60 protein-coding genes and 1 tRNA gene (2 of these 61 only partly in view) are annotated in these 56541 nt (G+C 46.4%); 35 read left to right on the top strand and 26 right to left on the bottom strand.

Annotated features, from left to right (window positions below; genetic code table 11):
* On the bottom strand, positions 1-399 hold the 5' portion of the coding sequence (locus OCV37_RS12570) for an ankyrin repeat domain-containing protein (protein ID WP_038182971.1). 87 nt of this gene lie to the left of the window's left edge; 399 of the gene's 486 nt are visible here — the first part of the coding sequence; its start codon is at positions 397-399; the stop codon falls past the left edge of the window.
* Between the two features lie 133 nt (positions 400-532).
* Entirely contained in the window at positions 533-2053 is a 1521-nt protein-coding gene (locus OCV37_RS12565; RefSeq protein ID WP_038182974.1) for a catalase, read from the bottom strand.
* 482 nt (positions 2054-2535) lie between these two features.
* Here OCV37_RS12565 and OCV37_RS12560 point away from each other — a divergent pair, with 482 nt between their 5' ends.
* The 11 genes from OCV37_RS12560 (at position 2536) to OCV37_RS12510 (ending at position 7094) form a co-directional block, all read left to right on the top strand.
* The gene (locus OCV37_RS12560; protein WP_051680672.1) at positions 2536-3702 is read left to right on the top strand and encodes an AraC family transcriptional regulator; all 1167 of its coding nucleotides are present in this window, start codon (positions 2536-2538) and stop codon (positions 3700-3702) included.
* A 112-nt stretch (positions 3703-3814) separates the two neighbouring features.
* A complete protein-coding gene (locus OCV37_RS12555; protein WP_038182976.1) occupies positions 3815-4021 on the top strand; it encodes a RebB family R body protein in 207 nt (68 codons plus the stop codon).
* Between the two features lie 51 nt (positions 4022-4072).
* Positions 4073-4348 carry a RebB family R body protein gene (locus tag OCV37_RS12550; protein WP_038182979.1) on the top strand — a complete coding sequence of 92 codons (276 nt, stop codon included), beginning with the start codon at positions 4073-4075 and terminating at the stop codon, positions 4346-4348.
* Positions 4349-4370: 22 nt separating this feature from the next.
* Positions 4371-4631 (top strand): RebB family R body protein, encoded by a 261-nt coding sequence (locus OCV37_RS12545; protein ID WP_021019358.1) that lies wholly within the window; start codon positions 4371-4373, stop codon positions 4629-4631.
* A gap of 90 nt (positions 4632-4721) precedes the next feature.
* Entirely contained in the window at positions 4722-4982 is a 261-nt protein-coding gene (locus OCV37_RS12540) for a RebB family R body protein (protein ID WP_021019359.1), read from the top strand.
* 59 nt (positions 4983-5041) lie between these two features.
* Positions 5042-5335 carry a RebB family R body protein gene (locus OCV37_RS12535; RefSeq protein WP_038182982.1) on the top strand — a complete coding sequence of 98 codons (294 nt, stop codon included), beginning with the start codon at positions 5042-5044 and terminating at the stop codon, positions 5333-5335.
* Positions 5336-5475: 140 nt separating this feature from the next.
* Entirely contained in the window at positions 5476-5910 is a 435-nt protein-coding gene (locus OCV37_RS12530; RefSeq protein WP_261888091.1) for a RebB family R body protein, read from the top strand.
* Positions 5907-6167 carry a hypothetical protein gene (locus tag OCV37_RS12525; protein ID WP_038182984.1) on the top strand — a complete coding sequence of 87 codons (261 nt, stop codon included), beginning with the start codon at positions 5907-5909 and terminating at the stop codon, positions 6165-6167. Before OCV37_RS12530 ends, OCV37_RS12525 begins: the two co-directional genes overlap by 4 nt.
* A gap of 11 nt (positions 6168-6178) precedes the next feature.
* Complete coding sequence (locus OCV37_RS12520; RefSeq protein WP_038182985.1) at positions 6179-6445, top strand: RebB family R body protein; 267 nt, start codon at positions 6179-6181, stop codon at positions 6443-6445.
* 129 nt (positions 6446-6574) lie between these two features.
* Positions 6575-6760 (top strand): RebB family R body protein, encoded by a 186-nt coding sequence (locus OCV37_RS12515; protein ID WP_038182988.1) that lies wholly within the window; start codon positions 6575-6577, stop codon positions 6758-6760.
* 67 nt (positions 6761-6827) lie between these two features.
* Positions 6828-7094: a hypothetical protein gene (locus OCV37_RS12510; protein ID WP_038182991.1), complete on the top strand. Its 267-nt coding sequence runs from the start codon at positions 6828-6830 to the stop codon at positions 7092-7094.
* A 73-nt stretch (positions 7095-7167) separates the two neighbouring features.
* Here OCV37_RS12510 and OCV37_RS12505 read toward each other — a convergent pair whose 3' ends face one another.
* Entirely contained in the window at positions 7168-7773 is a 606-nt protein-coding gene (locus tag OCV37_RS12505) for a hypothetical protein (protein WP_038182994.1), read from the bottom strand.
* A 220-nt stretch (positions 7774-7993) separates the two neighbouring features.
* On the opposite strand from OCV37_RS12505, the gene OCV37_RS12500 reads away from it, so the two are divergent.
* On the top strand, positions 7994-8647 hold the full coding sequence (locus tag OCV37_RS12500) for a MarC family protein (RefSeq protein ID WP_038183822.1): 654 nt from the start codon (positions 7994-7996) through the stop codon (positions 8645-8647).
* A gap of 146 nt (positions 8648-8793) precedes the next feature.
* Here OCV37_RS12500 and OCV37_RS12495 read toward each other — a convergent pair whose 3' ends face one another.
* From OCV37_RS12495 to OCV37_RS12475, 5 genes are all read right to left on the bottom strand, one after another.
* Complete coding sequence (locus tag OCV37_RS12495) at positions 8794-9135, bottom strand: hypothetical protein (protein WP_038182997.1); 342 nt, start codon at positions 9133-9135, stop codon at positions 8794-8796.
* A 242-nt stretch (positions 9136-9377) separates the two neighbouring features.
* The gene (locus OCV37_RS12490) at positions 9378-10379 is read right to left on the bottom strand and encodes a hypothetical protein (RefSeq protein ID WP_038183003.1); all 1002 of its coding nucleotides are present in this window, start codon (positions 10377-10379) and stop codon (positions 9378-9380) included.
* A gap of 14 nt (positions 10380-10393) precedes the next feature.
* Positions 10394-11932 (bottom strand): hypothetical protein, encoded by a 1539-nt coding sequence (locus tag OCV37_RS12485; RefSeq protein ID WP_245609137.1) that lies wholly within the window; start codon positions 11930-11932, stop codon positions 10394-10396.
* Positions 11933-11983: 51 nt separating this feature from the next.
* Positions 11984-12283, bottom strand: a complete 300-nt coding sequence (locus OCV37_RS12480) for a hypothetical protein (RefSeq protein WP_038183007.1) — start codon at positions 12281-12283, stop codon at positions 11984-11986.
* A gap of 165 nt (positions 12284-12448) precedes the next feature.
* Complete coding sequence (locus OCV37_RS12475) at positions 12449-12883, bottom strand: hypothetical protein (RefSeq protein WP_157635029.1); 435 nt, start codon at positions 12881-12883, stop codon at positions 12449-12451.
* 132 nt (positions 12884-13015) lie between these two features.
* Here OCV37_RS12475 and OCV37_RS12470 point away from each other — a divergent pair, with 132 nt between their 5' ends.
* Complete coding sequence (locus OCV37_RS12470; RefSeq protein WP_261888090.1) at positions 13016-13438, top strand: hypothetical protein; 423 nt, start codon at positions 13016-13018, stop codon at positions 13436-13438.
* A gap of 418 nt (positions 13439-13856) precedes the next feature.
* Here the strand turns inward: OCV37_RS12470 and OCV37_RS12465 are convergent, their stop codons facing one another.
* The 8 genes from OCV37_RS12465 to OCV37_RS12430 form a co-directional block, all read right to left on the bottom strand.
* Positions 13857-14978, bottom strand: coding sequence for an alpha/beta hydrolase family protein (locus tag OCV37_RS12465; RefSeq protein WP_038183013.1), 1122 nt, complete (start codon positions 14976-14978; stop codon positions 13857-13859).
* An 11-nt stretch (positions 14979-14989) separates the two neighbouring features.
* Positions 14990-18103, bottom strand: a complete 3114-nt coding sequence (locus OCV37_RS12460; RefSeq protein ID WP_051680676.1) for a beta-ketoacyl synthase N-terminal-like domain-containing protein — start codon at positions 18101-18103, stop codon at positions 14990-14992.
* A 1-nt stretch (position 18104) separates the two neighbouring features.
* A complete protein-coding gene (locus tag OCV37_RS12455) occupies positions 18105-21332 on the bottom strand; it encodes a non-ribosomal peptide synthetase (protein ID WP_038183016.1) in 3228 nt (1075 codons plus the stop codon).
* 603 nt (positions 21333-21935) lie between these two features.
* A complete protein-coding gene (locus tag OCV37_RS12450; protein ID WP_051680678.1) occupies positions 21936-22982 on the bottom strand; it encodes a hypothetical protein in 1047 nt (348 codons plus the stop codon).
* 58 nt (positions 22983-23040) lie between these two features.
* Positions 23041-23805 carry a lamin tail domain-containing protein gene (locus OCV37_RS12445; RefSeq protein ID WP_051680679.1) on the bottom strand — a complete coding sequence of 255 codons (765 nt, stop codon included), beginning with the start codon at positions 23803-23805 and terminating at the stop codon, positions 23041-23043.
* A gap of 88 nt (positions 23806-23893) precedes the next feature.
* Positions 23894-24784 (bottom strand): N-acetylmuramidase family protein, encoded by an 891-nt coding sequence (locus OCV37_RS12440; protein ID WP_038183019.1) that lies wholly within the window; start codon positions 24782-24784, stop codon positions 23894-23896.
* 174 nt (positions 24785-24958) lie between these two features.
* On the bottom strand, positions 24959-25351 hold the full coding sequence (locus OCV37_RS12435; RefSeq protein ID WP_038183022.1) for a hypothetical protein: 393 nt from the start codon (positions 25349-25351) through the stop codon (positions 24959-24961).
* A gap of 106 nt (positions 25352-25457) precedes the next feature.
* Positions 25458-26561, bottom strand: a complete 1104-nt coding sequence (locus OCV37_RS12430) for a hypothetical protein (protein ID WP_038183025.1) — start codon at positions 26559-26561, stop codon at positions 25458-25460.
* 261 nt (positions 26562-26822) lie between these two features.
* Here OCV37_RS12430 and OCV37_RS12425 point away from each other — a divergent pair, with 261 nt between their 5' ends.
* From OCV37_RS12425 to OCV37_RS12410, 4 genes are all read left to right on the top strand, one after another.
* Complete coding sequence (locus OCV37_RS12425) at positions 26823-27440, top strand: DUF2589 domain-containing protein (protein ID WP_038183028.1); 618 nt, start codon at positions 26823-26825, stop codon at positions 27438-27440.
* Between the two features lie 68 nt (positions 27441-27508).
* Positions 27509-28216, top strand: a complete 708-nt coding sequence (locus tag OCV37_RS12420; protein ID WP_038183029.1) for a DUF2589 domain-containing protein — start codon at positions 27509-27511, stop codon at positions 28214-28216.
* A 139-nt stretch (positions 28217-28355) separates the two neighbouring features.
* Positions 28356-28598, top strand: a complete 243-nt coding sequence (locus OCV37_RS12415; protein ID WP_038183030.1) for a hypothetical protein — start codon at positions 28356-28358, stop codon at positions 28596-28598.
* A gap of 20 nt (positions 28599-28618) precedes the next feature.
* Positions 28619-29101, top strand: coding sequence for a hypothetical protein (locus OCV37_RS12410; RefSeq protein WP_157635035.1), 483 nt, complete (start codon positions 28619-28621; stop codon positions 29099-29101).
* 21 nt (positions 29102-29122) lie between these two features.
* Here OCV37_RS12410 and OCV37_RS12405 read toward each other — a convergent pair whose 3' ends face one another.
* Positions 29123-30880: a lysophospholipid acyltransferase family protein gene (locus OCV37_RS12405; RefSeq protein WP_038183033.1), complete on the bottom strand. Its 1758-nt coding sequence runs from the start codon at positions 30878-30880 to the stop codon at positions 29123-29125.
* Between the two features lie 481 nt (positions 30881-31361).
* Between OCV37_RS12405 and OCV37_RS12400 the strand changes: the two genes are divergently transcribed.
* The 4 genes from OCV37_RS12400 (at position 31362) to OCV37_RS12385 (ending at position 37220) form a co-directional block, all read left to right on the top strand.
* Entirely contained in the window at positions 31362-33329 is a 1968-nt protein-coding gene (locus tag OCV37_RS12400) for an LTA synthase family protein (RefSeq protein WP_157635037.1), read from the top strand.
* A 193-nt stretch (positions 33330-33522) separates the two neighbouring features.
* Entirely contained in the window at positions 33523-33831 is a 309-nt protein-coding gene (locus OCV37_RS12395) for a hypothetical protein (protein WP_038183037.1), read from the top strand.
* A gap of 313 nt (positions 33832-34144) precedes the next feature.
* Positions 34145-34483 (top strand): hypothetical protein, encoded by a 339-nt coding sequence (locus OCV37_RS12390; RefSeq protein ID WP_157635039.1) that lies wholly within the window; start codon positions 34145-34147, stop codon positions 34481-34483.
* 916 nt (positions 34484-35399) lie between these two features.
* Positions 35400-37220, top strand: coding sequence for an RICIN domain-containing protein (locus OCV37_RS12385; RefSeq protein WP_038183043.1), 1821 nt, complete (start codon positions 35400-35402; stop codon positions 37218-37220).
* 116 nt (positions 37221-37336) lie between these two features.
* Here OCV37_RS12385 and OCV37_RS12380 read toward each other — a convergent pair whose 3' ends face one another.
* The 6 genes from OCV37_RS12380 to rpsU form a co-directional block, all read right to left on the bottom strand.
* Entirely contained in the window at positions 37337-37573 is a 237-nt protein-coding gene (locus tag OCV37_RS12380) for a DUF2789 domain-containing protein (RefSeq protein WP_038183046.1), read from the bottom strand.
* A gap of 297 nt (positions 37574-37870) precedes the next feature.
* Positions 37871-37947, bottom strand: a tRNA-Ile gene (locus OCV37_RS12375).
* Positions 37948-38091: 144 nt separating this feature from the next.
* On the bottom strand, positions 38092-39990 hold the full coding sequence (gene rpoD, locus OCV37_RS12370; protein WP_038183048.1) for an RNA polymerase sigma factor RpoD: 1899 nt from the start codon (positions 39988-39990) through the stop codon (positions 38092-38094).
* Positions 39991-40088: 98 nt separating this feature from the next.
* On the bottom strand, positions 40089-41855 hold the full coding sequence (gene dnaG / locus OCV37_RS12365) for a DNA primase (RefSeq protein WP_038183052.1): 1767 nt from the start codon (positions 41853-41855) through the stop codon (positions 40089-40091).
* 107 nt (positions 41856-41962) lie between these two features.
* Entirely contained in the window at positions 41963-42406 is a 444-nt protein-coding gene (locus OCV37_RS12360; protein ID WP_038183055.1) for a GatB/YqeY domain-containing protein, read from the bottom strand.
* A gap of 25 nt (positions 42407-42431) precedes the next feature.
* Positions 42432-42647 (bottom strand): 30S ribosomal protein S21, encoded by a 216-nt coding sequence (gene rpsU / locus OCV37_RS12355; RefSeq protein WP_001145625.1) that lies wholly within the window; start codon positions 42645-42647, stop codon positions 42432-42434.
* A 223-nt stretch (positions 42648-42870) separates the two neighbouring features.
* On the opposite strand from rpsU, the gene tsaD reads away from it, so the two are divergent.
* On the top strand, positions 42871-43890 hold the full coding sequence (gene tsaD, locus OCV37_RS12350; RefSeq protein WP_038183836.1) for a tRNA (adenosine(37)-N6)-threonylcarbamoyltransferase complex transferase subunit TsaD: 1020 nt from the start codon (positions 42871-42873) through the stop codon (positions 43888-43890).
* Positions 43891-43953: 63 nt separating this feature from the next.
* Entirely contained in the window at positions 43954-44778 is an 825-nt protein-coding gene (locus OCV37_RS12345) for an alpha/beta fold hydrolase (RefSeq protein WP_038183838.1), read from the top strand.
* Between the two features lie 114 nt (positions 44779-44892).
* On the opposite strand, the gene plsY is transcribed toward OCV37_RS12345, so the two are convergent.
* Positions 44893-45483: a glycerol-3-phosphate 1-O-acyltransferase PlsY gene (gene plsY, locus OCV37_RS12340; RefSeq protein ID WP_038183058.1), complete on the bottom strand. Its 591-nt coding sequence runs from the start codon at positions 45481-45483 to the stop codon at positions 44893-44895.
* Between the two features lie 291 nt (positions 45484-45774).
* Between plsY and folB the strand changes: the two genes are divergently transcribed.
* From folB to rpoS, 11 genes are all read left to right on the top strand, one after another.
* Positions 45775-46128, top strand: coding sequence for a bifunctional dihydroneopterin aldolase/7,8-dihydroneopterin epimerase (gene folB / locus OCV37_RS12335; RefSeq protein WP_038183063.1), 354 nt, complete (start codon positions 45775-45777; stop codon positions 46126-46128).
* Positions 46125-46640, top strand: coding sequence for a 2-amino-4-hydroxy-6-hydroxymethyldihydropteridine diphosphokinase (gene folK / locus OCV37_RS12330; RefSeq protein WP_038183065.1), 516 nt, complete (start codon positions 46125-46127; stop codon positions 46638-46640). Before folB ends, folK begins: the two co-directional genes overlap by 4 nt.
* Positions 46640-47407 (top strand): undecaprenyl-diphosphate phosphatase, encoded by a 768-nt coding sequence (locus OCV37_RS12325; RefSeq protein ID WP_038183068.1) that lies wholly within the window; start codon positions 46640-46642, stop codon positions 47405-47407. Before folK ends, OCV37_RS12325 begins: the two co-directional genes overlap by 1 nt.
* 138 nt (positions 47408-47545) lie before the next feature.
* Positions 47546-47827 (top strand): cell division protein FtsB, encoded by a 282-nt coding sequence (gene ftsB, locus OCV37_RS12320; protein ID WP_038183072.1) that lies wholly within the window; start codon positions 47546-47548, stop codon positions 47825-47827.
* Positions 47828-48553 carry a 2-C-methyl-D-erythritol 4-phosphate cytidylyltransferase gene (gene ispD, locus OCV37_RS12315; protein WP_038183075.1) on the top strand — a complete coding sequence of 242 codons (726 nt, stop codon included), beginning with the start codon at positions 47828-47830 and terminating at the stop codon, positions 48551-48553.
* A gap of 19 nt (positions 48554-48572) precedes the next feature.
* Complete coding sequence (gene ispF, locus OCV37_RS12310; protein ID WP_038183077.1) at positions 48573-49046, top strand: 2-C-methyl-D-erythritol 2,4-cyclodiphosphate synthase; 474 nt, start codon at positions 48573-48575, stop codon at positions 49044-49046.
* Positions 49047-49132: 86 nt separating this feature from the next.
* Positions 49133-50179, top strand: coding sequence for a tRNA pseudouridine(13) synthase TruD (gene truD / locus OCV37_RS12305; RefSeq protein ID WP_038183080.1), 1047 nt, complete (start codon positions 49133-49135; stop codon positions 50177-50179).
* 3 nt (positions 50180-50182) lie between these two features.
* Positions 50183-50923 carry a 5'/3'-nucleotidase SurE gene (gene surE, locus OCV37_RS12300; RefSeq protein ID WP_038183082.1) on the top strand — a complete coding sequence of 247 codons (741 nt, stop codon included), beginning with the start codon at positions 50183-50185 and terminating at the stop codon, positions 50921-50923.
* Positions 50924-50928: 5 nt separating this feature from the next.
* On the top strand, positions 50929-51555 hold the full coding sequence (locus tag OCV37_RS12295; RefSeq protein ID WP_038183084.1) for a protein-L-isoaspartate(D-aspartate) O-methyltransferase: 627 nt from the start codon (positions 50929-50931) through the stop codon (positions 51553-51555).
* A gap of 2 nt (positions 51556-51557) precedes the next feature.
* Positions 51558-52466 carry a peptidoglycan DD-metalloendopeptidase family protein gene (locus OCV37_RS12290; RefSeq protein ID WP_038183086.1) on the top strand — a complete coding sequence of 303 codons (909 nt, stop codon included), beginning with the start codon at positions 51558-51560 and terminating at the stop codon, positions 52464-52466.
* An 81-nt stretch (positions 52467-52547) separates the two neighbouring features.
* Positions 52548-53534 carry an RNA polymerase sigma factor RpoS gene (gene rpoS, locus OCV37_RS12285; protein WP_038183088.1) on the top strand — a complete coding sequence of 329 codons (987 nt, stop codon included), beginning with the start codon at positions 52548-52550 and terminating at the stop codon, positions 53532-53534.
* Between the two features lie 91 nt (positions 53535-53625).
* Here the strand turns inward: rpoS and OCV37_RS12280 are convergent, their stop codons facing one another.
* The gene (locus tag OCV37_RS12280) at positions 53626-54678 is read right to left on the bottom strand and encodes a pectate lyase (protein WP_038183089.1); all 1053 of its coding nucleotides are present in this window, start codon (positions 54676-54678) and stop codon (positions 53626-53628) included.
* 433 nt (positions 54679-55111) lie between these two features.
* On the opposite strand from OCV37_RS12280, the gene hpxO reads away from it, so the two are divergent.
* Positions 55112-56269 (top strand): FAD-dependent urate hydroxylase HpxO, encoded by a 1158-nt coding sequence (gene hpxO / locus OCV37_RS12275; protein ID WP_211252071.1) that lies wholly within the window; start codon positions 55112-55114, stop codon positions 56267-56269.
* A gap of 77 nt (positions 56270-56346) precedes the next feature.
* On the opposite strand, the gene OCV37_RS12270 is transcribed toward hpxO, so the two are convergent.
* Positions 56347-56541: the end of a sensor histidine kinase gene (locus OCV37_RS12270; protein ID WP_051680681.1), read on the bottom strand. Its footprint extends 1863 nt past the window's final position; 195 of the gene's 2058 nt are visible here — the last part of the coding sequence; its start codon lies beyond the right edge, outside the window; the stop codon is at positions 56347-56349.

The raw sequence follows: 56541 nt of genomic DNA, 5'->3' as shown, positions 1-56541 counted from the left end.
GGGATCACAGTCAGCCTGATAAAGCTGTCTGGCAATCTGAAACTCACCTTTGATGATGGCCCCCATGATCGCGGTATTGCCCCGTTTATCCTGAATACATGCGTTAGCCCCCCGTTTGATTAATAACGTCGTTGCGGCTTTCTGCCCGTTGTAGGCGGCGACCATCAGGGCGGTGTAGCTGTGCGGATTACGTTGATCGATCGGGAAACCGGCATCCAAAAAGGTCGCGAGAACCTCCGTCTGGCCGACCCGTGCAGCGGCAAAAAACAGCCGGACCAGTTCATCTTCATCACCGCCAGTGGTTTGTCGGGACGAGGGTGGTTCAGTCGGCGGCGTTGGGGCGTTGGCAAAACACCAACAGGGAATCAACAGTAAACAAAGGGTATACAATGGTTTCATCTTAAACCTCACTTGGTGATGCCACGTCAACTTGGATTTGGCAGAGGCTACACCTTGTGTTTCGGGGGATGGCTCACGAGACAGCTTCTTATTCGGGCAGAAAAGAGCTGTATTGTCTCGTGAACCAAATGGTTTACATTTCAGCCAGTTTGATGACGTCCGTCAGCTTGGCATCCACCGCTTGCGTCAACCGCTTGCCATAATCCTGATCGGCGCGGTAGAAGTAACTCAGCATGGTGTTCTTGATTTTGGGGTCATGAACCTGACTGAGATCGGCGGCGAGATTGGTAATCAGATCTTGCTGATCCTGATCACTCAGACGCCGGTAAAACACGCCTGCCTGATAGAAATTACGTGGCTGGCTGATGGGAGCTTGCTGGACCGTGCCGTTGAGTTTGGTATTCAGCGCCCGATATTGGGTATCTTCAGACCAATTGAGTTTTGAACTTGGTTCGTAGTTAACATCTGAATCGGTCTGCCCCAAGTTTGCTGCCCCGTCCTGATTATGGTTACGCACCTGAACGAGCGGGCGGTTAATCGGTAATTGTGCGACGTTTGCACCAATACGATAGAGCTGTGTATCGGCATAGGCGAACAGGCGACCCTGTAACAGCCGGTCTTCCGAGGGTTCAATCCCGGGGATTAGATTCGAGGGAGCAAAGGCGGCTTGTTCGGTTTCCTGAAAGAAATTGTCCGGCACGCGATTGAGTGTCATGGTGCCGACTTTGGTTTCCGGCACGCCGAGCCACTCTTTGGTGGCATCCAGCCCGTTATAGTCGAGTTGAAACAATGCTTCCGGGGTGAGGGTCTGAACATACAAATCCCACTTCGGATAATGGCCGGCGTTGATCTGCCGGTACAGGTCATTGGTCAGATGATTAAAGTCTTTGCCCTGAACTTCGGCCACCTGCTGAGGGCGTAAACTTTTGACGCCTTGCTGGCTCTTCCAGTGGAATTTGACATATTTCACATCGCCCTGCGCATTAATCCACTTATAAGCATGGACACCGAACCCGTCCATCATCCGGTAACTTGCCGGGGTGCCGAGATTGGAATAAACCCACGTTAACATATTGGTTGAGCCGGGCTCATGGCTAAAGAAATCAAAGAAGCGGTTAGGATCTTGTACATTGGTTACCGGAGAGGGTTTCAGAGAGTGCACCATATCCGCAAATTTGATCGCATCGCGAATGAAGAAAATCGGTAAATTGTTGCCGACCAGATCCCAGTTGCCCTGATCGGTATAAAATTTGGTCGCAAATCCACGCGGGTCGCGGAGCGTTTCTGGTGAGCCTTTCGGATGGATGACGGTTGAAAAACGGACGAATACCGGGGTTTTCTTACCGGCTTGCGTAAACGGTGCGGCGGTTGTCAGGGCACTGAAATTGCCACTGGAGACAAATTCTCCGTGGGCACCCGTGCCACGAGCGTGAACCACTCGTTCAGGGATCCGTTCTCTGGCAAAGCGTTGTAATTTTTGGATCAGGTGAACATCTTGCAGTAATACACTGCCTCTGCTACCTGCGGTCATAGAATTTTGATTATCACCAACCGGGGCGCCGTTGTCCCGGGTCAGCGTCTGAGACTGAGCCTGACTTAGCAGGGGTAATCCCAGTCCTATTATTATGATTAAAAAGCCTTTTGACGTTTGCATGATGATTTCCTTCATGGATGACAAAAGCCCTTTTCTGCCCGAAATCGAGTATACACTTATGAAAGTTTATGAATAAAATGAATATTAACGATTAATATGATGGGAAAAAACGATAAATAATGTGATTTAATCGAGATAGGTATCTCATAGGTTACATCAAAATCAACATCACTTTTCATGCGTTATCATAAAGAGAGTATGGTTAGGTTGACTTAAAAGACTGAATGTTTTTGGTAACGTTAAATTGATAGTTTTGTTTAAAATAATAAACATACTGAATGATAAAATGCCAATCACAATTTTGATAGAAATACTGATATTTTAAATATTATTTATGATAATAACTGGCGAAAGCTTGTGATGTGTATAAATATTATCAGCATCATTTAGACCGTAAAGATCATCGTAAATTCCAATATTAACCAAAATGTCCCGTTTAGCATGAAACGCTGACGTCAACGGTAAATAAAAGGAATTAAACAATGATAAATAAAACAAATCACTTATACGATCCATCGCCTGACTCTTTCAATCCCCACAAAGACCTTTTTTATCCCATTCTGGGGGATTCGAATTTGATCCAGCGGATTAAACAGCAAATTCGCTTTGCCGCCGAAGTTAATTTTCCGGTATTCATTTCGGGTGAGCCGGGGTGCGAAAAGAAAGATGTCGCATGCAATATTCACTATCACAGCTCTCGTGCCCGAGAGCCATTTATATGTGTTCCCGCAAATCTTCACAATGCGCAGGCATATCGTGACTATCTTAGCCGCTGTATTGAGCAAGTCGGGAATGGCACAATCTATCTGGAAGAGGTTGATAAATTAGATCCTTCATTTAAAGATGAATTGATTTTTTTATTCACACAGGATGCATTTCAGGAAGCATTAAGGAAGAATAAGATTCGATTAATTGTCTCCTGTTCGGAGCCTTTTTATCGCTTACCTTCAGAGCAACAGTTTATTGCTAAAATATTAGGTTCTTCAGTGCCGCAATTTAATTTTCATTTGCCACCTTTACGAGAAAGAAAACAAGATATCGAACAGCATATTCGATTCATTTTGAGTCGATTTGAACGACCGGTTTTATTTTCTGATCATGCTCTGGAACAACTGAAAAAATATGAATGGCCCGGCAATGTTAGCCAATTGCAAAATATATTATTGTTAATTATGTCGTTGGAGAAAACCGAGATATCGACGGATGATCTGGCCCATTTAGGCTTGTGTCAGAAAGCAACCCCAAAAGTGGACTTGATCGAGCATTTACTCCGCAATGACCCCACTTTATGGGCCAACATGCATCCTGCATTGTCCAAAGCATTAATGTTTCTGAGTGAGCACTTTCAGGAAGATATTTCTCTGAGCCAGATTGCTGCTGCCAGTTATACCAGTGCCTCTCATTTATCCTATCTGTTCCGGGAACATCTGGGCAGTTCATTCAAAACCATATTGTGCCAGCTTCGGATTCGTGAAGCGCAACGTCTGATCATGACCAACCCTTTAATCAAGATCACCGATGTGTGCATGAGTGCCGGGTTTGGCGACCTCAGTCATTTTGAAAAAATGTTCAAACGCTATACCGGTTCTACACCAAGAGAGTATCGGCAGGTGCAGCGTCAGGAACACGATTATTTCGTTACCCATTAGTCACCGCTTTATTGCCGGATAAGCCGTGATTATTCATCCGTTAAGCCAAGTTATCCAATTGGCTTCATCCTAATATGAAACTCAGTCACAGGATGGCGCAGGAAGCCGGAAGATGGAAATTGATGTTCAGAAGTTGTTAAGCGAATTGACACCCAAGGTTTCACGAAACACGCAAATGAATCTGGTTGCCGCCTCACTTGGTCGGGCCGCAGAAAATGCGACTCAGGTCCAGCAGCAGATACAGACCATTGTCGTGACTAACACGGCATTGAGTTCGAGTTTGATTTACGCCATTGCACTGAAAAGTTCGTCATCCTGACCGGCTTTGAAAGATGAATCGTCATCTTTCATGACTAAGAGGAGCATATCTATGCCAGTAAATGATGCGGTTACCGATTCTGTAACCCAAGTCAACACGGAAGCCGTTGGTAGTACACCGGCAGCGGCGACCGGGAATCTGTTGATTTCCACCAGCCACGCGATGGGGCTTACCGCGCACAGCAGTGTGAGTGCAAACCAGCAGGCAACGCTGGTCCACCAGACCGCAACAGTTCAAGGGGTCAATTCACTGCTCAGTACCGGCAGTGCGATCGTTGGCCGGAGTGTTGAGCTGATTCTAGAACCGAGTAAGAGCAGTAAAAGCTAATACGTGAACGTAGGAGAATATTATGCCAGTAAATGAACAAATCACCGATTCAGTCACGCAGGTGAATACAAAAGTTGTCGGGGAAACTCCCGCAATGGCGATGGGCAACTTGCTGATGTCAACCAGCCATGCCTTGAGCAATGCCGCCCATAATGCGACAGCAGCACAGCAACAGGCACAAATTACCATGCAAGCTGCAACAGTGCAGGGTGTCAACTCTTTGATGGCAATCGGTTCTTCCGTCATTGGACGGGGTGCTGAAGGCATCATTGAAAAAGGTTAATGCCAGTCGGTATTAATGCGTCCTGTCTGACATCCGAAGTGACGTGAGCAGGACACCATTTCATTAATTAACTCGTAAAAGGAAATCACAATGCCAGTGAATGAACAGGTGACAGACTCCGTCACACAAGTCAATACAAAAGTCGTCGGTGAAACGCCAGCTATGGCAATGGGCAACTTACTGATGTCCACCGGTCAAGCCCTTGGTACGGCTGCTCATAATGCAACGGCTGCCCAGCAGCAAGCGCAAATTACGATGCAGGCCGCTACCGTGCAGGGGGTTAACTCCTTGATGTCTATCGGTGGCTCGGTCGTTGGCCGTAGTGCTGAAGGCATTATTGAGAAAGATTAATCAGTGCTTTCATTCCCTTTGTCGGCTGGTCCGGCAAAGGGTCTTAAAAGGAGCATCAGATGAAAGATACCTTACGTCCTCCTGAGCCGGATCAAAGTGCATTTAACTCGGCATTTCAGTCGGTTGCTCAATCGACTGCGCTGGCATTATCGGATGCGACAGACAACTTGCGTAATCTCAATACGCTCAGTACCACAGCCATTGGCACGGCATTGAGCCAGATGTTAGAAACCGGTGATTTAAAGTATGCCCATATCATTGAACAGGCCCAAAAAGTCGTGACCAATGGTGCGGATAACTTTGGTGTCGTCGGGGAAAAAATTGCCACTGTGCTGTACGACGCTTCCAAATAATCGCTGTGCCGAGATGACGAGCCCGGATGAAAGCGTTGTGAAGCAAGAGAGATGAATGATCGATCCTGATCGAATCCAACCATGATCTTTGATCTGCAGCGGCGGATATCAGGATCATCAGCAATAATCAAGGAGTGACGATGATGCAAGAGCAGAATCCCCGCTATGAAAATGAATCACGGCAAGAGTTGCCACAGCAGACGATTGAACATTTTAATACCTTGCAGGCTTATACGGCCCAGCCGACCAGCCTGTTAGAAACCACATTGGCAGATACGTTAGGGCTGTCGATGTATAACGCAATCACCAGCCAGCAACAGTCGCAAATGACAACCGCAGCGTCAGTGACCAATGCTTGTGCCCGGCTATTACAAACGCAGACCCCGCTTACGCCTGCGTCATCCCGAAAAGAGTCGGATGTAGAGCCTGCCATTTTTGTGGATGGTTCGGATCGTTTATCCCCGGATGCGAATGACTCAGACTCGGCGACCGTGGATATCAAACAACCCAAACGATTTAACTTATTCAAGTTTTTAAAACGGAATAAACAACAGCCGGAGGAAACAGCAGAATGAGTGAGCAAGCATCGTCGACCAATATCGAGCAGCGCCTGAACCAGATTCAGCAAACCACGGAAAACCAGATGCAAGCCATTCAGCATATGGTCCGTCAGAATCAGGAGCAGTTTCAGTCATTAGAGATGGACGAAAATATTCAAAAGGTTCATCAGGAAGTGAACCAGATGTTTGAGGATGTTCACACCCAGATCGAGCAGGAAATGCAAAAAATCAATCAACAGCTTCAACAGGTATTGCCTGAACAACACGCATAAACGAGGAAATTATGTCTAAAAAAGTGAATGAACAAATTACCGACGCAGTCACTCAGACCAATACGCAGGTACTGGCGAGTTCCCCAGCCAATGCGATGGGCAATCTCTATACTGCAATGAGTCTGGCGATGTCGAATCTCAACCATAATGCCACATCGGCCCAGCAACAGGCGGGGATTACCATGCAGTCAGCGACGGTGCAGGGGATTAACTCACTGACGGCTATCGGCACGGCGGTCTTAGGCCGGGCGGCCGAAGATATTGTCGAAAAAGATTAATAGCTCGGGATTGGTCATCTGGCAAGGGGCAAAGCCATTCAAATCAAGCGCTGTGAATGGCGATCCCCCTTAAACCATAGTCCCCGCTTTTAATCCTCAGCTTCCCTTTCATTCACGGAGAACACGATCATGGCAAAGCAGGAAAATACCGATCTGGAGCAGGTCGATGAGATGATCAATCAACTGACTGAATCAGCCATGTCCGATACGATGGGGCTGCATATGCAAAATGCTGTCACGATTCAACAGGGGATGCAGGCTGTCAGTAATGCTGCCACATCCACCGCTTGTGCCCTGATTTTACAGCAAGGCTAAGTGATGACGAATCACGTCGCCGTTTGACACGCCATCTGAATTCAGCGCGATGCTTTGATGAGGAACCATGTCGAAAGGATCAACCACTGAAAAGGCCCAACAGTCCGTTGCACAGTCAACGGCGATTGCCGTTCAGGATGCTGTCGATAATCTCCGTAACCTGAATACCATCAGTACCACAGCCATTGGGGTCGCCTTGTCACAGCTGTTAGCGACGGGGGATGAAAAATATATCAAGGTGATTGAACAAGCCCAGCAAATTATGGAAAAGGGGACGGCCAATTTTTCTGAGCTGGGGAGTAAGGCGGCAGAAGTGGCGAAGAAATTTGATTAAAGCCGCGTCGATTCTTTTCGGCGATATGGATGGATATCGAGCGTTGGCGCGCATCGGTCCTGGCTTTGGCATGTTATGCCGTTGGCAGATAAGCTGCCAGAATCAACCTCGGTTTGGCTTTTTTATCAATCTGACAGAGCCGGGAAATCCGGCCGCTTCCCTGACGCAGCGAATCCAGAGCATAGCTACAGCGTGACGGATGATCAAACTCAGCCAGCAAAGCGGCATCCCGGGTATCAAACGCACCCCATAACACACTGAGTAAACAGACCTGATCCCCTTGCAGACAGCGCTGAAAAGCGGCGACCCGTGCCATGTTCATGTGCATTTTCTGCCGTTCCCGGGCAAGGCGAAACTGCTGCTCGTGGATGAAAAAAACTTCATACCAGACTGATTTTTGTGCTTGCTCGATACTGAAATCAGCGTAAGAGGCCTGCCGTTTACTGCACTCGTCAATCTGATCGTTCTTTTCCCGGTAATGGAGGTAATTCTCATGGTCAGCATAGCGTGGTGTATAGGCAAGCCGGGCATCCGGCGCGTGTTGTATCAGCGTTTGCCCCAGTTCGACCGTCAGCCAGGATTTGGCGAAGGCGCGGATTTCGGGATCGGCAAGATACTGATTGGCACGCTGAAAATCATAGTGTTCGGCAAAGAATCCGAGCAGTTGTTGGGCATTCATCGGTGCTCCTTACAGGATGGATTCATCAGTGATGTTATGGTGTACATGGGGACTGTAAGTGATTGGGGTGGGCAGATCTCGGTGTTTTTCATTTTCTCGGCCCCAAATATAATGATGTGTCAGTAATATATCTTGCGACAAAGTTGATGTATGGATAGACACATCGCTATAAAACATGGTAACTAATTCTGACTCAATCAGATAACAGGCCTTTCTTATGATGCACGATATCACGACCATGGCGATTACTGTTTTTATGGGATTTTTTGCCATGATGAATCCTATTGCCAATACCGCAGTATTCATCGGCATGACCGCGAACCAAAATCAGCAACAGCGAAAAAACACGACCATTAAAGCGCTACTGACTGCTTTTATCATCATTACCGCATTCTGTCTGCTGGGAAAAGGTATCTTTGAAGTGTTTGGGATTACCTTACCTGCCTTAAGACTTTCTGGCGGTATTTTAGTCTTTATCGTCGGTTATAATATGCTACATGGGAGTGCTTCCAAGCTTCACTCGCACTCAGATACAGAAACGACTGCCGATGATGACGACAGAGATATTGCAATTTCGCCTTTGGCTTTGCCGATTCTGGCCGGGCCCGGTACGATTGCTACCGCGATGAACTACTCCGCATCCGGACAAATGCTGCATATCATTATCACGATTATTTCATTTGCTTTACTGTGTCTGATTACTTTCGTGTGCTTTTTGTATGGTGCCAAATTAGTTGAAAAAATTGGCGAATCGGGCATCAGTATTACCACCCGATTAATGGGCCTGATTCTCACCATCATTGCTGCCCAAATGTTCATACAAGGTGTCCACGATGCGTATATTCTGTTCCAGAGCTCGAATATAGGTAGTTAATGTATTCATTCTCCCGAAATGGTTTTCTTGGTTGGGTGGTTGATTGGCGTGTCGTGAAACATTTTTAAAGCGAAGCCAAACTGATCGATGCGCTCAGGGGGAAAATTCAAGGATGAATTTTCAGGATTGCCTGAGCAGGATGCGAATCAATCCGCCCCTGATTCGGTGCGCTGAACCCAAACTCTGGGCATTTTTGGATACTTTTTTGGCCATAAAAAAGTATCTGGGGCGCTTTCGGAGATGTTGATGAAATCGAGGTAAGTGATAGCGTCCCAAACACCGGCATCACAAGTTTTACTTTCCAGCCATCGGCTCCCAAGTTTGACGGCGTCGCACGTTGTCCAGAACCGGCTTTTACGGACGTCCTGCCCGGAAAAGCCTAACCCTTCGCCCGAAATGGTTTTCTTGGTTGAGTCGTGGATTTGCGAGCAGTGAAACATTTTTAAAGCGAAGCCAAATTGATCGATGCGCTCAGGGGGAAAATTCAAGGATGAATTTTCAGGATTGCCTGAGCAGGATGCGAATCAATCCGCCCCAGATTCGGTGCGCTGAACCCAAACTCTGGGCATTTTTGGATACTTTTTTGGCCATAAAAAAGTATCTGGGGCGCTTTCGGAGATGTTGATGAAATCGAGGTAAGTGATAGCGTCCCAAACACCGGCATCACAAGTTTTATCCTTGCCAGCCACCGGCTCCCAAAGATGACGTGAAATATAACCCCACCCATGACTCATTCATTCCAAAACCATGTCACCGCGTGATCCAATGCCGGTGGATTGAGGGCATCATACAAAGCAGAACACTGGTCGGTTGCCGGAGCGTGAGGATCCCGGTAAACAATCCCGAGCGCTAAACATTGGGCCTGAAGAATCGGCGGCAGTTGACCCAGTTGCATCATCACTTGTTTGAGTGCGATTTGTACGCGTTCTGGCTGAGGATGATTGAGGAACTCTGACACGATCCGATACATGGGGTTGCGCTGTTGTCTGGCCTCGGTACTGGCGGCAAACGTCTTGCCCCATTGAAGTCGGGTACCGTACAGATAGCAGCGAACCGAATGCATGATCAGCCAGTAGATTTCTCGTTCAGCGTCAGGCGCAGGCCAGCGGTGATGACAGATGCACGCAAACAGCGCCACGGCAAATTTACGCTGCGCATCGGGATCCGACTGAACCAGTGCCCGCATGATGGCATCATTGATGCGATTGAAAATTCGTGCTTCGTCTGCGGGAGAAGCCGATGGTGGGACGGGATGAGGTACCCGGGCAGATTTGTGTGTGGTCGTGCCCGGTTGTCCGCCTGTGGAAAATTTTTGTTGTTTGAGCCAACGTTCATTCAGGCGACCACCAGCGAGCCAGTCGACGTGGTTGAGCGGATTAATCGGCCAGCGTTGCGCCGGGTGCTGGCGGGGGGGATCCTGCGGAGCAAATACTTGATGAGCCTGTAACGAAGACAGACGTGAATCATGTGCTTGCGGTGTCCGGGGGGGCTCGTTGACGGGGTGTTTCTCCGCCACCGGAGCACCGGACGGGGAGATTGCCGGGTAGCCAAACCGCTCCGCGTCGGCGGTGAGGTAGGCAAGTTGATAGCCCAGTTGTTGGGCGAGTGCAGGTTCAGCCTTTGCCATTAATGCGGCACTTAAGGCCGCATAATACAGTTGTTTGGCATGCAATTGTTTCGGATGCTGTTGTTTCGAATGCAATTGTCCTGAATATAATCGTTCTGTTTTCATACCACCTCCAGAACTTATTCTGTCTGCGGCGCCTTCAGCGCTTTGACTGAGCTATTGTATTGTGGCAAAGCCTCGACAAACCGATTGATCACCTGCTCGGCTACCGCAGCTTCCACCGGCGGCTCACCGATATAGGTATCCACTTCGGTGCGAATATGTCCGCCGCTCAGGGCATCTTTTTCTTGTTGAACCACAATGGCATGGATCGACTGACAAAAAGCAAAGGCGTCGGTTTTGCAGTAAATTCGATGCTGGCTGCTGGTGTTTCCGCCATCCTGATAACGCGGGGCAGCATAAGAAACCATGTAAGGTTGTGTGGTGGGATCGTTGCCGATCAATTCTTCGCAGGAAAACAGTACAAAGTCGGTCGAACGGTATTGTTCCATCATGTGATTACAGATGGGCAAATCCGCTTCAATGGCTAAGTTATAGTCACAGAAGAATACATCAACCCCGGGAATTAAGTTGCGGATCATGGTATCGAAGGCATTTTGCACCCCGTCCGGCAAACCGTCTTGCTCTGGTAACTGCTGGTAAGTGGCTGATTTGACCGAGTAGGCTTTTCTCCAGCGCGCCAGCATCCCGTCACCGGTTGACCGGTCGCGGTTTTTATAAGCAACTTTGTAGCCGTTGTCGAAGAGGTCCTCTACGTCCGGCTGATCAGTGAGGAAAGCAAAGTGGCGGCCATCAGCGGCTTGACATAAGCGAAATAGCAATTGTCTCATTCTCTTTCTCCAAGTTGAGTCATGACAAGGTGATTCTAAAGGTTCAGTTGGTGAAGAACTTGGCTGAATGAATGGGGTATGACTGTTTTCTGATGAAGTTGTATGGGTCAGTGTCGGTGAAATCCGGGTCGTTGGTGGTAATGGTGCCGGGTTGAGAGCCGCGGATGCCCGCAGCATATGACGGATACCAGTCAGCTGGCGTAGATGCGGGATGAGCCACGCATGTTCGGTCAAAGGATGATGTGCTTCATCGTCATCCTCATGATTATCGTTTGAATTATGCTCTGCCTCGGGTGGCGGAGAGATATGAGGGGCTCTCGGGCGATCGATTAAGTGAGGAACGAGCGGCGGCGCGACAGGGACGCGCTGCCCGGGTAAACACGATGTTTGCGGTGATGAGGGGGGCGGCTCCACGGGGGCATTGGTGACAAAAGTTTCAGCCGGCATCGAGTGCAAATAGTGGGGTAAGCTCTGTAAAAAATCCTGATAGGGATTACATTGGTCGGGAAATGAAGCAATCTCGCCCGGCTCCGGATCGGATGGTGTCGTCCGATCCTCTGTTTCTGGTGCCTCTGTTTCTGGCACTCCAGCAAGTACGTCTAGCGCTTCAGGCGGATTGACCAAGGACGGCGTCTCCTGCGACGCTATCTCTTGCCGGGGTGATTGAGCCATTGATTCGGTCAATTGTGGCGGTTTCGATGCGACATGGGCCGAGGCCGGAGTTTTGGGGGGTGAGTGTTGCTGCGATGAACGGCTCGCGGGGCGGCGGACAATATGATAACCCGATGGCACCCAAATAATGCGTGTGATCCGAACGCGTCTCATCATTTTTCCTCCTGTACTGGCGCTGCCTGTCCCCCGTCGCTTATGGTTTCGGAGTTATTTCAACTGGCTGGTAATGGCCTGAAATACCTGATTGACCACTTTCTGGACCTCTGCCTTGGCCATAATTTGCAGGGTTTCCATTTCTGCGCTCAGGAGCGCTTTTTCCCGTTCGATTTCGATTTGAAACTCTTCTTGAGTCAGGTCTCCGTTTTGCAGGGCGGTCTCTAGCGCTTCAAATTCTCCCTGTTTTTGACCGAGACTTGTTTTGAGTGCGTTTTCAATGCCCGACTTTAAAGGGGATTGTCCGAATTGTGCGGCGATCTGCTCGGCGATGGTATCCATAGAAAAGGGCATAGTGACTCCTTATGCGTGGCTTCTTATTGGTGACAATCATGTTGGGTGATAATCATTTTGGGTGACAATGATGCTGGTTTTAAACCGGCGTGCGTTGTCAACGATGCTTTGCCCCGGCACGATCGTTCGTAAGCAAGGCAAGTGATTGAATCAACGTCCTGCGTCTCAGGGCTGGGTGGTTTTTTTCGCTAATTCACCCTGTGCAATGGTGTCGATCAGCCGCTGATACTGCGCCCGGTGACGCTTGAGCAGAAAATCGGACAGGTGGCCGTTTTTTTGGTGTTGCTGCATGTCCTGTTGCCAGAGTTTTGCCAGAATCTGCGCTTGTTTGTTGGTTTCTTCATTCATTTGCCGCCACTCCTGAAGCCGGACGAATCCCCGAATCATCACTTCAATCTCTAAGTATTGAGGTTGAAATCGCGGATACCGACGTTGTGTTGCCGGCAAAGCCGCCATTTGTAGATACAGTCGGTCGATTTGGTTATTGATTTGCTGAAGTTGATGCAGGGTTTGTGGATCAAATTCAGCGACGAGCTGGACGGCGCATCCCGAAAGCAACAACAGGAGAGGGAAAAGCCAACGTGAAGGTATTTTGAACATAGGATCTTTCCTGATAAACAATTGGGTTTCATCAACGTGATTTGATTATGTTATTTCTGGGCCAAAATACCCGGTGGAATGGGGGAATATATCCGTTGTTTCACCGATATTTACGGGGATGGGGCAGCTAAAATGAATGGTAGATTACGTGAGAGTATTCCCATGTCTGATACCAGCAAAATATTGAAAAAAATAGAAAAAGCGTTCAAACCGAAGCCAGCGCAACAGCAGCAGAAATTGAATCCGAAGCAGTTGGCGCAGATGGCGAAGGTTAAGACGTCGATTCATCTGTTTCGGCTCAAACTGGCAACCCTTGATCGGGTCAAAGACGAATCGGATAAGTTGATTCAGGAGTTGATCAAAACCTTTATTCAACAGATCCCGAAACAAATTGAACAGGCAACATCCGGGCTCGCACAGCCCGTGGATACTGATGATTCAACACATGAGGCAATGCCACCCGATTTATCGCCAGTTCCCAGCGGTGAACAGGCTGTAGATCAACGTCATAAACGTGATCGAGAGCCCCATGATACTGAGCGTTCTGACGGCTGACTCCGGATAATAGTTTTGCAGATTGGGAAACAGAAAAGAGACATAACAAATCGCCGGAATGCCCAGATAGAAACTGCCGAGATCTGGTGAGAGCGGTGGATGATAAAAGGATGTAAGGATGATGGCATATAACAGGTAGTAAGCTGTAAAGCGCCATTGTGAGAGATCAAATGACTTCCAGCGGAAAAGTACAATCATCAGTGGCAAGAATACCCATATCATGATTAACGCCCTAAAGGAAAATTGATGAGTCGGACTCAGGATTTTGATGAAATATGAAATCAGATGCTTAAATATAGCACGATTTATCAGTGACGAGGATAAGATTCATCTATCGATATGGCATCGTTCATTACATGACTGCTATGGATGAAATTGAGCCCTGCAAAAATGCAAGGCTCACGTTGTTTTCAGACAGTTATCCAGTGACCAAATCGGCCTGTCTGGTTTGTGCCGCGGCAGCCTTTGGGTGAGGACGTAATCGCTCGACCAGCCAGTCAGCCGCCAGAGCGCAAGCCTCGGCATTGGCATTATGCGCGTTGTGTTCCGCCCCTTTAAAGTAGACTTGCTGTTTATCGCTGGTCGTTGCTTCTTCATAGATGCGTTTGACGTTCGACGACGGAATGAGAAAGTCCGGACGGTTGTGAATAATTAAGAGCGGGCGGTCAATCTTGGCTGATAGCGTATCCATCCCGAAACGGTCAACAAATGGGTAAATCTCATCAATTGCCACGTTACCGCGATAGGCAAACACCGCTTCAAACTCAGGGTGTTCTTTGACACTGCTCGTCAGCTCGTAGCCACCGCCCATACAGACAATGGCTTTGATTTTATCCCGATGCGCTGCTGCGGTTCTGGCCACCAGCAATCCGCCCATACATAAACCGTATAAAGCAATATTGTTGCCGACATCAGTCCGGTCAATCAGGTAGTCAATCATGGCCTTATGTGCCAGTTCTGATTCCGGTTCAACACCGATACCATAGTGATAGAATGTTTCTCCCTGCCCCGGGCCGTCAATATTCAAGACTGCGATTCCTCGTTCGAGAAAGTGGGTAATCACATAATGAACTTCTTCTTTAAAGCCGGTAATCCCACCGGTCGCGATCACAACCGGAACGTCATCGCTGCAATTGAAAGGTTTCATCAGCCAGCCAACCAGTTTTCCTTCCCGGTAGGGAATTTCGGTTCGTTCTGCGCTAAAGCGAGTATCGAGGGATAGTGCCCGGCTGAATACCTCTAGCTCTTTCTGATATAACGCTGATTTTTCGTCGTCAAACTCGAGAATTCCGTAATGGGAGATCCGATATAACGCGGCCGCTTTATACGAGAGCTGGCAGGCACTGAGCTGATGTCCTGCTGCCTGTTTTTCTAAAGCGACTTCATCGAGGTGGTGTGCCAGTGAGCGGCAGACTTCGACGCAGTCTTCACCTTTACGATTGACCCGGTAGTCGATTTTTTGATAGTCAGAAAAATCGATACCCCGAGCGTTTAATCTGGCCGGTGTTTGTCCTTTTGGTAATGGACGTGGTTGAGTCATGATGATTTCTCCTAAGCTGCGACAGTAAAGGTCAGTAATTCATGCAGGATGTCAGCAATGACATCGACGTTTTCTTTGTCCAGCATGGTGTAATGGGTGCCGGGAACGACGAACTCTTTAATTGGTGACTGAGCAAAGCATTGCCATTGGGCGATTTCGGTGCCTTCAACCAATGAGATGTTCAGCACATCCAATATTTCCTGAGGTTGGAACACTTCTGCTTTGAAGAAGATTAAATCTGCTTTCAGTTTTTCGGATGGCATATGCGTTCTCAGGGTATTGTGATTACTGCGCCATAATTCATAGTACAGTTTGAATTCTTCGGTGCTGAATCCCCAAGGCACCCAGCCTTTCTGTTTGAGGTAATCGACCACATTTTCAAGCGTGTCACTCTTCATATCATTGAGCGGTTCCTGGGTGTTAAAGAACATGCCGCAGATGACGGGGAATGACGCCAGAAACTGCTGTTCGCTGAACACCGTATTGGAGAAGTATGCTTGTGGCGGATGGCTGTCAAACATGATCACTTGCTCAATGGTTCTGCCCGCTTGTTCGAACTGAAGTGCCATTTCCAGCGCGGCATTTCCCCCGAAGGAGTGACCGGCAAGGATCAGATTGCCAGTGGGATAAAGCGCCGTGATTTTTTCGTTATAGTGGCGGGCTAAATCACACATAGAGACGATGTCATTGCCTTCATCGCGGAAGGGGTACTGAATCCCATAGACGGGATGACCTTCCGGCAGGCGACGCGCCAATTCTTTACAGCCCATCACGGTACCGCCGGCCGGGTGAATCAGGAAGATCGGCGCGAGATTGCCTTGGTCGTTAAAGCAGACGATATGCTCATCCAGCGTGGAATGTTCACCGGTATGTTTGAGGTTATAAATCACCTCAGAGAGCTTGTTCAGGGTATTGTTTTCAATGAATGTTTTGTTCGACAGCGAGATCTCATAGAAGTCTTCCAGCTCAACATTCATTTGGAGTGCGCTGAAAGAGTCTCCGCATAACTCATAAATGTCGGTGGTTGCCGCACAAGGGATGGCTTCACCCAGATCATCGAGCCAGAGTTGCCGGATTTTATCTTGGATACTTGCCAGTGTAATCGCGGTGTTGTCTGAAGCCGGCTGCTCTGAATCCGGTTGAGCGAGGACATTGCGGCCAGACGTCGGTTCAATTTCAAACACGGTCTGCTCAAAGGCATAGCCCGGTAGCGATACTTTTTGGCGTGACTGGGTCGCATAAAGCTTTTCCCAACGGATAGTCAGGCCTTGTTGCCATAACCAGCAGAGCATACCGAACACTTCATTGTTGCTTAAATCGAAAATTTCGCAGTCGGTCTCCGCCACTTTTTTGCTGTCTGCGTTGTAGGCATGAATCATCACTTTATCGATCAATTCATTGGTGTAGACCATCTCAACGTCTAACGGCTCAACAACCATTTGCTCACATAATTCCGCCAGAAAACGGTGTTTTTCCGACAGTTCGGCGAAGTTGAAATAAGCGGCACTGTTGATGAAGGTTTCCGATAAGCTCAGTTCCTGATTTTGATACATTTTAATCCGACAGATCCCGGTCGGTTGATGCACGGTACTTTCGGTCAGCGCGGCGAGGTTTTGGCGTACTTCTGCAATATTTGCGGCTTCAACCCAATAGCGGTAAGAGAAATGGTGTCTTCCGGCAGCCAGCGTGTAGGCAATATTGGCCAGATCTTGATCGGCGTAATGCTGAGCCGCCGCCGCGACTTGCTGACTGTTACGAATCAAATCTTGTGCTGTCCGGCCGGACAGTAAGATATGTTGTGGTTTGGCTGACGCAGGTTGCGAAGGTTGCTGATAGATATCACTTGATTCGACAATCATATGTGCATTGGTGCCACCCAGCCCGAAAGAACTGACGGCTGCATAGCGAACGGCGTCGTTATCATACCAGTCGGCCAGTTGTGTGTTGATTTCCAACGGACTGTTGTCGAGTTCAAGCAGTGGATTGGGTTGATTAAAATGAATCTGAGGCAGCAAGGTATGATGTTTCATCATCAACGCGACTTTGATCAAGCCGGTAATCCCTGAAGCGGTATCGGTATGACCGATATTGGCTTTGACGGAGCCCAGTTTGACTTTCTGGCCTTGATGGCCGGTATAAATGTCTCTGAGTGCATTGATTTCAATCGGGTCGCCCAGTTTCGTGCCGGTGCCGTGAGTTTCGACATAGCTGATCTGACTGGCATCGAGACCGGACAGGCTCAGGGCGTCTTCAATCACTCGTGACTGCCCGGAAATGCTGGGCGAGGTGAAGCCCATTTTATCCTGACCATCGTTATTGACGGCTGAGCCTTTGATCACGCAGTAAATCTGATCGCGGTCGCGGAGTGCATCTTCGAGTAATTTCAGGACGACAATGCCACAGCCATCACTGACGACAGTACCGCAGGCATCCTGATCAAACGGCCGACAGTGACCATCGGGTGATAAGATGCCGCCATCCTGATATTTATAGCCGGCTTTGACCGGGAAGCGAATGGTAATACCGCCCGCCATCGCGATATCACACTCACCGTTAAGCAAGCTCTGACAGGCCATATGGACGGCAACCAGTGAGGTTGAACATCCGGTTTGAACCGTCATAGCCGGGCCACGCAGGTTCAGGGCATGAGAGACTCGCGTACAGAGAAAATCTTTTTCATTGCCGAGAATGACCGGGTACTGATTGATTTCATGGCGATAATCTGAATTAAAAATATGGTGAGACAGATATGTATTGGTACTGCTGCCACCATACAGTGCGATATCTCCCTGATAGGAGAATGGATCGCATCCGGCGTCTTCCAGAGCGTGCCACGCGGTTTGTAAAAAGATCCGCTGTTGTGGATCGGTTAATAGTGCGTCCCGGTTCGAGATATTAAAAAATTTATTATCAAATTCGGTTGCATGATTAAGAATACCAGCCCGTTTGACGTAGCTTGCGTCTTGACTGTACCAAGGATCACTTTCTTGTAGCTCCTCATCGGTGAATGTGGTTAAACACTCTTTGCCGTGTTTGAGGTTATCAAAAAAGTCTTGAATATTATCAGCCTGTGGGTATTTGCCTGCAATCCCGATGATTGCTACCTCTATGCCATTTTTTTCCATCTTATGCACCATTTAATTGGGGTTGACGTTGTTTTCTGTTTTTTAATTGATTGATTCTCTTTTGTGCCCTTGCCGTTTTTTGCGAACTGGTCTTTTTGTCGGGCGCCGCAGTGGTTTTATCAGCTAAAAATCGCGATAAGCTGCGGATATTTCTGTATTTAAATAAATCAGTGACTAACAGCTGGTTGGGATAGTGCTGATTCAATTGTTGGTAAACTTTTAAGATCGAGCTGGAGTTTCCTCCCATCGTGAAGAAGTCACTTTCCAGATCGATTTCATCGAAGCCGAGAATTGCCTGCCAAATCGACAAAATAGTGACTTCTGTTGCGGACTCGGCAATTTGATTACGGACGGTGGGTAAGAGTTGGGTTGCTATGTCATGTAACCGCTTCATATCGACTTTGTTATTGACGGTCAGCGGAATTTCATCCGTGAGATAGAATTGCTGCGGAATCATATATTCCGGTAGATCGGCGGCGATCCCCTGAATCACTTGTTCGTAGTTGATCGGAGCATTTACCAGCAAGTAAGCGATGAGAATCGTGTCATTATCAGCTTTTTGAGTGGTTACAAATGCGTGAGAGACAGCCTCAATCCGCGAGAGCTTGGCCTGAATGTCACCCAGTTCAATCCTGAATCCGCGTATTTTGACCTGATGGTCAATGCGGCCCAGATAGTCAATTTCTTGATCGCTGATGAAGCGTGCCAGATCACCGGAGCGATACAGACGCAGTGTTTCTCCGCCCAGATTTTTTTCGATGAATTTTTCTGCCGTGAGTTCGGGACGATTGAAATATCCTTTGGCTAAACCTTCACCGGCGACATACATTTCTCCCGGCCAGCCAATCGGTAACGGATGACCGAATGGATCCATCACGACGACACCCAGATCATTCAGAGGCATTCCGATCAGGCTGCCCCGGTCTTCCAGACAGTCTTGCCGTGTTAATGGACGGTAGGTGACATGAACCGTTGTTTCGGTGATGCCATACATATTGATCAGACTGACACGTTCTCCGTAGGTGTTATACCACGGTAACAAGCTCACCAGATTGAGGGCTTCACCACCGAATACCACGACCCGTAGCTGCCGGAGTGAGAGCTGATTACGGATACAACTTTCACTGAAGCGGGAAAAGGCGGTCGGTGTCTGATTGAGGACGGTGACTTGCTCTTGCTCGACCAGTTGTGAGAACTCTTCAGGGCTGCGCGAGATCAGATAAGGCACAATCACCAGACGGCCACCGTAGAGCAGCGCCCCAAAGATCTCCCAAACCGAGAAGTCAAAAGCAAATGAGTGGTAAAGGGTCCAGACATCGTTTTCACAAAACCGGAAGTGATCATCGCTGGTGGTAAACAGGCGGACGACATTACGATGGCAAATCTGGACCCCTTTCGGTTTACCTGTCGACCCCGAGGTATAAATGATATAGGCCAGATCTTCACCGTCCGGTAAGAATGATGTCAATGAGCCGGTCGGTGTTTGCTGTGCCAGAACATCGAGTTCGGGTACAATAACTCGTTCCAGCAACGGCTCAAATCTTGCGGTGAGACTCTCTTCAACCAAGCCATTGGTCGCCTGAATATCGGATAAAATATCACTCACGCGGCTATCGGGATACGCGGGGTTAATCGGCACATAACAGGCACCGCATTTCAGCACGGCGAGTAGTGCGACGATCATATCGGGGCCGGGATTGAAGCACAGCGGGATTTTATCACCACGCTTCACGCCATATTCAATCAACTGATGCGCCAAGTTGTCGGCCAGACGGAATAATGACTGATAAGTGAGTTGGGTATCGTTGTAGCGAAGCGCCACATGTTCTGGATACTTGGCTGCGGTTTCATTCAGCCAGTCAACCAGTGTGCGACTGGTACTGCCGGGTTGAGGGTTAAACGGGCTTTGTGCTTTGCCGGTGGTGAAACTAAATTCGCGGAGTGTACGTTCCGGTTGTTGCAAGCAGACGTCAGAGAAATGGACGAAGTTCGCTAAAATCCCTTCAGCCGTCTTCTGACTGATCACGTTCTCTTTATGGAGGAGAAAAATATCAAATCCGTCCGTGGTTTCTTCCGCGACCATCAATAAATCAAACTGGCAATCGATTTGGTCGATGTCGAAAGGCTCCAGCGTTGTTTGATCGATGGTGACGGGTTGTCCCTGAGAGCCATAGAGCAACGCGGACAAACTGCCCTGATATGTTTGTGAGAGCTTTTGGAAATTGAAGCATACATTAAACAGCGGATTGGTACTGAGCGATCGCTCCGGTGCACAGGTTTCAACGATCCGTTTCAACGGCAGCTGACTATGGTGCAGCGCATCCAGAATGGTTGTATTGCCGCTTGAGAGCGTGTCATTGACGCTCTGATCCGGAGAGAAGTGGTAGGGGATAGGCAGAACATTGACTGCATAGCCCAAGCCGATTTCCGGATTGTTTTTTCTCATACTGACGGATAAGCCCATACAAAACTCGTTTTGTCCGCTCAGCCGGTATAAGGTCAGGGCAAACATCTGACTGAGCAACCGGGCAGGACTGAGATGAGCATGTTCGCCGTATTGTTTGATCTTTGAATATAGCTTGCCTTTGATTTGAGTCTTACAAATACGACCATTAAATGCAGTGTCGGTGGGACTGTTCGGCAATAATTCAAGGACAGTTTTTTGTTGTTTTAATTGTTTTGACCAGAAATGAATATCATCATGGTATTCACTGCTATTAATATATTTTGATTGTGAATCAGCTAGTGTTGTTGGCGAAAATAAATAATGATGGTTATTTTTAAATAACTGGTTAATGATAGTTTCAATGAAATGAAAATCAGAAATAATATGATGTACTCTAATCACCATGAGATGTTTTTCTGTACTTTGGTTCAAATGAACCTTGATTAGGCAGTGATCTGACTTTAAGTCGAATTTTTCTGATAACACATGATGAATGAATTCATCTTCTCCCGTTTCTTGATGATATTTGACAATATCATCAATATTAAGTTGTGGGGCAGTGAACTTTAATAATCCAGAATCATCGGTTCGGAAGTAACTTCTTAATTCTGAATTTTGATTAATTATATCAATAATTTTTTGACACAAATAATCTATATTTGTTTGTTTTTCAATTTTAAATGCAACCCTAAGTTCATTCTCCCGGCTGGTTGAATTAAACCCATCGACAAACCACATGGCTTCTTGGGCGCACGAAACAGCATAGCCTTCTGTACGATTCATACTGACGAATTCCTGTAAGTTTAATTATTTTATATATTCAATGGTAACGACTTATTGATAATACTTTTATATACAAATTTTTTTATCAATGTAATAAAAGTAATTATTTAAATTAGAACTATCTTATATTGTAATTTTTTATATTTAATTTATTTTTTTATTTATTTAAATATATTGATGCCTATATGCATTCATAAAAATACACATATTAAAAATATTAACACTATGAATAATACGAACCTTTATGTTCGATTTATAATTTATGTGAATGCTTTCATTGTCGGGTAAATACCAAAAATAAGAATGAATCTAATTGTTTAAATAATCAATATGAAGTGCATCTAATTTCACTTCAATGGGTTTTATAAATTATACTTTTGTGTTTATATGTCAAGAAATATTTTGTTACATTTGTTTGGTTTTAAATTTAAAGAGGCCATTATTATTTTTAAGTTGGTCATTATTTATAGATAAATAAGTATTGTTGCCTGATTAAGCTGATATTTTGATTTGTGTGCTGGTGGCGATGGTTGGTTCATAGTGTTTTATTTTTTTGTGGGAGGATTGCTCGAACGCCACAGACACACTGACCGATGAGAAAATCTAAGGCGGGGTTGAATCTTTGGTGTCCGGGGTTTTCTTGCGAATGTTGTCGATGATCATATCGAGTGCGCTAAACAGGACTTCAATGCTGTAGCCAGCGATAAAGGCCAGTGCCATTGGTGAAAGGGTCATCGTGCCGACTTCGGGTTTGAGCAGCCAACCGGTGATCATGCCGGCCAGACAGCCGAGTGTCAGCCGCAGGCGGTAGCCGATTTCGCGGCTGGCGGTATAAGTCAGGGTTCTGATTTGTTGCAGCAGGCTACGCAGGACAAAAATAAAAGCCCCCAACAAGCCGTACATGAGCGGCAGGATATAGTTTTGTAACATTTGCAGGACGGACTGGGCGGCAATCAAATGGGTGGCAAAGTGGATGGTTTGTTCTTCCTGACCGGGCGGGATCTGCTGATCGGTCGGTGACAGTTGAAAATCGTTGCCGAACATCCAAACCTGATTCCAGTGTTGTAATAACTGATAACTGGCGCGGAGATGATTTTCGTAGAGCTTGTTGTTTTGTGGCGACACCGGGGGGGATTGCTCTTGTTTTACCGACGTTGATGACAAGGATAAATGGGTATATTGCAACAGAGTCTGTGTGAGTCCGTAACCGAACAGGTAATAGATCTGCACGCTGAGCAGAATGATCAGGGTAAACACGGTGTAACGGCGATACCAGATAATAGTGCGGTTGGCCCGGGGGGATTCGATTTGCCCGTTGACGGCATTGGGGACGACGGCTTTGATACTCTCGACGGTTACCGGCCAGACCTGACTGGCGAGTTTGTCATAACAACGCAGCAGGCGGTTTTCATCCTCTTCCCCCCAATTGCGGCTGTGCAGGTTGTTTTGCGCGTTAATAATTCCGGCGGCGATTTCCGGATCAACATTCAAGTCCCCCGAACGGGCAACATAATGCAACAGACGGATGCCATCGTTGATCAGCGTCTGTGTTTCGATCAGGGCCGCGGTTGGTGCTGTTTTATCAGCACTCGATAGCGTGTCTGAAGTGACGCCCCCGGAGGAGCGCCGGCTGAATGCGCGAATAACCATATTGATGAGCACTCATTTGTGTCTGTAACGATGTGGCTGCATGGTGGTTATTGCATGATTAATACGCAAAATGAGCAATCTCACATCCAAGGTAATCGGACAGCGCGCACATCCCGCCGCGATTGTTCCAGATCGCTGTCGGGCTATTCACACTATATTCATTCGCAGCACTGGGGGGACGATTGGTATAAACCCGGACCGTCCCCGAGGGTTCAATAATCGCCCCCGACGGGAAGGTAAAGCTGTGTGTATTACTCATGGCGGTGAGCTGCCACCCGGTGATATCAACACGATCTCCGGAGGTGTTACGTAATTCAACATATTCGTCACCCTCAGTTCTGAATTCATCGCCTTTATAGTGCACGTTAGATATCATCACATGCATATGAGCCGCTTTCCCGTAAAGCCAGGTTGAGATGACTTCGCCGCTATGATTGAACAGCGTGGCTGTATCTCCATGATTGTTCCAGATCGAGCGGTTTGAATTAAAACTATGTCGGGCACCGGGCTGGGTATAAACCGTGACAGATTCACCGCCCCGGAGCAGGGTGTCCTCGGGGAAAATATAGTCTTGATGAGGGTTTCCGGCATTGATCCGCCACTGACTGATATCGCAAATGGCATGGCCCCGGTTAGTGATCGTGATGGACTCATCTCCATCGGGCTCCCCGAGAAAATCCAGCCCGGTGATCTGGAGATAAAACTTCACTTGTAAATCGTTCAGAGCTGCCCAGTAGGCGTCCATCTTCATGGCGTCCAAAGGGTAGGTTGACGCAATCTCTTGACTGAGCTGCTGCGTTTTCAAAATGATATCTGATGACACGGGTGTTCTCCTTTTATATGGTTTCATCCGTAGCGGTGATCGGGTCGTTTTTGCCGTGATAAGGTGAACCAATCACCAATGGTTTTATTTATTCCCGATGATGTTCATAAGCTTGTCGGAGCCTTTCATCGTAGTGGTTTTCCGCATACCCCGGACCGTTGTAGTAACGGGCAAAGGTTGCCCAGTCAAGGGACTGAATTGCACTGAGCAATTTCGGATTAGACTGAATAAAATGAACGAAGGCCATCAGATGATGACGTTCTGCCAGAAACATATCCCGGACAAAACTTTCGACATCATTATAACCGGCACTTTGATGGTTGAACCCCATGATCTGATAGCGTCCGTAAGAGGCGGATTTCAATGCAGCTTCCCGATCCAGAGTCAGCGCTTGCTGTAAACGCTCGTACTCTTTTTCTCCCCCGGCGTACAGTGAGCGATCCCATTTCGGCGCAGAAATATTCGGATGGGAATCATCAAAGCGATGGCCGCTGTATTTAGAGAACTGATGTGCTTCAAACAATAGGCAAGGTGCGCCGGAGGCAAAGAACCCGCTGCCGGCGGATTCGACATCTGAGACGGCTTTGATCGCGGCAATCTCACACGAGAGGATTGCGCCGGCATCCTGATAATCCTGTTCGCTGAGTCCTCTTTGCGGGGCGGATTCCGGGAGCGCCAGATCAGGAATATAAGCCGGTGTCGGCAGGAGAGCCTGTTTGAGTGCCTGTTCACTTTTACCGCCACAGTCGATCCGATAATCAGGGTGCCGATAGCCTAACAGGGAGGTTTGTAACAGCCCGATGGCATGACAGGTCGGAGATTGATCATGGGGATCAACGATTTTACCGTCTTCGGTTAACGGTGTTGAAAGGCCGATTTTGTCGGCAATTCGGTTCAGGGCTTTCTGGATATTCAACACATCTTCCGGGGTATTGTCCGCACCGTTGCCGACTGATGCCGTCAGTTCCAGCTCTTGCATGGTTCGCTCCTTGTCTCATATGGGTGAATACAAGGTCACAGTAATGAAATTGTTCAGGAAATGATTGGGGGAAATTGGGAATGAATCAGGGGAATTGATGATGTTGCTAGAGGAAAATAAGTAAGCCACTTTTGGCTTACTTAAGTCAATGATTAAAGGTATTTACAGAATCAACTATTCAACCTTAGTGGCATACCATCCATATTTATCTGATGAGGTGTTATGGACTGTCATATTATACAGTTCTCCTGCCATTACATTGTTACTGCCGCTTTTTTTAAACATATATCCAACGTAGTTTTGTGGTGTCTCTAACAGCGGAGACACATCTCTGGAAAACATAATTGTATTACCGGCAACTGAGCCGACAATTTTACTGTTGGGCTCGTTGGCATTGGTGCTTACCATTGTACCTTCGACCAGTAATTTGTCTTGTGAGATTTCTACATCGTAGGTAAAACCATTGACATTAAATTTCCACGATCCGGAAAAATTAGTCGTGGCTGCACTGACCATGCCAGAAAATCCAACCGTTAGTCCGAGTAATACGGCACTCATCTTTTTCATTTTTTATACCTCATTGTTAATTGTAGGAGGATGATATAGGAACTCTTTAAATATTTAACTGTTTGTTTTGTATGATAAATAAAAAATGTGATAATTATATTATTTATTAAAAATATCCAGCGGCTTTTTTCAGCTTATCAACCATTACTTTCTGGTTCTGATTATCGGCAAAAGCGATAGTGTTTGAGGCATAAATATGCTCGCTGGTATCGAGCGTCAGTATTCTGGCAAGACCGGTACTTCCCCAAAACGTATTCACCAGCGTGCGATCGTCATTGGGCAGATGATTTAATTCAGCGGAGCGATAATGGAGGACTTTGGTCGAGGCTGGTGGTAGCTCCGCGTTATTCTGATAATCCTCCATCAGTAAACGTACATCGACATAATTGTTGCCACTGATTTGTACCCGCATTAATGCCACCGGACGGAGTGAAGTGCTGACCCGGCCAATATTACCGGCGACCACGTCGAGGGTGAAATAGCTGTATTGGTGATACTTTTCGGCTTTTAATTTGTTGAGCTGAGCTTCGATACCACGAATATTATCCCGCAACTGTTCCAGCCGCTGATTGTTTTGTTCAATCACATCACTGAGATCATCTCTCACATCTGAAAGCAGAAACTTCAGCGCAGGGAGGTTAAACTGGGGTGTTTGTTTGCCGGTAAACTTCAATTCGGCATAGTTGCGGGTGATAGTGAGCACTTGTTGTTCATAGTAATGGGCTTCTGAGTCGTCCATATAATTGCTGAGTGTCCACTGTTTCATTTCGCCAACCCGGAATTCGCTCAGCAGATGTTCATGATCTTTCGGGTCGAGATAAGCATTGATGGTCGCAATGTATTGCTCCAGCTTAGCGCGGGTTTCTGCAATATTTTTCAGATCCTGACGGGCAGCATCATACGCATTGGTTAAGGTGGATACGGTGAATTCAGGGTAGTCGATTTTATCGCCTTTCTCGCCTTGTGGGTTATATTCATAGCGCAGTCGTTCGGGAATATAAGGTTCGAGCAATTTGAGCTCATCCGTATCCAGTGTGGTTTTAAGATGATCCGACTCGATCCGTTGAATGCCGGTGATTTCGAGTGTGACATCCGAGGTTTCGACAAAATAGATTTGCCAGACCGGAATGACGGATGCGGATGCAATACCTGCCAGCCCTAACAGGATGGGCCGACTCTTTGTTTTTAATATTTCCACCAATCGCTTCATTGACGTTTCCCCTCAAGTTTCCCCGTGATCACACCGTATTCACGATGTCAGGGCTTGGAGAAAATCGCTTTTTTGACGGTGAAACCACTGACGATGAGCGAACATGTGAGCGCTGAATTTGAGCATCCTGCCCGTTATCGGTTCAGCCCGTTATCGGTTCAACCCTTCATCGATTTGACCTGAAAGTTCCTGTATTCAACCGATAACTTTTCAGTGGCGATCACCATACTGAGCCTATGTGAACTAACGGAACAGAGATGCATGATCAACTTAGAAGAGTTTGTCCATTCGATTCATGTGGCGACAGCTTCAGCCGGAGAGGCGCTGATTCAGAAAAATCTCGATCTTCTGGAGCGGTTCTTTGAACCGGCAGATGAGGATGATGAAGACATCACACATATGGCAGATATTGGCCGTTCCGATGCCAAAGTCGAGGGTAAAACACCAAAGCGTACCGAGAAAAATCCACCTCCGCCGGATGATATATCGAAACGGTTTATGCATGGTGAGTATGGGAGCGACATTCCGATTCTTAAACCGAAAATGGTGGCGATGCAGTATCCGACCGTGACTCGCAACGGGCCGGCGGTACAGACGGTGAACGTTCCGTTGATTACGCTGATCCCGTTATCTCAGGTTGAACTGCAGGAAATGAGTTTTTCCACTGAATTGGAGCTCAGTGTCAACGGCGATGCGTTGCAGGTTTCGTTTCCTAAACGGACTCTCAAAGCCAAAGAGATGGCAGAAGAAGGCGCCAATCAGGGTCACGGCGGTAAAGCGAAGCTGGAAGTAAAAATCGCGGCGATGGAGACCCCGGACGGGCTGAAATATATCGTTGATGGTTATGAAAGGGCGCTGCGGGCGCAAGTACCGGGTTAATCTGCGACAACCATGTCTGTGATGACTATAGCACAGACGTTTACTTTACATACAGATAAGGAGTCTTTATGGCAGTCACTTCAGGGCCGGGTCTGGTCTCAATGGCACAACAATTTAGTGGTCTTCCGATGGGAGATCTGATCGGCGGGCCATTGATGGCCGCGGCTGAGGCGAACAATAAAATGGCAATGACGCAGGTAAAGTTCATGCTCGATAGCTGTTTTAGTAAGCAGGCCGTTAAGGGGGGCGGCGGTGATAAGGACGACGAGTCACGTTCTGAATATCAGCCGGTGATGGTTGAGCTCAAACTTAAACGCCCGATCATTACCACGACCAAAGGCAAGGATGAAGGGAAATCGACCGTCAGTACGGATACCGCCGAATCATCGATTTCGATTCCGCTACTGACCCTGTTACCTCTCAATGCACTGGCTGTAGATGACGTCAGTATTGAATTTAATATGGAAGTGAAATCAAGCTTCTCGAATGAACAAAGCCAGCAAGAAAAAGAGAGCATGAGCGCTCAGGGGAGTTTTGAAGCGAAGATTGGCTACGGCCCTTTCTCCGCCAGTGTGAGTGGCAGCGTGTCGAAATCTTCTGAAAAGAGCAACAGTAATACGGAAAAGTATGAAAAGAGTAATAAAGCGAGTTATGACGTCAAGGTTCATGCCGGTCAATTGCCGTTGCCTGAAGGCGTGGGCGTGATCATTAAGGCTTATACCGACAATATTTCGCCGATTATGATCACCCAAAACGGAGAATCATCACCGTCGTGATGACCAAACCTCACTTGGCCAGCCTTCTAGTCTATGCCCTGGAGCTGGCCCTTTTTGCTCAATCAGATTTCTTTTTCTCTTCCCTGTCATGTACAGAGAATGTACAGAAAACATACCAAGGATATTCAGAGGGATCGTTATGAATACGCAATTGCCTTGTCCGACTTGCCTTGAAAACGGTAAGAAGAGCATCATCTACATTGAACCGGAACTGCTGTTATCCGGTGCGCATTTTTCGTGTCCGGTTTGCCATAGCTCAGTGGCACTATCGATCAGTAGTTACCCTGTCTATCGTCAGGGGCTGGCACAGTATCGTCAGTATCAAATGGTGACTAACGGGCTGAAAGCCGAAGGTGAACGGCCGAAAATCAATCGTGGCTAACCGGGATCAAGGTGTGAGCGATGAAAGTAAAGTCGATGAAGGCGAAATCCCAATCTCCCGGCACTCTGGCGGAATGGCTGATGCGAGACATGCTCCGGGCCAAGGCGCGTGCGGAAGATGAAAAATATTCACCGCTTCAGGATTATTTTTCCGTCGGTGACGACGCGCTCATGACGGCCAAGCCTGTGGGAATAAAAATGCCCTGTATCACGGATGAAGGAATTCGTTATCAGATTCAATGGATTCCGTTATATATGTTGTGTCCGTGTCGTTTTTTCAAAATAGAACGTCTGTCTCTTGAGTTAAATGCTTACCTTGAACAACGCGGGCAACAGGACACCACCAAGTCTGCGCCACAGGTGACTTTATCCAAAAAATCGCGCTGGTGGTCTCACAATACTCCGATCAAAATGTCGCTGCAGTTTTCGGAGTCAGCGGGGGAAAGTATCTGTATCGAGTATGATGAGAATAGGTCTGAAGGGCCATCCCCGGAGACGGACTGACTCCGGGAATGTGATCCTGTTTTATTTGGCGTGATACGCCAGATAGGCTTGAGCGGGTGCGCTGCCCATATAGCGGGTTAAGGTTTTTTCTGAAACCTGACGGAGATCAACCACAATCAGGCCGTCCAGTGAATCATGAAAGTCAGGGTCAACATTGAAGCAGGCGAACTTACCGTTCAGGCCTAAGTATTGACGTAACAGAACCGGTACGCCTTTTCCTTCGTCAATCCGGGCAATGACTTTAGACAAGAGTTGTAAGTCAGCCAGTGCACTGAGCAGATGAATATTCCAGTCATGATTTTTGTGCGTCGGCAGTGGGTTGGTCGGTTTAACCAACTGTGCCTGTTCCGGGTCGTAGTAATTTAAAGTCATGGTTTGTGCCAGTAACTGGCGGGCGTCATCACTATATTCATTACTGATACTGACCGGACCAAACAGATGGGTATACTGTGGACGACGGGTCACGAATGTGGCGATCCCTTTCCAGAGCAGTAACAGGGATGCCATACTTTTCTGATAAGGCTGTGCCACTACTGAACGGCCCATTTCAATGGATTTACCCATCTGATGGATAAATTGAGGGTCGTAGTTGAACAAAGTACTGGAATACAGCCCGGCAAGACCATGTTCCGCCATCAGTTCATCGACCAGACCTAATCGATAGGCGCCGACCAGTTCATCAGCTTCCCGATCCCAGATAAACAGATGGAAGTAATGCCGATCGAACTTATCGATATCCAGTGCCAGCCCCGTTCCTTCACCAACGTGACGGAAATTGATTTCCCGGATGCGACCGATTTCGTGCATGATGCAGGGAATTGACGCTGCTTTGGCGCAATACACATCAAACTCATTATATTGCAAGAGATGTTCTTCAGCGGATAACCGGGCCAAATCACTTTTCAGGTCATCAAGCGGTAAACGTGGCGCAACGGGAGGCAGAGTGAGATCACCATCTTGCTTATTACGCTGTTTTTGTGTCGCCGGATCGAGCAGATATGTATTGAAACGCAAGTAATTGACTAACTGCTCGTCGTTCAGTGGGGTGATTTCTTTGTACTGAATCGGCTGACCGATCGCGATCTCGATGGCGCGGGATTTTTTATTGAGGAGTTCGCGCCCGAGCATCAGCGTTCTCAACAGCGGGTGAATTTTGCCTGCCATATAGAAACGCTTGGAGTTTTGCCCGTTAATAAAGATAGGCACTGACGTTGCGTGGTGTTTTTTAATTAAGCGGCTGACAGACGTGCTCCACGCTTTGTCCTGTAGCCGTTGTTGTTTAATATCGACCAGATGAGACACTTCCCCGGCAGGGAAAATCAACAGTAAGCCACCCTGTTCCAGATGACGATGCGCTGTGCGCATGGCCTTCAGATTTGCCTGTTGTGCCTGATTGGTATTGAAGACATCGACCCCGATAAACAGTGAATCCAACTCGGGAACGGTTTTCAGATAGTGATTAGCGAGAATTTGTACATCAGAACGAATTTGCAACAGCATTTCAGCCAGAATGACGCCCTCAACACATCCGAGTGGATGGTTAGCGACCACGACCGTCGGGCCAGACGCGGGGATATGATTTAAGGCACCTTTAATCACCCGATAATCGATACCCAGAATTTCCAGCGTGAATCTTAAAAAGGTTTGGGTATCGCAGTTTGCCGGACGTTGCGCATAGAACTTATCTAACTGCGTCAAGCCTGTTGCCCATTCCGCAATGTGTTCACCGACACCAAATGGTGTCTTCTTGGGGAGCTTAAAAGGACTGTTCGCTATCATATCAACCTCGAATCATGATGATGATCCCCATGCTAGGGTGGTTTTGTTGCAGATGCGCTTCAGTTTTATGAGGCTTTCATGTCATACCGGTGACGTTCTGATGACGGTCTTGTTGCAAATGCCCGACGTCAGACATCGGGCATTTGCAGCTCAGATCTCAGTGCGCCTGCCTGTGTGATGCTACTGCGAGAATCGGTCTTATAAATCGATTAGGTCTTTGTCTTTTAGGTAAGCTTTTCTATATTTAGGGATTAGCTGCCTCATTCAATATATGTTTTGAACGGCCGTGTGTAGCTTATTTTGCCCAGCCTATGTTGCTCTGAAATGGATATGGGTTTGGTTTTATATATGTGATTTATCTGAATTTATTTAAGATTTGTTGGTCGAATGACGACAAGGTGTTGGATTCTGATCCGGAAATGATGCTTGACGGCCATTTTTGTCAGAGGAGAACATTCGTATATCTTTGAGGGAATGGACATTGAATAAAGTAAAAGTTTTGCTGGGGCCGTTGTATCCGGTTGTGAGTGCTGCGGTTGTTTTTATTGTTCTTTTTACGATTTCTCGTCTGGGGCTGTCATTATGGCAGATTGACCGTGTGAATGATGTTCAGGGATGGGGAAATATTTTCTTGGGCGGTTTACGGGTTGATGTGTCGTCCGTTTGTTACTTGTTGGTCTTACCTGCACTTCTTTCTGCTCTTTTTTCAGGTGATCATCTGATTGGACGTTGCTGGCATATGATTCTGCGTCTCTGGCTGACTGCCGGATTATGGTTAGTTGTGTATATGGAAGTCGCAACGGTGCCGTTTATTCAGGAATATGACTTACGGCCTAACCGTTTATTCATCGAGTATCTGATCTATCCGAAAGAAGTGTTCGGCATGCTGTGGAGCGGCTATAAACTGGAGCTGTTGATTGGTCTGATTACATCAGTACTGACGATTTTTATCGGCTGGCGCTGGTCGAAAAAATTGGTGACTGGCCTTGTTTTCCCGCGTTGGTATTGGCGTCCGGTGATTGCTGTTGCTGTGGTTGCATTGGGTGTGATGGGCGCGAGATCGAGTTTTGAACATCGTCCGATGAACCCGGCGATGGTGGCGTTTTCCAGTGATCCATTGATGAATGATTTCGCTTTAAACTCTTCTTATTCGGTGATCTTTGCTGCGAAACAGATGGGCTCCGAAGCGAGTGCATTTCAGTTTTATCCGAAGATGGCCAAAGACAAAATTATCGAAGAGGTGAAAGCCTCGATGAATGTTGAGCCTCAAGATTTTGTACCGGGCGACAGACCAACACTGGCTCGTCATCAGGCGCAATATCAGGGCAAACCAAAGAATATTGTGATTTTGTTATTAGAGAGTCATGGTGCGCAATTTGTCAGTCGTCTCGGGGGAATTAATGCTTCGCCGAATATCGATCGCTTAATCGATGAAGGCTGGGCTTTTACCCGGATGTATGCCACGGGAACCCGTTCGGTTCGTGGGATCGAAGCCGTGACAACCGGATTTACACCCACACCGGCGCGTGCTGTCGTGAAACTGGGTAAGAGTCAGACCAACTTTTTTACCATTGCCGATTTGCTGAAAAAGCGAGGCTATCATACTCAGTTTATTTACGGTGGAGAGAGCCATTTTGACAATATGAAGAGCTTTTTCCTCGGTAATGGCTTTGTGGATATGCAAGATTTTCCAACCTTTAAGTCACCTGAATTTGTGGGCTCATGGGGCGCTTCCGATACCGACTTGTACAAAAAAGCAGATGAGCAGTTTACTCAACTGGATGCGCAGGGAAAGCCTTTCTTTAGCTTAGTTTTTTCTTCATCCAATCACACGCCGTATGAGTTTCCGGATAGCCCGTTCGAACTGTATAACCAGCCGAAAAACACGCAGGAAAATGCCGTCAAATATGCCGATTATGCCTTAGGTCAATTTGTGAAGAAGGCGAAGCAGTCTCCGTACTGGAATGATACGATCTTTGTGGCGGTTGCTGACCATGACGCTCGTACCAGTGGTAACTTACCAGTGCCGATTGGTCACTTTAAAATTCCGGCGATCATCTTTGGCGGCGGTATTGAACACAGACTCGATGATCGTTTGGTCAGTCAGATTGATCTGCCACCAACGCTACTCTCTCTGGCTGGGATCACTAGCGTCAATCCGATGGTCGGCAATGATATGACCAAAACAGTTCCGGTCGGTAAGCAGCGGGCGTTGATGCAACGGGATAAGAACTTTGGGTGGATGACGGCCGACAATCAAGTGGTGGTGATTCGTCCCGAGCAGGGGATTACCACTTATCAGTATGATCCGAAACACGATACCTTAACCGACCATCCGGTTGCCGATTCTATCGTCGAGAGAGCGCACGCTTACGCCATGTGGGGAAGTCTGGCCTTTCAGGATAATTATTATCAGGCGCAAGATGATTACCATGAATCTCAGCACTAGCTGATTGTTCCGGGGGCATCAAACGATGCCCCCGTTTCAACAAACGGTTCAGCGTGGATAGATTGGTCGCAATGATTCCTGAACCGCATTGATCGGGGATTTCGATGATCATCGTGGTAATGATGCAGATTGTTTCAATAAGTCATTCAGTTTGACCTACACTTTAGGCATGTAGGTTGAATCGGACAGATTGATGACAGAGCAAAATATCGGACAAATACTCCAGTCTTTCAATAATATAGAATCTCGAATTCAAGAGCAGAATGCCATGCTTCGGGAGCTGACCGCGAAAGTGAAATCGCTGGAAGCTCAGAATAAGCAATTGGTTCAAATGATCCACCAATTACAATCTGCAGCATCCACACCGCCTGAGCTACCGGGCCAAAATAAAGCTGAGTTTCAGGAGAACGTGACCCGAAGTCTGCGTTCAATTGAAGATAAGTCGAAGAAAGCGATTGAACTGATTAAAGCCAATGGTGGTAAAAAGCGGGCTTGGCCATAGCGATAGAGACGTTTTCGGCGTAAAAAGCGTGAGTGGATATGACGAATTCATCTGCTATCACGCATCTTTTATGCTTCACTATTATCCCGCTATTCACTTCCTCGGTTTTGCATCTCTGATCATGCATATGAGTTTTCTCATCTGTCCACGTCTCGGTTGATCATTTTTATTCACTGATTTTATGAGATAAATCCAATTAATTTCATATGAATGCTTTTGTTTATGTTGTGTTATCTAGATAATATCGCGCCAGGAGCGCTTTGATGTGATACACGCTCCGATTCAAACGATTGATATTATTTGGGGAGTCTCAATGAAAAAATTATTGGTTTTTATCATTTGTCTGGGTGTGCATGTAAATGTATTCGCTTTGGATGCACAAGGAAATGGAAAAGGATGGATTAGTTTAGGTGTGCCTAATTATATCCATATGGGCACGGATGGTCGCTTTTATTTAAATGGTACAAATCAAGGCCGATGTTCTGGGGTTAGACCTCAGTATTTTCGGCTCAATATGGATAAGCCGCATTTTAAAGAGTTTTACTCGTGGCTGCTGTCCATGCAGGTACAAAAGAAAAGTCTCGATTGTGTCGTAGATAGTGGCTGTGGTAGTGATCAGGTATGGGTCTCATATTGTCGAGGTGCGCTATAACCATATACTCGTCTATAGACTTGCTATTCTCAGTCTCCCTCGCAAGACGTTTGATTTTGTGCTGTTCTTCTATTCGCACGATTTCATTCAACCCTATTGAGGATATACCCTTTTAAGGCGAGGGACTCCGTGTCATTAAGGGCAAATATTTGTCCTTAATGATATGATTAAGTCGTTGGCTCATGTCGTACGAATTCGACGCTGATAACCTTATACCCAAGGTAAACGACTAAAAACGATTGATTTATTCTGTATGTCAGGGGAGTAACTCGGTGATGGCGTCATATCTTATGAACTGTTTGGTGGGTGAATTTTAATATTTCATCTTTTTGTGTACAGATTCATTATATTCAAAATGATTATGATGGTTTTATTTTATTATTTTCTAATATGATTTTGGTGAATATATTTCAATTGTCTGGTTTCATATAATTCATATTTTGAATTAAATGATAGATCATAGAATTGTTGTGGCTTATTCCATATTACTCTTATTTTAATGTTTTATTTATCATTAAAACTGTTTGATATTCAATTGTTCTTGTCCATTTAATTCAAAATGGGTAGGCTTGTTGTTTTTGATGAATTATATTGAAAACATTATTTGAGTGAATGTTATTGAGATAATCTGGCAATCTGAGATGCACTGCACAAAAAAAGATGTCTTACTGATATATTGAAACGAATAAATGTGTGACATTTGCTATGATTTTTTAAATTAAAAAATAAAACGATATTTCATTTATTTGTATTTTTGTTTAATTCTTATACACTTCTTATCTTGATAAGTAATCAAATTAATATATGAATCCGCACTATTCGTAAGCAGTTTTTGCGGCTGTTACTGATCGATGCTGTTACTGATCGATATTGTGAAATATCTACATTATGTGTGAACATAGAAGGAACCATAACTGTGAAAGTTTATAATGTTAAAAATAGGCATATTTTGCTTGCTGGTGTGATGGGCTCTGTCATGCTCAGTGGGCCGATTTATGCAGCAGATTACTGCACAGATCAACCCGTAGACGGCATTGTGTATAAAATTGTCAATTCCGGTGCTGACATGTTAGTTGCCGCGGAATCCACTGCCAAAAAAGCGAATATCGCAGCCCAAAAAAATACGGGGAGTGATTCTCAACGATTTATACTGAATCAGCAAAGTAATGGTTATTGGGCGATTCAGGCTTCCGATACCTCGTATGCGGTCACTGTAGAAGGCGGTTCAAAAAGTAATGGTGCGACTGTCCGACAGAATCCCTACCGCCATTCGTCAAGTCAGGAGTGGCAACTGGTTCAGGTGACATCAGGTGCTTATCAGGGAACTTATAAGATCATCAATGCGAATTCGGCATTGTTGCTGACCGTTGCCGGATCAACGGAAGGTTCTGATATCTATCAAAACCAAGATGCCGGTATTAGCTCTCAACGCTGGTGGCTTGAGCCTGTCACAAGAACGTGTGGATCTTCCGGTTCTGATTCTGGTCGTACTTCATCTGCGGATATTTCAAGTTCTTCGGCTGCACCGACAGCGGTTGCTGCTCAACTTGCGGGAGCGAACCGTGAGCCGTTAACGAATGGCTATCCCTCTTTTATCAAACATGTTGATTCTGATGCCACCGTCGTTTCTACACTGGCAGGACTGCTTGCTGCGATCGACGACGCAAAAGCCGGAGATGTTATCTATATGCGGGGCGGTACATACTATGCCTCAGAGACCATCAAGATTAAACATAGTGGTACGGCATCGAAAGCGATTGTATTGAGTGCTTATCCCGGCGATAAACGCCCGGTGTTTGATTTCTCTGCGATGTCAGAGAAAAGTACCAACCGTGGCTTCCAACTGAGTGGAGACTATTGGCACCTATATGGCTTCGATATCAAAAAGGCAGGTGACAATGGGATGTACCTGACAGGTTCGCATAATACGATCGAGTTCATGAAGTTTTATGATAACTCAGATACGGGGCTGCAAATCAGTAGTGGGGCTGCTTACAACTTCATCAAGAACTCTGATTCTTACTACAATGCCGATTCAACGCTTGAAAATGCCGATGGGTTTGCTGCCAAGCTAACTGTGGGAAGCGGAAACTACTTCTACGGTTGCCGGGCATGGAATAACTTGGATGACGGTTTTGATGGTTACCTGCGTGATAACGGCAGCTCTGTGACCACAACGCTGGAATACACCTGGATGATTCGAAATGGTTATCAGAAAAATGGTGTGAAAGGTGCCGGGGATGGTAACGGTTTTAAAACCGGCGGAAGTGATGGTAAAGATTTAGCACACAACGGTGTGTATATTAATACGATCTCTGCGGGGAATACTGCGGATGGTTACGACCAAAATAGTAACCGGGGCACAGTTACGATTTACAATGCAATTGCTTATGGCAATAACCGTAACTTTGGTTTAGGTGATGGCAGCTCACGTCAACTGAAGAGTCTGACCATCAAAAACAGTATTTCTTTAGATGGTGATAACCGGGATAAGTTTGGTGCTGGTTCAACCAACATCACCAATAATAGCTGGCAGGATGGTCTTTCGTTTTCATCATCTGACTTCGCAAGCATTAACATCGATGATTTACTGGCTGAGCGCCAAAGTGATGGTAGCTTACCTGTTGTTCAGTTCTTCCATTTGAAATCGGGAAGTGAACTGATTGATGCTGGCACAGATGTCGGCCTCAATTACAATGGCAAGGCACCTGATTTAGGTTCGTTTGAATCCAAATAAGCCGCACTCGGTATTGTACCCGGGTATGTGTAAAGGTCGGAATTTCCGGCCTTTTTCTTTGTTGGGCCTTCCTAACATATCCTCCTTTTCAGGAGGATATTGATTCAATCACTCATTCATTCGTCTCGTAGCATGACATCGAGTTGATCCACCAACTCAGCCCAGTCGGCATCTTCCTCAATTGCCTGTTTTAAAAAAGCAGATTGGGAAGCGGTCCAAAAACTTGCTTTATGGAGCTGTGTCGAATTCCGAGTGTACCGATGCTTCTTCACGAAGTCCTTAATTTCGTCCGGTGAACTGCCTAAACCAAGCTGTTCGAATAGATCCGTCATGTCGTGTTGAGATATTCCCATGGTCTGCCTCCTTCACTGCGTTCACTTATCTGAAGTATATACGTTGTTCAGGATAGTGTCGGTGGTCAACTGAGTTGTCTATAAACCATGTCGCTGAAACATTTTTAGGTTAAGGAGAGGGAATTAGAACGTTTTCCAGAAGTGTTTTGACAGGCCAGTATGACTATTAAAGCGATTTTAAATTGTTGATTCTAGGAAAAGAACCAGAGCTTCTCAAGACCCTGAGTATTTTTATGGATTGATATCATTGGGTTATCGATATGGAAAGACCGCAGTCGATGACTGCGGTCTTAAATTTGGTGGGCCTTCCGGGACTTGAACCCAGGACCTGCCGATTATGAGTCGGATGCTCTAACCAACTGAGCTAAAGGCCCCTTAAGTCGGACGATTATAGGGGATACGTCCTATACTGTCTAGCCTCAATGATGACTAAATATGCTTATATTTTATTCACTTAAATCAAAGACAATAAAAAAGGTGAGCATTTGCTCACCTTTTGTGCATTGACTTAAATCAGATTACTCATCCAAGAAGCTACGGAGCGTTTCTGAACGGCTTGGGTGCCGTAATTTACGCAGTGCTTTGGCTTCGATTTGACGAATCCGCTCACGGGTGACATCAAACTGTTTGCCGACTTCTTCAAGAGTATGGTCTGTGTTCATGTCGATACCAAAACGCATCCGCAGTACTTTTGCTTCACGAGGCGTCAGGCCTGCCAGAACATCACGCGTCGCAGCTTTTAAGCTAGTCGCTGTGGCTGAGTCGATTGGCAGATCCAGTGTGGTATCTTCGATGAAATCACCCAGATGCGAATCTTCGTCGTCACCGATTGGTGTCTCCATTGAGATTGGCTCTTTGGCAATCTTCAGCACTTTACGAATTTTGTCTTCTGGCATTTGCATGCGCTCTGCCAGCTCTTCAGGGAGTGGCTCACGGCCCATTTCCTGCAGCATTTGACGAGAAATTCGGTTGAGCTTGTTGATGGTCTCGATCATGTGGACCGGAATACGAATGGTCCGGGCCTGATCGGCAATTGAGCGAGTAATTGCCTGACGAATCCACCAAGTTGCGTAAGTCGAGAACTTATAACCACGACGGTATTCAAACTTATCGACTGCTTTCATCAGACCGATATTCCCTTCCTGAATTAAATCGAGGAATTGCAGTCCGCGGTTGGTGTATTTCTTCGCAATTGAAATCACCAGACGTAAGTTTGCTTCAACCATCTCTTTCTTCGCTCGGCGTGCTTTCGCTTCACCGATAGACATGCGACGGCTGATATCTTTGATCCGGACAACGCTTAAAGAGGTCTCTTCTTCAATCGCTTTAAGTTTTTGGATCGAACGGCGGATGTCTTCTTCGCTCTTACGAATTTTGTCAACATAAGGTTTGTCAGATGCGAGAAGGGTATCCAACCAGTTTTCGTCAGACTCATGACCGGTAAAGGCGGTAATAAACGCTTTTTTCGGCATTTTGGCGTGTTCAACCACATGCTTCATGATTAAGCGTTCTTGCGTTTTTACCCGATCCATCGAACCACGAAGTGTTTCAACCAGATTATCAAACTGTTTTGGTGTCAGGCGGAACTCACGGAAGGCATCCAGAACCAGATCAGATGCTTGTGACGTTTGTTCATTCGTTTCACCAAATTCATTCAGGGCTAACTGGTAGTCACGGTATTTGTTACGAAGATTGTTGAACTTCTCTTGTGCTAGCTCAGGATCGATACCGACATCTTCGTCACTATCATCATCGTCGTTGCTATCACTGTCTTCATCTTCGTCTTCATCTTCTTCCTCATCATCTTTATTCTTCGATGACAGAGGCATATCTTCGTCTTCCAGATCCGCACCAGTCAGTTCTGAACCGATATGTGTGGCAGTCGGTGATGTTGTTTCATCAGCGTCTGGATCAACAAAGCCAGAAATCAAATCGGTCAGTCTTAACTCTTCAGTTTCAACTTTGTCGAATTGTTCAAGGATGTAAGGAATGGTTCCCGGATATTCGGCAACAGCGCTTTGAACTTGGTTGATCCCTTCTTCAATGCGCTTTGCAATATCGATTTCACCTTCACGAGTGAGAAGCTCGACAGTCCCCATTTCACGCATATACATGCGAACCGGGTCTGTCGTACGGCCAATTTCACTTTCAACACTGGAGAGAGCTGCTGCGGCTGCTTCTGCAACATCTTCATCCGTAATGTTCGTATCATCATTCAGAGCCAGATCATCAGCATCAGGGGCCGTTTCTACAACCTTGATGCCCATATCGTTAATCATCTGAATAATGTCTTCTACCTGCTCAGAATCTACAATTTCTGCAGGGAGGTGGTCGTTGACTTCAGCGTAGGTCAGATAGCCTTGTTCTTTGCCCTTAAGGACAAGTGATTTAAGCTGTGACTGCGGATTTTGATCCATAGACGGTATCCAACTTCATTTCTAGTGACGGAATTAGTATGCGGAATGCAAACCACGTATTCTAACAAATTAATCATTTGTTGGCTATAAATAAGGGATTATGCTTTCAAATCTAGCATCAATGCTAGCAGCTCCCTTTTCTCGTCAGCTGATAAACCAACGCTTCTCTCTTTTGCCTGCAGATTTTCAATTTGTTTTTCAACACACTGGGTAATGATTTTATCCAGCGAGTCTAAAAATATTTCTTCTTGATTGTCTTCTACCAGTGGGATATCCCAGCTTGCAAGACGTGACAGAAGAGGTTCATTTCGATGACCTCGCCAGTTTTCAAGTAGCTGGCCTGTTGTTACATTGGGGTAATTTTGACATTTTTCAAGGACCTCAATGAATAAGCTTAAACCGGGAATCTCAAGTGTCGCGATACTTGAAAGATCCGGTATCCTATCAGCATAGTTCGGATTTTGGAGAAGCAAAGCGATAACTTCTCTCATCGGCGTACGCTTCATTTCCGTTTGCGGGCGGATCGCCGGCGTCTGTTGCGAAATTTGCTTTTTATTCAATGCTGACTGAATGGCATTGGCGCTAAGGCCAGTGCGCAATGACAATTCTTCCCACAAATAAATTTTCAGCGCTTCGTCTTGAACCTGATTAATGAGCGGTTCAGCCAGATGGACAACTCGAAAACGACCTTCCCGGCTACTATTGTCAACCACGCGGGCCATGAGACCCTGAAACAGAAAATCAGAGAACGACATCGATTGCCGAACTTGGTGTTCGAATGCTTCTGTACCATGCTGACGGATGTATGAGTCCGGATCTTCTTTGTCTGGTAAGAACATAAATTTCAGGGTTTTATTACCACTGAGCAATGAAAGTGCATTCTCTAATGCACGCCATGCGGCTTGCCGGCCAGCATTATCACCGTCATAGCAACACACCACTGCATTGGTTTGCCGGAACAGTACCTGCAAATGGTCGTTGGTTGTCGAGGTTCCCAGCGACGCAACCGCGTAGTCAACCCCATACTGAGCCAGTGCCACGACATCCATGTAGCCTTCGGTCACCAGAATTTGTGGTGGTTCACGATGCGCCTGAAGGACCTCGTATAAACCATACAGCTCTTTACCCTTATGGAAAATATCGGTTTCTGGTGAGTTGAGGTACTTGGGCGTTCCATCACCGAGGACCCGGCCCCCGAAGCCAATGACACGACCACGACGATCCCGAATCGGAAACATGACGCGCCCTCGAAAGCGGTCATAGCGACGGCCGTTGTCATTCTCAACCAGCATTCCGGCCGCGGTAAGCATCTGCTCTGATTCTGGTGTGCGGGAAAAGTTTTTATGGACCAGATCCCATTCATCGGCGATATAACCGATACCAAACTTTTGGACAATCTCTTTAGACAGCCCACGATTTTTTAAATAATCGATTGCCACCTTACTGCTGGTATGTCTGAGTTGATGACGGTAAAACTGGGCAATTTGTTCCATCAAATCATATAAGGTGCGTTTTTGTTCTTTGCGTGCCTGTGACTTCTGGGCATCAAAGGGCGTTGTCCCTTTTTCTCTCGGTACTTCGAGTCCGAGTAATCCTGCCAGTTCTTCTATCGCTTCAACAAACTCTAAACGTTCGTATTCCATCATGAAGTCAATGGCATTACCGTGCACACCACACCCGAAGCAGTGATAGAACTGTTTGTCTTGACTGACACTAAAAGACGGAGTTTTTTCGTTATGGAAAGGACAGCAAGCGCTATAGTTCTTGCCCTTTTTTTTAAGTTTGACGCGAGCGTCGATAACATCGACGATATCTAGCCGAGCGAGTAAATCATTGATGAAATTTCGAGGAATATACCCAGCCATAAGACCTGATAGCTAATGTTACAGTGGATAGCTAATTTACATGTTAGCGCGTATACAAACAAGCCGTGCCATATAGAATAGCACGGCTTGATGTTTAGAGGAGTGGGTTAAGTCAGCTTGCTTTTAACCAAGCTGCTGGCTTTTCCCATATCTGCACGCCCTTGAATTTGCGGTTTCAATACAGCCATGACGTTACCCATATCCTGCATACTTTGAGCACCGGAAGCGGTAATTGCGTCATCAATGAGTTGTAGCACTTCATCATCAGTTAATGCCTGAGGCATAAATTCCTCAAGAACTGCGATTTCGTTGCTTTCCGCATCTGCCAGATCTTGTCGTCCCGCAGATTCATATTGTGCGACAGAATCGCGACGTTGTTTGACCATTTTGGTCAGAACAGCAACGATATCATTGTCGGTTAGCGTAATCCGCTCATCGACTTCACGTTGCTTAATTGCTGACATGGCTAAACGAATAGTGCCAAGGCGTATTTTATCCTTGGCTTTCATCGCAAGTTTTTGCTCTTCTTTGAGTTTGTCAATCAGAGCCATAACTCATTCCTTTCCGAAGGAGTTATTAGTACAGGCGAACGCGACGAGCGTTTTCGCGAGCAAGCTTCTTAGCGTGACGCTTTTGAGCTGCTGCTTTAGCGCGTTTGCGAACAGTGGTTGGTTTTTCATAGTGCTCACGACGACGCACTTCAGAAAGAATACCTGCTTTTTCACAAGAGCGCTTGAAACGACGCAGAGCGACGTCGAACGGTTCGTTTTCACGTACTTTAACTACTGGCATATGCCTTTCACCTCAGGGGATATTCGTTAACGCTGGTCTTGCTTAGTCGGAATACATCCGGTACTTACCAGCACAATCAAAAATGGTGCGGAATTTTAATCCGAATGGAAAGGCTTTGTAAAGTATTTTATGGATGAATCTCTGTACAAAATTTGTCTGTCATCTGAAGGCGAGGTAACATGGCGTCAATTTTGATGTCGAGATGGAAGTTTTCCGGAAAATTATGCGTGTATTAGGTATTGAAACCTCTTGTGATGAAACAGGAATTGCAATTTACGATGATAAACAAGGCTTGCTGGCTCATCAACTCTATAGTCAGATAAAACTTCACGCAGACTACGGTGGCGTTGTCCCGGAGCTGGCTTCAAGAGATCACGTCAAGAAGACCATTCCATTAATTCAGGCGGCAATGGCCGAAGCCAATTGCGGCCCGGAAGATATTGATGGTGTCGCTTATACGGCCGGCCCCGGATTAGTCGGCGCGTTATTGGTTGGTGCTACCATCGGGCGCAGTCTTGCTTATGCCTGGGGTGTGCCGGCTGTCCCGGTTCATCATATGGAAGGGCATTTACTTGCGCCGATGCTTGAGGAAAATCCACCTGAATTTCCGTTTGTTGCCGTGTTGGTTTCGGGTGGACACACGATGATTGTTGAAGTGAATGGGATTGGGGCCTATCGAATTCTCGGGGAGTCAATTGATGATGCCGCCGGAGAAGCGTTCGATAAAACGGCAAAGCTGATGGGACTGGATTATCCGGGCGGGCCGTTATTGGCGCGTCTGGCAGAAAAAGGCACGCAGGGGCGATTTCGTTTTCCTCGCCCGATGACCGACCGACCGGGGCTGGACATGAGTTTTTCCGGATTAAAAACGTTTGCTGCCAATACGATTGCTGCGCATGGTGATGATGAGCAGACCCGGGCAGACATCGCTTATGCTTTTCAGGAAGCCGTGTGTGATACGTTGGTGATCAAATGCCGTCGGGCACTGGAGCAAACCGGGTTAAAGCGGATCGTGATTGCCGGAGGGGTGAGTGCTAATCAGCGGCTGAGAGCCGATTTAGCGCAATTGGCTCAGAAAGTCGGTGGCGCAGTTTATTATCCGCGTACTGAGTTTTGTACCGATAATGGTGCCATGATCGCTTATGCGGGGATGCAACGCTTCAAAAATGGTGAAGTCTCTGGCCTTGCCGTGCAAGCAACACCTCGCTGGCCGATTGATCAGCTTCAGGCTGTTCATGTCTGAGCAAACATGCTTGAGCGTTACCAATCAACATCATACGAATCACCAGAGAAGGTCATCAAACGAATGAAATCATTTACAGTGAACGGCAAAATCATGCGTTATCAGGATGTCGGAACGGGCGAGGTGTTGCTGTTCGGTCATAGCTACCTGTGGAATAGTCAGATGTGGCAGCCACAAGTTGCAGCGTTGAGCCAGAATTATCGATGTATCGTTCCGGATCTATGGTCACATGGTCAATCTGACGCTGCCCCTGATGGTGTGCATTCGCTGAAAGATTATGCTGAACATATGTTGGCGCTCATGGATCATCTTGCGATTGAGTCATTCTCTGTGATCGGATTATCGGTCGGCGGGATGTGGGGAAGCGAATTAGCGTTGCTGGCTCCTGAGCGGGTGAAGGCGTTGGTTTTGATGGATACCTTTATCGGGCTTGAACCTGAAGTGATGCATGCCAAATATTTTGCAATGCTTGATGCCGCAATTGCAACGCAGTCTTTTCCTGAGTCCATTATTCCACAGGTCGTCCCGATGTTTTTCTCCGACCATACTTTACAGCAACGGCCAGAACCCGAATTTGTGACTGCGTTTCGAACGTTTTTGATGACAACATCGGGTCCGCAGGTTGTTGATATCGCACGAATCGGTAAGATCGTGTTTGATCGCCGGGATCTGCTGGATGACATCCATCATCTGGAACTGCCAGTATTGATTATGGTGGGTGAGCAGGATAAGCCCCGGCCGGTGTTAGAGTCATATCTGATGCAAGATGCGATTGCTGGCAGTCAGCTGATTGTGATTCCTCAGGCGGGACATATCAGTAATCTGGAGCAACCTGAGTTCGTGACGCAAGCGTTGCAGGGGTTCTTCGATACATTGGTCGATGAATGACCGACACACTTTATACTGGCACATGACATCGCAAAGTTTTTCTGACGAGCTTGCCAATTCAATCTGATCTAATAAAGAGGCCACTGTCGGTAGGCAGTGGCCTCCATTATGTCATCAGTTTTTTTCACCGACTTTGGGTTCTGTCCCGTTGAGCAGACGTTTAATATTTTCCTGATGGCGGAACACAATCAGACAACATAGCATGGCGACAGGCAGGGTATAATTGGGTTTGATCATCCAAGTGTATAGTGGTGCGACGAATACGGTGACCAAGGCCGCTAATGAAGAATACCGGGAGATAAGCAAAGTCATCAGCCAGGTCGCCATCACAACGCCAGTTAAGTCCAGTCCGATTGGTGCGATTGCGCCTAATGCTGTCGCAACCCCTTTTCCCCCTCTGAAATGGAAGAAAATAGGATAAATATGGCCTAAACAGGCGGCAATTGCGATAACGCCGAGCAGAAAAGGCGTGACTCCCAGAAAGTAGCTTCCCCAGACCGGAATTGTCCCTTTCAGCATATCGCATAGCAGAACGATGACGGCTGCTTTTTTCCCGCCGACTCTTAAAACATTTGTTGCACCCGGATTATGCGACCCGGACTCTCTGGGGTCGGGAAGCCGGAATAAACGACACACGAGCACAGCACTTGAAATTGAACCAAGCAGGTAAGCTGAAATAATGATCAGAAGTATCAATGGCGTCATTTGGCCCCTGAGCTGTACGCAAGTTTAGGTGTTTGTTTATATCGATAAAAATCTATATTAATTTCGCATCTTGAAATCATTTAAGTATATGATAATCACTATACCTAAGTCATCCTAATGAGGCTTGGGTATATACCAAAATGATCTTAAAATACGGTTTTAGACCCAATCATGTGTGATGCAGCTATGATGCTCGCTTGCCGGGCATCTTTGGGTTCATATTTGGTGAAAATACAGGACGATTTTTTATCTTAATTCAATATTTGAGATAGAAATATGGCGAGATAATCAATGGATAAAGTATTTATAGAACAGCTAGTTGTTGTCACAACGATTGGTGTTTACGACTGGGAACAGCAGATTAAGCAGAAGCTCGTTTTTGATGTTGAGATGGCGCATGATAATCGCCCGGCCGGACAGAGTGATGATGTCGCCGATGCGTTGGATTATGCGCAGGTCAGTCAAAAAATAATTCAACATGTTGAAAATGGTCGCTTTCTACTGATCGAACGGGTTGCTGAAGAAGTGGCTCATTTAATCATGACAACATTTTCTGTGCCTTGGATTCGGATCCGTCTGACCAAACCCGGTGCAGTCCCTCAGGCCTCTGGGGTTGGGGTCGTCATCGAAAGGGGACAGCTATGACGCTGGTTTATGTCGGTGTCGGTTCCAATATCGACCGGCATAAGCATGTCGAAGTCGCTGTCAGTGAGCTAAAAAAGTTGGGGGAACAACTGCGTCTTTCAACAATTTATGAGTCGCCATCTCAAGGTTTTCAGGGCGGGGCATTTTTCAATTTAGTGATTGAAATGCATACAGAACTTTCATTAACCAAGTTTGTCAGAATGCTGAAGGATATTGAGCTAAACTGGGGACGGCAGCCTGATGCGCAAAAATATCAGGATCGGACGCTGGATCTCGATATCATCTTATTTGGTGATGTTGTTAGCTCCGAAGCCCCGCAGTTGCCTCGCCAAGATATTTATCAATATCCGTTTGTGATTCAGCCGCTTTTTGAACTATGCCCGGAGCTTGTATTACCGGGTGATGGACGAAGTATTCGGCAAATTTGGCTGAAGGCTGACAATCTAGAAGTTTTGAAACCTGTAGAATTCTGGTTCTCTGCAACTGATTTTCCCAACATGAAGAGTAAGTAATGGAATTAATTCATAGTGTTATACTTGGTTTGGTTGAGGGCATTACCGAGTTTTTGCCTATTTCATCAACCGGACATTTAATTATTGTCAGCGATTGGCTTGGTATCCCCCAAACTGAGGGAAATAAAGCTTTTGAAGTGATTATTCAGCTTTCTGCGATTTTAGCGGTGCTGACGAATTATAAAGAACGTTTCCATCCCCGATATATTGCGTTGTGGACCAAAGTTTTTATCGCATTTTTACCCATCGCAGCTATCGGTTTTCTATTTCAAAATCAGGTGAAAGCTTTGTTTACTATTCAGGTGGTCCCGATCATGTTTATTCTTGGTGGGATTATTTTTCTGATTGTTGAGCGTTTCCTGAAAAATCATGCTCCGACGGCTGAAACATTGGATCAGATCACCTATCGACAGTCGATTTGGATTGGGATTGCTCAGGTATTTGCATTGATACCGGGCACCAGTCGGGCCGGTTCTACGATTGTCGGTGCTTTACTTGTAGGGGTGAGTCGTAAAGCGAGTGCTGAATTCTCATTTTTGCTGGCCTTGCCGGTGATGTTTGCTGCCAGTGGTTTGGATCTGTGGAAACATCATCAGAGCTTTCAAGGTGAGAGTGCATTACCTCTGATTGTCGGTTTTATCACGTCTTATATCGCCGCGTGGGTGGTCATGAAGGTATTTCTCGCTTTTCTGAATCGCTTTACATTCAATGCGTTTGGTATTTATCGCATCATTTTCGGTGGTATTTTACTGTACTGGGCTTATTAATTGTGGCGAACCGTTGTGTCGTGAGACCTGCCGGTCAGCAAGTTGCCCTTTAAGCGACTTATGGTATAAGAGGGAAGTTCTTTTCGGTCAGTTTTGATAGACTTCCCGATCATCTATTTGAAATCACAAGTGGGCGTCATGCGAGTATTTGCTGTTACACTGACTCTATTTTTAATGCTGTTCCAGTATTCATTGTGGTTTGGCAAAAATGGTGTTGCTGATTTTCATCGGATCTCTGATGAAATCCAAACCCAGCATACGGTCAATGTGAATTTACAAAAACGAAATAAAGAAATGTATGCAGAAATCGATGATTTACGTCAGGGGCTGGATGCCATTGAAGAAAGAGCAAGGCATGAGCTTGGCATGGTGAAAGAAGGAGAAACATTTTACCGTGTTATCAACGAGGATCATCCCTAAATGACTCAAGAACAGATTTCAGTGGTTATTCCTGCCGCCGGGGTTGGCCGCCGGATGTTAACCGATAAACCGAAACAGTATTTGACGATTCACGGCAAAACAATTCTGGAGCATACGGTTGCGAAGCTGCAAGCTCATCAACAAGTTAACCGGATTGTCATTGCCGTCAGTGATGATGATCCTTATTTCAGTCAACTCCCTCTCGCTTCTGATCCCGATATTGTTCGGGTCTCCGGTGGTCAGGAACGCTCAGACTCTGTGTTTGCGGCGCTTGATTATCTCGTGAAATCTGCACCGACGACTTGGGTCATGGTGCATGATGCTGCGCGTCCCTGTGTTCGTTTGAGTGATATTGACCGTCTGATTGCAGCGGTCATTTCTCATGATGTCGGCGGAATACTGGCAGCACCGGTCCGGGATACAATGAAGCGGTCGAATCTCAACCAAGATATTGTTGGTACCGTAGAGCGAGAGAACCTTTGGCACGCATTAACGCCACAAATGTTTCGAACCGTTGAATTGCATCGGGCTTTATCCCGGGTGATTGCTCAGCATATCGCCGTGACGGATGAAGCCTCGGTTATGGAATGGCATGGTGATCAACCCCGAATCGTGGTGGGGCGTGCCGATAATATTAAGATTACGCAGCCCGAAGATTTAGTGCTGGCTGAGTTTTATCTCAGCCGGGAAGAGCAAAGCTTGAAAGCGGAATCCCCTAAAGAATAAAGCAGAGTAAGGAATGGTTATGTTTAGAATTGGTCATGGGTTTGACGTGCATAAATTTGGCGGCGAAGGGCCAATCATGATTGGTGGTGTGTCTATCCCTTATGAACAGGGATTATTGGCTCATTCCGATGGCGATGTTGCTTTACACGCATTAACCGATGCTTTGCTCGGCGCCATTGCTGCCGGGGATATCGGGCGCCACTTTCCAGATACGGACGAACAGTGGAAAGGTGCTGATAGTCGAGAGTTGTTACGGTGTGTTTATCAGAAAATCATCGCACACGGCTATCGATTGGGGAACGCCGATATTACGATTATTGCTCAGGCTCCGAAAATGGCACCCTATATTGACCAAATGCGGGCTTTGATCGCCGATGATTTGGCAACCGATATCAGCCATGTCAATGTGAAAGCCACCACAACAGAACGATTGGGATTTACCGGACGTAAAGAAGGGATTGCCTGTGAAGCTGTTGTGTTACTGATGAAGTAAGTAATTCACTCATTTTTTTGTCATAAATTCAGTTGTAAATAACCCTGTCAGGGGGATGGCTTGACCATCATAGCGAGGATATCCGAATGGATGATGTTTTAGCCAATCTGGCTTATTTGTATGGCAAGCCGGTTGCAAAAGCAAAAATCAAAGTAAAACCAGAACATTTTATCGTCACAGAAGATCTCGGATTTCCACTGGATGGGCTGGGCGAGCACCTGATGGTCCGCATTCGCAAAACCGGAGAAAATACCAGCTTTGTCGCCAATGAGTTAGCCAAAGCATGTGGCGTGAAGTCAAGAGATGTGAGCTGGGCGGGTTTAAAAGATCGTCATGCGGTCACTGAGCAGTGGTTGAGTGTTCACTTACCTAAAGGAGAGACACCAGATTTTTCTGCCTTTCTGACGCGTTATCCCCACATTGAAATCCTTGAAACGACTCGCCATCAGCGCAAATTAAGACCCGGCGATCTGCGCGGCAATCATTTTCAGATTACGTTAACAGAGGTCTCGGATATCGCGGATGTCGAGCAACGGTTGAATCTGATTCGTGAACGGGCCGTTCCCAACTATTTCGGAGCACAACGTTTCGGTCATCAGGGGAATAATCTCGATGAAGCGCGGCGCTGGGGCCGGGAGAATGTCCGTTCCCGCAACCAGAATCAGCGCAGTCTTTATCTCTCTGCCGCACGTTCATGGATCTTTAACCAGATTGTCTCCGAGCGGATTGCAAAGGATTGCTTTGATCATTTGATCGAGGGCGACATTGTGCTCCACGGTGATGAATCGCTCCGGGTTGAAGGTGAAGCCATGCTGGCTCAGTGGCAGGTGCTGGTCACGCAGGGCAAAGCCGGAATCTCGGCAGCGTTAGCGGGAGACAACGCACTACCGACTGCCGGTGATGCTCTTGCGATAGAACAGCAATGTGTTGATAGCGAACCTGACTTCATGAAATTGATTCGAAACAACCGTATGAGGCATGAAAGGCGGAATGTTGCTCTCAAACCTCAGCAACTGGATTGGAAGCTGGGAAAAAATGAGGTTATATTGAATTTTTCGCTTGATGCGGGATGCTTTGCAACTTCTTTATTACGAGAGCTAGTTGAAGAAATACCAGTGGAAAGGGAGTTCTAACTGATGAAAATTTTGTTGAGCAATGATGATGGCGTCTATGCTCGGGGAATTAATACGTTAGCTGAATCATTGTCTGATTTAGCCGACGTTGTGGTTGTTGCTCCTGACCGGAATCGCTCCGGGGCTTCCAATTCTTTGACTCTGGAGCAACCGCTTCGTATCCAGCAAATTGCATCGGCAGTCTATTCTGTTCAGGGGACCCCAACGGATTGTGTTCACTTTGCTTTGAATGAATTAATGAAAGATGATTTACCTGATCTGGTCTTAAGCGGTATTAATCACGGTGCGAATTTAGGTGATGATGTCTTTTATTCGGGGACGGTTGCCGCAGCGATGGAAGGACATTTTCTCGGGGTACAATCAATCGCATTCTCTTTGGTGGGTGAAACTCATTTTGATACGGCTGCTCATATTGCCCGCCAGATTGTGAAGCAACACTTACATGCTCCGATTCCGACCAATCGTTTACTGAATGTGAATATCCCTGATCGACCGTTGGAACAAATTAACGGCATGAAAGTGACCCGCTTGGGCGCTCGCCATCATGCGGAGAGTATGATTCGGCAGAAAGATCCGCGAGGTCATGACATCTACTGGCTCGGACCTCCGGGAAGAGAGCAGGATGCAGGAGAAGGCACGGATTTCTACACAATTGATCATGGATTTGTTTCTATCTCACCGCTGCAAGTTGATCTGACTGCCCATGAGTCGATCAATGCGATGACAGATTGGTTGGAAAGGTAGCTGACATGTCAAATTCACTCGCTGATAAGTTGATCGACTTTCTTGTCAGAAACGGCATTGAAGATTTACGTGTTCTGGACATTATGCGTGAATTACCGAGAGAGAATTTCGTTTCACAGGCCATGGTTCATCAGGCGTATGAGAATAATGCATTACCGATCGGTTTGGGGCAGACGATTTCTCAGCCTTATATTGTTGCCAAGATGACCCAACTGTTAGCTTTGACACCCACAAATCGGGTTCTGGAAGTTGGTACGGGGTCAGGGTATCAGACCGCGGTATTGGCACGTTTAGTTGAGCATGTCTGCTCAATTGAACGCATTAAAACGTTGCAATGGGAAGCAAAGCGTCGTCTAAGACAACTGGATATTTATAATGTATCCATGAAACATGGCGACGGCTGGCAGGGATGGCATACCAAGGCACCTTTTGATGCCATTATTGTCACCGCTGCGGCTTCTGAAATACCTCAAGCGTTGTTGGATCAGTTGGCTGACGGGGGACGATTGGTGATCCCTGTCGGTAGTGATGAGCAACAATTGCTGAGGATCACCCGGAATGGCGAGTCATTTCATTCAGAAATCGTTGAAATGGTCCGGTTCGTTCCTTTAGTGGCAGGTGACTTAGCCTAACGATGAGAAGCAGCATCAGACTTTTAATTTTGGCAGTTTTATCAATCTATCTGATGGGATGTGTCGCGACATCACCCGCGCCGGTGTCTGACGTAAAGAAGGCTTCCCGGGGAAGTTACCGAGGGAGTTACTATCAAGTTAAGAAAGGAGATACACTTTACTTTATTGCTTACCTTACCGATAAAAATGTCGAAGATTTGATCAGTTATAACCACCTTTCTCCCCCTTATATCATCTATCCCGGTCAGAAAATTCATTTATGGAAACCTGCTTACACTCCGCCTTCTTACGGCAAGTCTCAGTCTGCTGTGACGAGTAAAAATGGGATAGGGATCAAAGGTTCTGATGAAGTGTTAACTAATGTCTCATTAAAAGATTCTAAGAATAAGCAAATCTCTAACAATTTAGAGAATAAATATGACAAAGTTAAAAAACCGCCAGGTAAAAGTATTGAATCTTCACAATCAAAGGGGTATGGTGAATCCGCAAGTAAAAAAAATGTTAATTCTAATTTACTAACTACTAATTTAGCACATACCACAAAAATTGATAGGTGGTTATGGCCAACCAAAGGGAGGGTTATCCGACAATTTTCAGCTATTGATCAGGGAAATAAAGGGATTGATATTGCAGGACAGCGAGGTCAGTCCGTTGTGTCTTCGGCAGCAGGAACCGTGGTTTACTCGGGGAATGCCTTAAGAGGATACGGAAATCTTGTGATCATTAAGCATAATGATAAATATCTTAGCGCGTATGCGCACAATGATCGGTTGCTAGTGAGTGAGGGACAAAGTGTAAAAGCTGGCCAGAAAATCGCAACGATGGGAAGTTCCGGTACCAGCAGTGTTCGTTTACATTTTGAAATCCGCTATCAGGGTAAGCCAGTGAATCCAAAGCGCTACTTACCATAAGTATTTGAATTGATAAGCGTAAGCACCATATAGCGACATTAAAAGTAGTAGTGTCTTGCTAGCTCGCCAGGGGGAGGCATCATGAGTAAAAGCAATTCAGTAACTAAGGTCGATCAATTTGATTTTGATTCAGAAGCGTTTGATCTCAATACATTGGACAATGAGGTCAGTTCCGACGCTGTTTCGGTCGAAACTCGGGAAGATTATGAAGTCACTTCTAAGAGTTTGGACGCAACTCAACTCTATTTAGGCGAAATTGGTTTTTCTCCTTTGTTGACCGCAGAGGAAGAAATCTTGTACGCGCGCCGGGCTCTCCGAGGTGATGAGGCCGCCCGTAAACGGATGATTGAGAGTAATTTACGTCTCGTTGTCAAAATATCTCGCCGGTATAGTAACCGTGGTCTGGCTTTGCTGGACTTAATCGAAGAAGGTAACCTCGGGTTGATTCGGGCCGTTGAAAAGTTTGATCCTGAAAGAGGATTTCGTTTTTCTACGTATGCAACCTGGTGGATCCGGCAAACGATAGAACGGGCACTGATGAATCAAACCAGAACGATTCGTTTACCTATTCACGTTGTCAAAGAACTAAATATTTATTTACGTACAGCACGTGAGCTGTCACAAAAACTAGACCATGAACCGACAGCCGAAGACATTGCGTTGGAGCTGGATAAATCGGTTGATGATGTCAGTAAGATGCTCCGTCTGAACGAACGTATTAGTTCCGTTGATACGCCAATTGGTGGTGATGGTGATAAAGCATTGTTGGATATTATTCCCGATGCCAAACACTATGATCCAGAATATTCGACAGAAGATGATGATATTAAGTCTTCACTCCTACATTGGTTAGATGAACTGAATCCGAAACAAAAAGAAGTGTTGGCAAGACGCTTTGGCTTGCTCGGATATGAACCATCCACTTTAGAAGAGGTTGGTAAAGAAATAAATCTAACCCGTGAACGGGTTCGCCAAATTCAAGTCGAAGGACTACGCCGTTTGAGAGAAATTTTACTTAAACAAGGCTTGAATATGGAGTCTTTATTCGATGTAGAAAGTGAAGAATAAAAACGTCATTTAAAAAATTAGTAACCGATCATTTTAAGCGAAACCCCGTTTGTACGGGGTTTCTGTTTTCAGGCGTTCTTCCCGAACGATATTATAGCTTTCTCACGTCTGAGTGAGAGACATTACAGGCACTGGTATTCCACTTCTCGCCTATCTTCTTCGACTCACCCTGACCTTTCTGAATACCGACATACTCAACACAGACTTTGGGTTTGCCGGTTTTGTAGTTTTTGATTTTCAGGTTTCTGATGGTTGCTGAATCCCGGTAGTTGCCGTTCATCCCTGCAATCGACCCGATTTTAGCATTGACGGTTACGCCATTGATTGAGAGATAACGGGGACCACCATTGTTGGTACAGTTGCCGCAAGAGCGGTACAGTTTTCCGTGTTCGCCAGTGAGGGTAAAGTTACCGCGAATTTCGGTGGTACTGTTTTTCGAGTTGTGTTGGAACACTTTGTCGGGTTTACCACCCGGGCCGTTGGCACTGTTGTGTGCAACTCCGCCGATAATGGTCATTTTTTTACCATTATTGGTTGCGGCATCTTCACAGATCTCTTCCCAAATCACGTTTTGTAGAGTGCAGTTACCTGACTCACAGTGAATACCGTCTGCTCCGCCAGTTCTGGAGATTCGGACATTTTTAACCGTTGCATTGTGTAGGGTCAGCACCGCTTTTTGGCCTTCAGCATCACCATTACAATTCAATCCGATGGTCTTTCCTTGGCAGTCGACCGTTTTATTTTTGATGACTGCACCGGCATAGCACTCAGATGAGCTGGCCATGGCTAAGCTGGTTGTTAAATAAGATGCCTCACTGGCATTGGTACTGGAGTCATTTGAGGCAAATACGTGGTCTTGATCGTCTACAGCCCTCACTTGGTAATAGTAATCGGTATAACCATCTGCTGTTGTATCTTCAAACGTTCTTTCATCCGGATTCAGAACTGCAATTCTTTCTCCTTCGTCGGATAACGTTGACTTCCGGTAAACTTCTTGACGAACAATACTGTCATGATCAGATGACCAGCTCAGAATCGTTTGTGCGTCGTTTTGGTTTTGATAGAGCATCAGTGTCATATCGCTTGCGAGTGCAAACTGGCATGACAGTAATGAAAGTAGAACCACCGTTGCGCGATGAATCATAATATGTTCCCTTCTGCTTTTTATATGTACAGGATATGGATTCTTATCATAAATACACTGAGCCTATGAAACGCTCGATTTTATAAATATCACTCGCAACATAAAAAATCCAAAACAATGTTTCATTTTGTTCATTTATTGAATCCTTGATCATCTTATTTTGAAATTCTCATTTTTGTTACTTGCAATATTGATGGATTGTGAATGGTGTCGTTGTGGAATGTTGTGAGTGATGTGCACCAAACTAAAACGTTGATTGCACCCCCTGCACAGATTTGAATCACCGGGAGAGTTGGAATCAGTCAGATATTGTTTTTGTTATTTAAAAACAATTGTTTGCGTTGTGTTTTGTGCTGAGGTGTTGTGGAATAAATTATGCTTGTTATCTATAAATCAGCACAAATTGTTCCCACAACAATAAGGATAAGGTGACATGATGAAAGCGCTCATTATCGGGGCAGGAATCGGGGGGATGTCTGCCGCTGCTGCACTGAAACGCAATGGAATCACATGTGAAATTTATGAAGCAGTCAGAGAGATTAAACCGGTAGGGGCGGCGATTTCTGTGTGGTCTAATGGCGTGAAATGTATGCATCATCTCGGTATGGGCGATATTGTTGAAGCACTGGGTGGACCGATGCACTACATGTCTTATCAGGATGGTTTTTCTGGTGCCGCCATGACTCGTTTTAGTCTGATGCCATTGGTTGATGAAGTCGGTGCAAGACCTTGTCCGGTTTCACGGGCTGACTTACAAGCCAGTATGCTGGACTGGTGGGGGCGGGATCTGATTCATTTCGGTAAGCGGGTTGAACGGGTTGAACAAACCACGGAAGGGGTAACGGCTTGGTTCGCGGATGGAACGGTTGCCGAGGGGGATTTTTTGATTGCTGCGGACGGCACACATTCGGTAGTTCGGGCCGATGTTTTAGGTTATACGGTTGAACGACGATATGCAGGTTATGTCAACTGGAATGGATTGATTGAGATCGATACAGCGATTGCTCCCGCAGATCAATGGACGACTTTTGTCGCTGAGGGCAAGCGGGTTTCGGTGATGCCGATTGCTGACAATCGATTTTATTTCTTCTTTGATGTCCCTTTACCGAAAGGATTACCGGAAGATCGGACGACGCTGAAAGCCGACTTACGTCGTTATTTTCGGGATTGGGCACCGAGCGTTCAGACTCTGATTGAGCAGATCAATCCTGAAACAACCAACCGGATTGAGATCCATGATATCGACCCTTTTGAACCGTTGGTTCATGGCCGAATCGCCTTACTGGGAGATGCCGGGCACAGTACCACTCCCGATATTGGTCAGGGAGGATGTGCAGCGATGGAAGATGCCGTGGTTTTAGGACTGTCCCTATCACAACATCATGATATTGAAACAGCATTACTACATTATCAAAATGAACGATTAGAACGAGTGAAATCACTGGTTTTAAAAGCTAGAAAACGATGTGATATTACCCACGGCAAGAAAATGGAGCAGACGTTGGCTTGGTATAAGTCATTAAAAACGGAAACGGGGCAACATATTCTTGAGGGGCTCAGAGACACTATCGTGGCGGGGCCGTTGGGATAACAATGGCGACATACCACCTGAATGACGGAAACAAGACCATTCTTCGTCATTCAGGTGGTATGTGGTGAGGCGTTACGCTATGCGGAGCGCTCGACCGGATAGGATGATACCGGCTGATCCGGTAACGTGATGATAAAAGTACTCCCCTGACCGAATTGGCTTTCACAGTGTATTTTTCCGTGCAGAATATCTTTGACAATGTTATGCGCAATACTGAGTCCCAATCCACTGCCCCCATGGCCTCGTTTGGTGGTAAAAAAAGGTTCAAAGAG

This window comes from Vibrio rhizosphaerae (assembly GCF_024347095.1).
Classification (GTDB): Bacteria; Pseudomonadota; Gammaproteobacteria; order Enterobacterales; family Vibrionaceae; genus Vibrio; species Vibrio rhizosphaerae.
This window is presented reverse-complemented; position numbering and strand designations above follow the sequence as displayed.

What these genes read in the sequence shown, in the direction of transcription:
- OCV37_RS12565 (WP_038182974.1), bottom strand. Translation starts at nt 2,053, where the DNA reads ATGCAAACGTCAAAAGGCTTTTTAATCATAATAATAGGACTGGGATTA.
- OCV37_RS12560 (WP_051680672.1), top strand. Translation starts at nt 2,536, where the DNA reads ATGATAAATAAAACAAATCACTTATACGATCCATCGCCTGACTCTTTC.
- OCV37_RS12555 (WP_038182976.1), top strand. Translation starts at nt 3,815, where the DNA reads ATGGAAATTGATGTTCAGAAGTTGTTAAGCGAATTGACACCCAAGGTT.
- OCV37_RS12550 (WP_038182979.1), top strand. Translation starts at nt 4,073, where the DNA reads ATGCCAGTAAATGATGCGGTTACCGATTCTGTAACCCAAGTCAACACG.
- OCV37_RS12545 (WP_021019358.1), top strand. Translation starts at nt 4,371, where the DNA reads ATGCCAGTAAATGAACAAATCACCGATTCAGTCACGCAGGTGAATACA.
- OCV37_RS12540 (WP_021019359.1), top strand. Translation starts at nt 4,722, where the DNA reads ATGCCAGTGAATGAACAGGTGACAGACTCCGTCACACAAGTCAATACA.
- OCV37_RS12535 (WP_038182982.1), top strand. Translation starts at nt 5,042, where the DNA reads ATGAAAGATACCTTACGTCCTCCTGAGCCGGATCAAAGTGCATTTAAC.
- OCV37_RS12530 (WP_261888091.1), top strand. Translation starts at nt 5,476, where the DNA reads ATGATGCAAGAGCAGAATCCCCGCTATGAAAATGAATCACGGCAAGAG.
- OCV37_RS12525 (WP_038182984.1), top strand. Translation starts at nt 5,907, where the DNA reads ATGAGTGAGCAAGCATCGTCGACCAATATCGAGCAGCGCCTGAACCAG.
- OCV37_RS12520 (WP_038182985.1), top strand. Translation starts at nt 6,179, where the DNA reads ATGTCTAAAAAAGTGAATGAACAAATTACCGACGCAGTCACTCAGACC.
- OCV37_RS12515 (WP_038182988.1), top strand. Translation starts at nt 6,575, where the DNA reads ATGGCAAAGCAGGAAAATACCGATCTGGAGCAGGTCGATGAGATGATC.
- OCV37_RS12510 (WP_038182991.1), top strand. Translation starts at nt 6,828, where the DNA reads ATGTCGAAAGGATCAACCACTGAAAAGGCCCAACAGTCCGTTGCACAG.
- OCV37_RS12505 (WP_038182994.1), bottom strand. Translation starts at nt 7,773, where the DNA reads ATGAATGCCCAACAACTGCTCGGATTCTTTGCCGAACACTATGATTTT.
- OCV37_RS12500 (WP_038183822.1), top strand. Translation starts at nt 7,994, where the DNA reads ATGCACGATATCACGACCATGGCGATTACTGTTTTTATGGGATTTTTT.
- OCV37_RS12490 (WP_038183003.1), bottom strand. Translation starts at nt 10,379, where the DNA reads ATGAAAACAGAACGATTATATTCAGGACAATTGCATTCGAAACAACAG.
- OCV37_RS12485 (WP_245609137.1), bottom strand. Translation starts at nt 11,932, where the DNA reads ATGATGAGACGCGTTCGGATCACACGCATTATTTGGGTGCCATCGGGT.
- OCV37_RS12480 (WP_038183007.1), bottom strand. Translation starts at nt 12,283, where the DNA reads ATGCCCTTTTCTATGGATACCATCGCCGAGCAGATCGCCGCACAATTC.
- OCV37_RS12475 (WP_157635029.1), bottom strand. Translation starts at nt 12,883, where the DNA reads ATGTTCAAAATACCTTCACGTTGGCTTTTCCCTCTCCTGTTGTTGCTT.
- OCV37_RS12470 (WP_261888090.1), top strand. Translation starts at nt 13,016, where the DNA reads ATGAATGGTAGATTACGTGAGAGTATTCCCATGTCTGATACCAGCAAA.
- OCV37_RS12465 (WP_038183013.1), bottom strand. Translation starts at nt 14,978, where the DNA reads ATGACTCAACCACGTCCATTACCAAAAGGACAAACACCGGCCAGATTA.
- OCV37_RS12460 (WP_051680676.1), bottom strand. Translation starts at nt 18,103, where the DNA reads ATGGAAAAAAATGGCATAGAGGTAGCAATCATCGGGATTGCAGGCAAA.
- OCV37_RS12455 (WP_038183016.1), bottom strand. Translation starts at nt 21,332, where the DNA reads ATGAATCGTACAGAAGGCTATGCTGTTTCGTGCGCCCAAGAAGCCATG.
- OCV37_RS12450 (WP_051680678.1), bottom strand. Translation starts at nt 22,982, where the DNA reads ATGGTTATTCGCGCATTCAGCCGGCGCTCCTCCGGGGGCGTCACTTCA.
- OCV37_RS12440 (WP_038183019.1), bottom strand. Translation starts at nt 24,784, where the DNA reads ATGCAAGAGCTGGAACTGACGGCATCAGTCGGCAACGGTGCGGACAAT.
- OCV37_RS12435 (WP_038183022.1), bottom strand. Translation starts at nt 25,351, where the DNA reads ATGAAAAAGATGAGTGCCGTATTACTCGGACTAACGGTTGGATTTTCT.
- OCV37_RS12430 (WP_038183025.1), bottom strand. Translation starts at nt 26,561, where the DNA reads ATGAAGCGATTGGTGGAAATATTAAAAACAAAGAGTCGGCCCATCCTG.
- OCV37_RS12425 (WP_038183028.1), top strand. Translation starts at nt 26,823, where the DNA reads ATGATCAACTTAGAAGAGTTTGTCCATTCGATTCATGTGGCGACAGCT.
- OCV37_RS12420 (WP_038183029.1), top strand. Translation starts at nt 27,509, where the DNA reads ATGGCAGTCACTTCAGGGCCGGGTCTGGTCTCAATGGCACAACAATTT.
- OCV37_RS12415 (WP_038183030.1), top strand. Translation starts at nt 28,356, where the DNA reads ATGAATACGCAATTGCCTTGTCCGACTTGCCTTGAAAACGGTAAGAAG.
- OCV37_RS12410 (WP_157635035.1), top strand. Translation starts at nt 28,619, where the DNA reads ATGAAAGTAAAGTCGATGAAGGCGAAATCCCAATCTCCCGGCACTCTG.
- OCV37_RS12405 (WP_038183033.1), bottom strand. Translation starts at nt 30,880, where the DNA reads ATGATAGCGAACAGTCCTTTTAAGCTCCCCAAGAAGACACCATTTGGT.
- OCV37_RS12395 (WP_038183037.1), top strand. Translation starts at nt 33,523, where the DNA reads ATGACAGAGCAAAATATCGGACAAATACTCCAGTCTTTCAATAATATA.
- OCV37_RS12390 (WP_157635039.1), top strand. Translation starts at nt 34,145, where the DNA reads ATGAAAAAATTATTGGTTTTTATCATTTGTCTGGGTGTGCATGTAAAT.
- OCV37_RS12380 (WP_038183046.1), bottom strand. Translation starts at nt 37,573, where the DNA reads ATGGGAATATCTCAACACGACATGACGGATCTATTCGAACAGCTTGGT.
- rpoD (WP_038183048.1), bottom strand. Translation starts at nt 39,990, where the DNA reads ATGGATCAAAATCCGCAGTCACAGCTTAAATCACTTGTCCTTAAGGGC.
- dnaG (WP_038183052.1), bottom strand. Translation starts at nt 41,855, where the DNA reads ATGGCTGGGTATATTCCTCGAAATTTCATCAATGATTTACTCGCTCGG.
- OCV37_RS12360 (WP_038183055.1), bottom strand. Translation starts at nt 42,406, where the DNA reads ATGGCTCTGATTGACAAACTCAAAGAAGAGCAAAAACTTGCGATGAAA.
- rpsU (WP_001145625.1), bottom strand. Translation starts at nt 42,647, where the DNA reads ATGCCAGTAGTTAAAGTACGTGAAAACGAACCGTTCGACGTCGCTCTG.
- tsaD (WP_038183836.1), top strand. Translation starts at nt 42,871, where the DNA reads ATGCGTGTATTAGGTATTGAAACCTCTTGTGATGAAACAGGAATTGCA.
- OCV37_RS12345 (WP_038183838.1), top strand. Translation starts at nt 43,954, where the DNA reads ATGAAATCATTTACAGTGAACGGCAAAATCATGCGTTATCAGGATGTC.
- plsY (WP_038183058.1), bottom strand. Translation starts at nt 45,483, where the DNA reads ATGACGCCATTGATACTTCTGATCATTATTTCAGCTTACCTGCTTGGT.
- folB (WP_038183063.1), top strand. Translation starts at nt 45,775, where the DNA reads ATGGATAAAGTATTTATAGAACAGCTAGTTGTTGTCACAACGATTGGT.
- folK (WP_038183065.1), top strand. Translation starts at nt 46,125, where the DNA reads ATGACGCTGGTTTATGTCGGTGTCGGTTCCAATATCGACCGGCATAAG.
- OCV37_RS12325 (WP_038183068.1), top strand. Translation starts at nt 46,640, where the DNA reads ATGGAATTAATTCATAGTGTTATACTTGGTTTGGTTGAGGGCATTACC.
- ftsB (WP_038183072.1), top strand. Translation starts at nt 47,546, where the DNA reads ATGCGAGTATTTGCTGTTACACTGACTCTATTTTTAATGCTGTTCCAG.
- ispD (WP_038183075.1), top strand. Translation starts at nt 47,828, where the DNA reads ATGACTCAAGAACAGATTTCAGTGGTTATTCCTGCCGCCGGGGTTGGC.
- ispF (WP_038183077.1), top strand. Translation starts at nt 48,573, where the DNA reads ATGTTTAGAATTGGTCATGGGTTTGACGTGCATAAATTTGGCGGCGAA.
- truD (WP_038183080.1), top strand. Translation starts at nt 49,133, where the DNA reads ATGGATGATGTTTTAGCCAATCTGGCTTATTTGTATGGCAAGCCGGTT.
- surE (WP_038183082.1), top strand. Translation starts at nt 50,183, where the DNA reads ATGAAAATTTTGTTGAGCAATGATGATGGCGTCTATGCTCGGGGAATT.
- OCV37_RS12295 (WP_038183084.1), top strand. Translation starts at nt 50,929, where the DNA reads ATGTCAAATTCACTCGCTGATAAGTTGATCGACTTTCTTGTCAGAAAC.
- OCV37_RS12290 (WP_038183086.1), top strand. Translation starts at nt 51,558, where the DNA reads ATGAGAAGCAGCATCAGACTTTTAATTTTGGCAGTTTTATCAATCTAT.
- rpoS (WP_038183088.1), top strand. Translation starts at nt 52,548, where the DNA reads ATGAGTAAAAGCAATTCAGTAACTAAGGTCGATCAATTTGATTTTGAT.
- OCV37_RS12280 (WP_038183089.1), bottom strand. Translation starts at nt 54,678, where the DNA reads ATGATTCATCGCGCAACGGTGGTTCTACTTTCATTACTGTCATGCCAG.
- hpxO (WP_211252071.1), top strand. Translation starts at nt 55,112, where the DNA reads ATGATGAAAGCGCTCATTATCGGGGCAGGAATCGGGGGGATGTCTGCC.